This is a genomic window from Ureibacillus acetophenoni (assembly GCF_900220965.1).
GTDB classification, from domain to species: domain Bacteria; phylum Bacillota; class Bacilli; order Bacillales_A; family Planococcaceae; genus Ureibacillus; species Ureibacillus acetophenoni.
In genome coordinates this window covers 1-57,671 of sequence record NZ_OBQC01000008.1, presented here as the reverse complement: position 1 = coordinate 57,671, position 57,671 = coordinate 1, and the positions used below count along the sequence as shown (strand labels likewise).

At 36.3% G+C, this 57,671-nt stretch carries 52 protein-coding genes, 1 pseudogene and 1 riboswitch; of the genes and pseudogenes, 11 read left to right on the top strand and 42 right to left on the bottom strand.

What is annotated here, in order from left to right; genetic code table 11:
• Window positions 1-230 precede the first annotated feature (230 nt).
• From CRO45_RS11620 to CRO45_RS11610, 3 genes and pseudogenes are all read right to left on the bottom strand, one after another.
• A pseudogene (locus CRO45_RS11620) lies at window positions 231-1,013 on the bottom strand (glucose 1-dehydrogenase).
• 205 nt (window positions 1,014-1,218) lie between these two features.
• Window positions 1,219-2,172: a zinc-binding dehydrogenase gene (locus tag CRO45_RS11615; protein WP_097149817.1), complete on the bottom strand. Its 954-nt coding sequence runs from the start codon at window positions 2,170-2,172 to the stop codon at window positions 1,219-1,221.
• Between the two features lie 122 nt (window positions 2,173-2,294).
• Complete coding sequence (locus CRO45_RS11610) at window positions 2,295-3,065, bottom strand: SDR family NAD(P)-dependent oxidoreductase (protein WP_097149816.1); 771 nt, start codon at window positions 3,063-3,065, stop codon at window positions 2,295-2,297.
• A gap of 139 nt (window positions 3,066-3,204) precedes the next feature.
• On the opposite strand from CRO45_RS11610, the gene CRO45_RS11605 reads away from it, so the two are divergent.
• Window positions 3,205-3,801 carry a TetR/AcrR family transcriptional regulator gene (locus CRO45_RS11605; protein ID WP_170949480.1) on the top strand — a complete coding sequence of 199 codons (597 nt, stop codon included), beginning with the start codon at window positions 3,205-3,207 and terminating at the stop codon, window positions 3,799-3,801.
• A 61-nt stretch (window positions 3,802-3,862) separates the two neighbouring features.
• On the opposite strand, the gene CRO45_RS11600 is transcribed toward CRO45_RS11605, so the two are convergent.
• The 5 genes from CRO45_RS11600 to CRO45_RS11580 form a co-directional block, all read right to left on the bottom strand.
• Window positions 3,863-4,564, bottom strand: a complete 702-nt coding sequence (locus CRO45_RS11600; RefSeq protein ID WP_097149814.1) for an FAD-dependent oxidoreductase — start codon at window positions 4,562-4,564, stop codon at window positions 3,863-3,865.
• A 57-nt stretch (window positions 4,565-4,621) separates the two neighbouring features.
• Window positions 4,622-4,993 (bottom strand): iron chaperone, encoded by a 372-nt coding sequence (locus CRO45_RS11595; RefSeq protein WP_097149813.1) that lies wholly within the window; start codon window positions 4,991-4,993, stop codon window positions 4,622-4,624.
• 24 nt (window positions 4,994-5,017) lie between these two features.
• A complete protein-coding gene (locus CRO45_RS11590; protein WP_097149812.1) occupies window positions 5,018-5,410 on the bottom strand; it encodes an SRPBCC family protein in 393 nt (130 codons plus the stop codon).
• Window positions 5,411-5,412: 2 nt separating this feature from the next.
• A complete protein-coding gene (locus CRO45_RS11585; RefSeq protein WP_170949479.1) occupies window positions 5,413-5,733 on the bottom strand; it encodes an ArsR/SmtB family transcription factor in 321 nt (106 codons plus the stop codon).
• Between the two features lie 333 nt (window positions 5,734-6,066).
• Window positions 6,067-6,960, bottom strand: coding sequence for an SDR family oxidoreductase (locus CRO45_RS11580; RefSeq protein ID WP_097149810.1), 894 nt, complete (start codon window positions 6,958-6,960; stop codon window positions 6,067-6,069).
• A gap of 766 nt (window positions 6,961-7,726) precedes the next feature.
• On the opposite strand from CRO45_RS11580, the gene CRO45_RS11575 reads away from it, so the two are divergent.
• Window positions 7,727-8,359, top strand: coding sequence for a GntR family transcriptional regulator (locus CRO45_RS11575; RefSeq protein ID WP_097149809.1), 633 nt, complete (start codon window positions 7,727-7,729; stop codon window positions 8,357-8,359).
• Between the two features lie 25 nt (window positions 8,360-8,384).
• Window positions 8,385-9,434: a 2,3-butanediol dehydrogenase gene (locus CRO45_RS11570; RefSeq protein WP_097149808.1), complete on the top strand. Its 1,050-nt coding sequence runs from the start codon at window positions 8,385-8,387 to the stop codon at window positions 9,432-9,434.
• Window positions 9,435-9,782: 348 nt separating this feature from the next.
• Here the strand turns inward: CRO45_RS11570 and CRO45_RS11565 are convergent, their stop codons facing one another.
• From CRO45_RS11565 to rlmD, 4 genes are all read right to left on the bottom strand, one after another.
• Window positions 9,783-10,889 (bottom strand): flavin monoamine oxidase family protein, encoded by a 1,107-nt coding sequence (locus CRO45_RS11565; RefSeq protein ID WP_097149807.1) that lies wholly within the window; start codon window positions 10,887-10,889, stop codon window positions 9,783-9,785.
• 384 nt (window positions 10,890-11,273) lie between these two features.
• The gene (locus CRO45_RS11560) at window positions 11,274-12,314 is read right to left on the bottom strand and encodes a zinc-dependent alcohol dehydrogenase (RefSeq protein ID WP_097149806.1); all 1,041 of its coding nucleotides are present in this window, start codon (window positions 12,312-12,314) and stop codon (window positions 11,274-11,276) included.
• Window positions 12,315-12,426: 112 nt separating this feature from the next.
• The gene (locus tag CRO45_RS11555) at window positions 12,427-12,870 is read right to left on the bottom strand and encodes a MarR family winged helix-turn-helix transcriptional regulator (protein ID WP_097149805.1); all 444 of its coding nucleotides are present in this window, start codon (window positions 12,868-12,870) and stop codon (window positions 12,427-12,429) included.
• Between the two features lie 192 nt (window positions 12,871-13,062).
• Complete coding sequence (gene rlmD / locus CRO45_RS11550; RefSeq protein ID WP_097149804.1) at window positions 13,063-14,424, bottom strand: 23S rRNA (uracil(1939)-C(5))-methyltransferase RlmD; 1,362 nt, start codon at window positions 14,422-14,424, stop codon at window positions 13,063-13,065.
• Between the two features lie 290 nt (window positions 14,425-14,714).
• On the opposite strand from rlmD, the gene CRO45_RS11545 reads away from it, so the two are divergent.
• Window positions 14,715-15,356 carry a hypothetical protein gene (locus CRO45_RS11545; RefSeq protein ID WP_141400329.1) on the top strand — a complete coding sequence of 214 codons (642 nt, stop codon included), beginning with the start codon at window positions 14,715-14,717 and terminating at the stop codon, window positions 15,354-15,356.
• A gap of 44 nt (window positions 15,357-15,400) precedes the next feature.
• On the opposite strand, the gene CRO45_RS11540 is transcribed toward CRO45_RS11545, so the two are convergent.
• The 16 genes from CRO45_RS11540 to CRO45_RS11470 form a co-directional block, all read right to left on the bottom strand.
• Complete coding sequence (locus tag CRO45_RS11540) at window positions 15,401-16,450, bottom strand: beta-carotene 15,15'-monooxygenase (RefSeq protein ID WP_097149802.1); 1,050 nt, start codon at window positions 16,448-16,450, stop codon at window positions 15,401-15,403.
• A 299-nt stretch (window positions 16,451-16,749) separates the two neighbouring features.
• Window positions 16,750-17,664, bottom strand: a complete 915-nt coding sequence (locus CRO45_RS11535) for a diacylglycerol kinase (protein WP_097149801.1) — start codon at window positions 17,662-17,664, stop codon at window positions 16,750-16,752.
• 59 nt (window positions 17,665-17,723) lie between these two features.
• Window positions 17,724-18,287, bottom strand: coding sequence for a thioredoxin family protein (locus CRO45_RS11530; RefSeq protein ID WP_097149800.1), 564 nt, complete (start codon window positions 18,285-18,287; stop codon window positions 17,724-17,726).
• Window positions 18,288-18,378: 91 nt separating this feature from the next.
• Window positions 18,379-18,489 carry a cytochrome bd oxidase small subunit CydS gene (cydS, locus tag CRO45_RS20450; RefSeq protein WP_408057140.1) on the bottom strand — a complete coding sequence of 37 codons (111 nt, stop codon included), beginning with the start codon at window positions 18,487-18,489 and terminating at the stop codon, window positions 18,379-18,381.
• Window positions 18,490-18,500: 11 nt separating this feature from the next.
• Entirely contained in the window at window positions 18,501-19,526 is a 1,026-nt protein-coding gene (locus tag CRO45_RS11525) for a cytochrome d ubiquinol oxidase subunit II (protein WP_097149799.1), read from the bottom strand.
• The gene (locus CRO45_RS11520) at window positions 19,523-20,872 is read right to left on the bottom strand and encodes a cytochrome ubiquinol oxidase subunit I (RefSeq protein WP_097149798.1); all 1,350 of its coding nucleotides are present in this window, start codon (window positions 20,870-20,872) and stop codon (window positions 19,523-19,525) included. Before CRO45_RS11520 ends, CRO45_RS11525 begins: the two co-directional genes overlap by 4 nt.
• A gap of 238 nt (window positions 20,873-21,110) precedes the next feature.
• The gene (gatB, locus tag CRO45_RS11515) at window positions 21,111-22,556 is read right to left on the bottom strand and encodes an Asp-tRNA(Asn)/Glu-tRNA(Gln) amidotransferase subunit GatB (protein WP_097149797.1); all 1,446 of its coding nucleotides are present in this window, start codon (window positions 22,554-22,556) and stop codon (window positions 21,111-21,113) included.
• A gap of 2 nt (window positions 22,557-22,558) precedes the next feature.
• Window positions 22,559-24,022: an Asp-tRNA(Asn)/Glu-tRNA(Gln) amidotransferase subunit GatA gene (gene gatA / locus CRO45_RS11510; RefSeq protein ID WP_097149796.1), complete on the bottom strand. Its 1,464-nt coding sequence runs from the start codon at window positions 24,020-24,022 to the stop codon at window positions 22,559-22,561.
• 28 nt (window positions 24,023-24,050) lie between these two features.
• On the bottom strand, window positions 24,051-24,344 hold the full coding sequence (gene gatC / locus CRO45_RS11505) for an Asp-tRNA(Asn)/Glu-tRNA(Gln) amidotransferase subunit GatC (RefSeq protein ID WP_097149795.1): 294 nt from the start codon (window positions 24,342-24,344) through the stop codon (window positions 24,051-24,053).
• A gap of 272 nt (window positions 24,345-24,616) precedes the next feature.
• Window positions 24,617-25,780 carry a CamS family sex pheromone protein gene (locus CRO45_RS11500; protein WP_097149794.1) on the bottom strand — a complete coding sequence of 388 codons (1,164 nt, stop codon included), beginning with the start codon at window positions 25,778-25,780 and terminating at the stop codon, window positions 24,617-24,619.
• 14 nt (window positions 25,781-25,794) lie between these two features.
• Window positions 25,795-27,798: an NAD-dependent DNA ligase LigA gene (gene ligA, locus CRO45_RS11495; protein ID WP_097149793.1), complete on the bottom strand. Its 2,004-nt coding sequence runs from the start codon at window positions 27,796-27,798 to the stop codon at window positions 25,795-25,797.
• Window positions 27,799-27,829: 31 nt separating this feature from the next.
• Entirely contained in the window at window positions 27,830-30,085 is a 2,256-nt protein-coding gene (gene pcrA, locus CRO45_RS11490; RefSeq protein WP_097149792.1) for a DNA helicase PcrA, read from the bottom strand.
• A gap of 187 nt (window positions 30,086-30,272) precedes the next feature.
• Entirely contained in the window at window positions 30,273-30,965 is a 693-nt protein-coding gene (gene pcrB / locus CRO45_RS11485) for a heptaprenylglyceryl phosphate synthase (RefSeq protein ID WP_097149791.1), read from the bottom strand.
• 163 nt (window positions 30,966-31,128) lie between these two features.
• A complete protein-coding gene (locus CRO45_RS11480; RefSeq protein WP_097149790.1) occupies window positions 31,129-31,446 on the bottom strand; it encodes a YerC/YecD family TrpR-related protein in 318 nt (105 codons plus the stop codon).
• Between the two features lie 21 nt (window positions 31,447-31,467).
• On the bottom strand, window positions 31,468-32,529 hold the full coding sequence (locus tag CRO45_RS11475; protein ID WP_097149789.1) for a DUF3048 domain-containing protein: 1,062 nt from the start codon (window positions 32,527-32,529) through the stop codon (window positions 31,468-31,470).
• 13 nt (window positions 32,530-32,542) lie between these two features.
• Window positions 32,543-34,273, bottom strand: a complete 1,731-nt coding sequence (locus tag CRO45_RS11470; RefSeq protein WP_097149788.1) for an adenine deaminase C-terminal domain-containing protein — start codon at window positions 34,271-34,273, stop codon at window positions 32,543-32,545.
• A 196-nt stretch (window positions 34,274-34,469) separates the two neighbouring features.
• Between CRO45_RS11470 and CRO45_RS11465 the strand changes: the two genes are divergently transcribed.
• On the top strand, window positions 34,470-34,811 hold the full coding sequence (locus CRO45_RS11465; RefSeq protein WP_097149787.1) for a YgaP family membrane protein: 342 nt from the start codon (window positions 34,470-34,472) through the stop codon (window positions 34,809-34,811).
• Window positions 34,812-34,880: 69 nt separating this feature from the next.
• On the opposite strand, the gene purD is transcribed toward CRO45_RS11465, so the two are convergent.
• Complete coding sequence (gene purD / locus CRO45_RS11460) at window positions 34,881-36,140, bottom strand: phosphoribosylamine--glycine ligase (protein WP_097149786.1); 1,260 nt, start codon at window positions 36,138-36,140, stop codon at window positions 34,881-34,883.
• Window positions 36,141-36,216: 76 nt separating this feature from the next.
• Between purD and CRO45_RS20085 the strand changes: the two genes are divergently transcribed.
• Window positions 36,217-37,470 (top strand): hypothetical protein, encoded by a 1,254-nt coding sequence (locus CRO45_RS20085; RefSeq protein ID WP_097149785.1) that lies wholly within the window; start codon window positions 36,217-36,219, stop codon window positions 37,468-37,470.
• Window positions 37,471-37,548: 78 nt separating this feature from the next.
• Here the strand turns inward: CRO45_RS20085 and purH are convergent, their stop codons facing one another.
• From purH to CRO45_RS11395, 12 genes are all read right to left on the bottom strand, one after another.
• Window positions 37,549-39,075 (bottom strand): bifunctional phosphoribosylaminoimidazolecarboxamide formyltransferase/IMP cyclohydrolase, encoded by a 1,527-nt coding sequence (gene purH / locus CRO45_RS11450; RefSeq protein ID WP_097149784.1) that lies wholly within the window; start codon window positions 39,073-39,075, stop codon window positions 37,549-37,551.
• Window positions 39,076-39,156: 81 nt separating this feature from the next.
• Entirely contained in the window at window positions 39,157-39,723 is a 567-nt protein-coding gene (gene purN / locus CRO45_RS11445; protein ID WP_097149783.1) for a phosphoribosylglycinamide formyltransferase, read from the bottom strand.
• The gene (gene purM / locus CRO45_RS11440) at window positions 39,723-40,778 is read right to left on the bottom strand and encodes a phosphoribosylformylglycinamidine cyclo-ligase (protein WP_097149782.1); all 1,056 of its coding nucleotides are present in this window, start codon (window positions 40,776-40,778) and stop codon (window positions 39,723-39,725) included. Before purM ends, purN begins: the two co-directional genes overlap by 1 nt.
• Before the next feature lie 157 nt (window positions 40,779-40,935).
• Window positions 40,936-42,360 carry an amidophosphoribosyltransferase gene (purF, locus tag CRO45_RS11435; protein ID WP_097149918.1) on the bottom strand — a complete coding sequence of 475 codons (1,425 nt, stop codon included), beginning with the start codon at window positions 42,358-42,360 and terminating at the stop codon, window positions 40,936-40,938.
• Window positions 42,336-44,561, bottom strand: coding sequence for a phosphoribosylformylglycinamidine synthase subunit PurL (gene purL, locus CRO45_RS11430; RefSeq protein WP_097149781.1), 2,226 nt, complete (start codon window positions 44,559-44,561; stop codon window positions 42,336-42,338). Before purL ends, purF begins: the two co-directional genes overlap by 25 nt.
• The gene (gene purQ / locus CRO45_RS11425; RefSeq protein WP_097149780.1) at window positions 44,554-45,231 is read right to left on the bottom strand and encodes a phosphoribosylformylglycinamidine synthase subunit PurQ; all 678 of its coding nucleotides are present in this window, start codon (window positions 45,229-45,231) and stop codon (window positions 44,554-44,556) included. Before purQ ends, purL begins: the two co-directional genes overlap by 8 nt.
• Before the next feature lie 2 nt (window positions 45,232-45,233).
• Window positions 45,234-45,482: a phosphoribosylformylglycinamidine synthase subunit PurS gene (purS, locus tag CRO45_RS11420; protein ID WP_097149779.1), complete on the bottom strand. Its 249-nt coding sequence runs from the start codon at window positions 45,480-45,482 to the stop codon at window positions 45,234-45,236.
• 1 nt (window position 45,483) lies between these two features.
• Complete coding sequence (gene purC, locus CRO45_RS11415) at window positions 45,484-46,194, bottom strand: phosphoribosylaminoimidazolesuccinocarboxamide synthase (protein ID WP_097149778.1); 711 nt, start codon at window positions 46,192-46,194, stop codon at window positions 45,484-45,486.
• A gap of 60 nt (window positions 46,195-46,254) precedes the next feature.
• Window positions 46,255-47,550, bottom strand: coding sequence for an adenylosuccinate lyase (gene purB / locus CRO45_RS11410; protein ID WP_097149777.1), 1,296 nt, complete (start codon window positions 47,548-47,550; stop codon window positions 46,255-46,257).
• Window positions 47,551-47,564: 14 nt separating this feature from the next.
• Window positions 47,565-48,689, bottom strand: coding sequence for a 5-(carboxyamino)imidazole ribonucleotide synthase (purK, locus tag CRO45_RS11405; protein ID WP_097149776.1), 1,125 nt, complete (start codon window positions 48,687-48,689; stop codon window positions 47,565-47,567).
• Window positions 48,686-49,174 (bottom strand): 5-(carboxyamino)imidazole ribonucleotide mutase, encoded by a 489-nt coding sequence (gene purE, locus CRO45_RS11400; RefSeq protein ID WP_097149775.1) that lies wholly within the window; start codon window positions 49,172-49,174, stop codon window positions 48,686-48,688. Before purE ends, purK begins: the two co-directional genes overlap by 4 nt.
• A gap of 155 nt (window positions 49,175-49,329) precedes the next feature.
• Window positions 49,330-49,429: riboswitch (purine riboswitch) on the bottom strand.
• A 128-nt stretch (window positions 49,430-49,557) separates the two neighbouring features.
• A complete protein-coding gene (locus CRO45_RS11395) occupies window positions 49,558-49,746 on the bottom strand; it encodes an NETI motif-containing protein (protein WP_097149774.1) in 189 nt (62 codons plus the stop codon).
• A 200-nt stretch (window positions 49,747-49,946) separates the two neighbouring features.
• On the opposite strand from CRO45_RS11395, the gene CRO45_RS11390 reads away from it, so the two are divergent.
• The 5 genes from CRO45_RS11390 (at window position 49,947) to CRO45_RS11365 (ending at window position 55,150) form a co-directional block, all read left to right on the top strand.
• On the top strand, window positions 49,947-50,663 hold the full coding sequence (locus CRO45_RS11390) for a response regulator transcription factor (protein ID WP_097149773.1): 717 nt from the start codon (window positions 49,947-49,949) through the stop codon (window positions 50,661-50,663).
• Window positions 50,653-52,023, top strand: coding sequence for a sensor histidine kinase (locus CRO45_RS11385; RefSeq protein ID WP_097149772.1), 1,371 nt, complete (start codon window positions 50,653-50,655; stop codon window positions 52,021-52,023). Before CRO45_RS11390 ends, CRO45_RS11385 begins: the two co-directional genes overlap by 11 nt.
• Window positions 52,020-52,802 carry a PepSY domain-containing protein gene (locus CRO45_RS11380; RefSeq protein ID WP_097149771.1) on the top strand — a complete coding sequence of 261 codons (783 nt, stop codon included), beginning with the start codon at window positions 52,020-52,022 and terminating at the stop codon, window positions 52,800-52,802. The genes CRO45_RS11385 and CRO45_RS11380 overlap by 4 nt, the downstream gene beginning before the upstream one ends.
• A gap of 119 nt (window positions 52,803-52,921) precedes the next feature.
• Window positions 52,922-53,593: a PepSY domain-containing protein gene (locus tag CRO45_RS20080; RefSeq protein ID WP_097149770.1), complete on the top strand. Its 672-nt coding sequence runs from the start codon at window positions 52,922-52,924 to the stop codon at window positions 53,591-53,593.
• A 612-nt stretch (window positions 53,594-54,205) separates the two neighbouring features.
• Window positions 54,206-55,150 carry an aminoglycoside phosphotransferase/kinase family protein gene (locus CRO45_RS11365; protein ID WP_097149769.1) on the top strand — a complete coding sequence of 315 codons (945 nt, stop codon included), beginning with the start codon at window positions 54,206-54,208 and terminating at the stop codon, window positions 55,148-55,150.
• Window positions 55,151-55,782: 632 nt separating this feature from the next.
• Here the strand turns inward: CRO45_RS11365 and CRO45_RS11360 are convergent.
• Window positions 55,783-56,946, bottom strand: coding sequence for an IS256 family transposase (locus CRO45_RS11360; RefSeq protein ID WP_097149768.1), 1,164 nt, complete (start codon window positions 56,944-56,946; stop codon window positions 55,783-55,785).
• Between the last annotated feature and the right edge of the window lie 725 nt (window positions 56,947-57,671).

The window sequence follows — 57,671 nt, the reverse complement described above, 5'->3', positions numbered from 1 at the left end:
GGGAGTTATTAGAAAAATTTAGATACTTATTAGAATCTGGTCTTAAATTAGCTTACAGTGTAGGAATAACTCCATTTTTTTGGGAATTAACTCCTTTCTTTACTCTTTAGATATAAATAGAGAAAGGTGAAATTTGAGAACACTCAAATTCACCTTTCTCACTATTCGAGGCTAGGTATGCCTCAGATTCTTTTCTTTAAACTAATTAAGTATTAATTGCTACTCTTAAATTAATATTTATAAGATTGTCCACCGTCGATTGGTACAACAACACCATTAATGAAGTCTGCTTGGTTTGATAGTAAGAAGGCTACTAAGTAACCAACCTCTTCTGGCTTACCGAAACGGCGCATAGGATTTGGTTTTACGAATTCTTTTCCTACTTCTTCCCAATTTTCGCCACCAATTTGACGTAATGAACCCTCTACCATAGGAGTCATTATGGCACCTGGTGCAATTGCTTTAATGGAAACGCCATATTGTCCGTATTCAATTGCAGAGTTACGTGTTAATCCAACAACACCATGTTTCGATGCTGCGTAACCTGATTGATTTCCAACACCGCGAATACCACCAACAGAGGCAGTGTTTACAATTGAACCAGAGCCTTGTTCTTTCATTACTTTTAAAACGTATTTCATACCGTAGAAGACACCATTTAAGTTAATTGAAACAACCTTTTGGAATTCTTCAATACCGAAGTCTTCTGTTAAGTTTTGTTTTCCTTCGATCCCTGCATTATTAAAGAAGCCATCGATTTTGCCGAACTTTTCAACCGTTGCATCAACAAAACCTTTTACAGCATTTTCATCCGCAACGTTTGCTGATATTAATAACACTTCAGCTTGTGGCGCAATAGATCAAACTTTTTCCTCTGTTTCTTTTAGGCCCGCTTCATTTAAATCCACTAATACTAATTTAGCACCTTCTTCTGCTAATTGAAGAGTTGCTGCTTGTCCAAGACCTGAGCCTGCACCTGTTACGATTACTACTTTTTCTTCAAAACGTTTCATAGTATATTCCCTCCGTTATTAAACATTAAATAGTGCACCATCAACTGTGTATGATGAAGAGTTACGTAAGAAGATTCATCTGATAATAAAAATGCATTAACATTTGCTACTTCATGTGCTTCATCAAAAAGCTATAAATGTATATTTTCATTGGCTTTTTCATTTAAGAAGAGGTTTGTCCCAGCCTCAACTTTATATCTTATATTTATTCAAAAACGGCTACTAAGCGGCCTTTTACTTCATGATTTTTTAGTTTTTCTAGGCCTTTATCGATTTCTTCAAATGGAATTGTAACAAGAGTTGGATTCATTTTCCCAGTAGCGAAGCAATCATATACACCTTGTAAGTCTTCTACAGACCCACCATTACTTCCTAATAGTTTAATCTCTTTTGTAATCATTAGGTACGTATTGATATTCGATTCTAATTTACCCATACCAACAATTACAACTGTTCCTTGTGGTCTAACGGCTTCTAGTGCATCAGAAGTTGTTTGTCCGAAACCAGCAAAGTCAACAATGACGTCACATTCGGCTTCTTTCATATCTACAATCGTGTCGTAAACTTTTTTAGCTCCTAGTTCCTCAGCAAGTTTACGAGCTTCTGGAGAAACATCTGTCGCGTACACTTCGCATCCTTTAATTAGCGCCATTTGCAAAGCAAATTGACCAAGTCCACCGATTCCGATGATTCCTACTTTTGAACCTTCTTTTGCTTGACCAATACTGAAAAGAGCACGATACGCTGTAATTCCAGCATCTGTTGAAGCTGCACCTTCTTCAAATGACACGCCATCAGGAATGATTACACATTGATCCGCAGGAACACGCACTTTTTCTGCATATCCGCCGTCATAAGTGTACCCCGCAGTTACTTTCGTTTCTCGATTCATTGGGTTAGCCCCAACACGGTCGCCTACTTTAAAACCTTCTACACCTTCACCAACTTCAATAACTACCCCTGCGAACTCATGTCCCATAATCACTGGACCATTTGGGAAAAGTGGCATCCAACCTGGATCTTGTAATGCTGCAACGTCCGAGTGACATAGACCAGCTGCTTTCACTTCAATAACGATATGACCTGGAATCGCTTTTGGATCTTCTTTCTCAATCAATTCTAGTGGTTTATTTGTACCTGAAAATAGCCAACCTCTCATTCTATTCGCCTCCAAATTGTTTTACTATTTTAAATAATTATGTTTATTATCAACAGTTAAACTATTACTATATTAAGTGATCTTTATTCCGCGCTAGCTTCACGTATTTATTATCTTGGAACTTACACGTTATATAATGCACCATCAACTGTGTAAGATGATGAGCTTACATAAGAAGCTTCATCTGATAGTAAAAATGCAATAACATTTGCTACTTCATGTGCTTCACCATAACGCTTCATTGGCACCGCATCATTATAAGCTGCTTGTGCTGCTTCTGCTGCACCTGGTGCAACTTTTGATTCAATATTACGCATCATTTGTGTATTAATAACACCAGGATTTACTGTATTTACACGTACGTTATATGGAGCTGCTTCTAACGCAGCTACTTTATTCATACCCATTAAGGCATGTTTCGACGAATTATATAGCATCATGTTTGGAGAACCAATTAACCCTGCAACTGAAGCGGTGTTTACAATTGACCCTGATTTTTGTTCTTTCATAATTGGCAGTACATATTTCAAACCATAGAAAGCACCTTTTACGTTAATGTTGTATACGAAATCGAAATCTTGTTCTGTAATTTCTTCAATAGTTTTAGCTGGACCTTCAACGCCCGCATTATTTGCAAAGCCATCAATGTGACCGAACTTTGCCACTGTTTGCTCAACATAATTTTTTACTTCTGCTTCTTTAGAAACATCTGCCTTTAATGTTAATACGCGATCTTCACCTAAGTTAAGTTCTTCTGCAACCGCTTTCACAGCATCGCCATTTAAATCAACTAAAGTTAATTTCGCACCCTCACCTGCAAGTTTACGAGCGATTTCTTTACCAATACCACCTGCAGCACCTGTAATAATTACAACTTTGTTCTCAAATCTCATTTTTAGTACCTCCCCTAAAGTTTTTGGTTACATTTAAATTGTAATCGCTTTCACGTTTTGTACACAATCCTTAATATTTGCTATAATGTCGAAGAAACCAACACTTTCAATCATTCTGTTGAATAATAGGGGGGATATAATGAAACCCAATTCCAACCAAGCGATACGGACAAAGAATTTCTTAAAGAAGGCATTTATTGAAATGGTACATAAGAAGGGATTTAGCTCTGTTACTGTAAAGGATATTGTTGATTTTGCTCAATATAATCGAACAACCTTTTATGTGTATTATGAAAACATATGCGATCTTGTCGAAGAGTTAATGGATGAGATGTTTGAATCAATCCAGCATTACAGCATGTCTAAGTATAAGAGTGAAAGTCGGGTAGAAGTAAAAGAGTTGACGACAAACTCCTTCGATTTGTTATATTACATATACGATAACCGTGATTACTTCACATTACTGCTTTTAGAGGATACATTACCACACATACACCAGCAATTGCCTGAAGCGATTTTTAAATTACTGAAATCTAACTTTGATATTCAATATGGAGTGACTTTTGTTGACGATGATACCCAAAAGCGATATATGGCTTATGGTACTGCGGGCTTAATTACGGACTGGATTGCAAATAATTTTGATGTGACACCTAGTGAAATGACAGAACGTCTCATCCGTATTTTAAACACCTTTGCAAAAGGATTTGTCATAAAAGAAATCGAAAATCATTAATACTTTAATAAACAATAAAGAACGAGTTTCATTTAAATCGGAACTCGTTCTTTTAATTCCCCTAATAGCCATCAAAAGCATCTTTTTTAATATTCTTTTTGGAAATACTTTTATTTTGTAAGTAATCAGAGATTGAAGCTACCATTGACTTCGGCCCTGCAATCATATATTGACCATTGTTCTGATAAAGATTAGACAACTTATCTATCTCTCTATGTAACTCATCTCTAGAGTCTAGATACGTGGTACTTAATGAGGCATTGTTTACGTCTAGTTCGTCTTTAAATAGATAAGATTTTTCACTATCCATATAGAGTAGGTGTATTGGCTTCTTATTACTATTTCCTTCTGCCTCAATTTGTTTAACTATGGAGCGAAACGGTGTGATTCCGATTCCTCCAGCTATAAAGATTGTAGGACGTTCATCATTTACATTCAATGACCCTAAAGGTCCAGACATACCAATTGTCATTCCCTTTTTTAGTTCTAACATTGCCTTCTTAAACTCACTTGGATTTTCAGTTATTTTCATTGTTAACCTGACAACATTTTCACTTGGCGCAGAGGCTATTGTAAATGGTTTAGTAGGGTATTTAATTTTTTTATGAGTAATACTAAACAAACCATGCTGCCCTGCTTTCCAGCTTAAATCTTTCTCTTTTTCAAATACAAAAGTATATACATCTACTGCTTCTTTGTAACTTTCTATAAATACTAATTCTCTCTTTTTAAATACTGCAATCATATCTTGGAAAAATCCCATTTAACCATCTCCTATAAGCTTCTTGAAGCCTGCACACTTTCTCAATCCCTAATATTTTTATTTCCTCCAAAGAGTTGTACAGTTTGCCTTGTCCTTAATATTAAAATCAATCATTTTCTCAAGTAGTGTGTAATCCACCGGACTTTTCCAAGGGATACGTATGATCTCTTTTGTGTACTCATAACCAGCCTTCACAATATCATCTTCTACATGAGTAATCGTTACACTTTCAGGAGCGACAGCTAAATGTTTTTTAGATACACTAAAACCAATAATATATGTGCCATGATCAGTAAACATTGGTTGATTCCATTTAATTTCTTTCTTTAGATTTGGATATTTCTCCGTTATCCAAACTAATATCTTTTCCGTTCTTTCTCGGTGGAAAGGGTCATCAATCCTGGCTAAAAATTCAGCAAAAACGTCCAATATATTCCCTCCTAAGTTTTTCGTTTATATTTCCTCTAACACTTTTTTAAGCTCTTCAATCTTATATGCCCAACCATACTTCGCACCGTTGAACGCTTGTACATTTTCATTTTCAAATCCAGTTTGCTCAAGGTGTAAATAGGTTGTTCCATTCTCTTCTTTTAATGTCCATGTGACGATAGTGTTTACCGGTCCACCTACCCATGTGTAAGATAGTTTATTAGGCTTGTCTACTACCAATACTTCACTATCCACGATTAAATCTATTTCCTTATTTTGAAACTGACATTTATAACCTACGATTGGTTTAAAATTATTTTCCATTACCCATTTTCCAAGAGTCTCTGAGTTTGTTAGGGCTTCCCATACCTTATTGATCGGACTTTTAAATTCAAAATCTAAAGATAAATCTGCCATTGCTATTCCTCCAATATATTCTTAAGTAATATCGCTCTTTCATTCCAAAACTGTTCATAAAATGCTAACCAATCTTTCACTTCCTGTAATGGAGCTGGATTTAGCCGATACTTTGTTTCTCTACCTATTTTACGGTTAGTCACTAAATCTGCTTCTTTTAGGATTGCCAAATGTTTAGATACAGCCGTCCGACCCATTTGAAAATGAGGAGTTAGTTCGTGAAGAGGTAATTCTTCCGCACCTGCCAATAAACGTATTAATTTACGCCTTGTTGGATCTGCAATAGCTACAAAAACATCATGCTTTTGTGAAGTCGTGTTCAAGATCCTACCCCCTTGCATAAATTAGACACCATTTAGTGTCGTAATTATATGACACCAAATAGTGTCCAGTCAATAATTAATATTAAAAACATGTCTTCCAGGAATCCTTCTAATTATTCTTTCTCATTTTCTATCGAAAATCACGCAGCCTTACCTATCAAAAATCATTCTAATGAACAAGAAAATTTATAATTTCTTTATTATTAATAAAAAAGAACGAATTCCAACATATAGAATCCGTTCTCCATCCATTAAACTAGCTTTAATTACGAAATCGCTTCACAGTGTGTAGTGACAACACATATGTCTGGTGGGGTTAACTCACACTTAAGATTACAAATCGATTGGCTCGCCACCTGTCACCCCATAAATTTGACCTGTAATATAACTTCCTTCATCGGAGGCTAGAAGTACATACACTGGCGCAAGCTCTACCGGCTGTCCCGCACGGCCAAGAGGAGTGTTTTGGCCAAACATAGGAAGTTGTCCTGGTAATTGTCCTTTATCCAACTGTAATGGTGTCCAAATTGGACCTGGTGCAACCCCATTGACACGCACCCCCTTAGAAGCAAAGTAGGAGGAAAGATTTATTGTAAAGTTACTTATTGCACTTTTTGTAGCTGCATAATCCATTAAAGATGCGGACGGATTGGTAGCTTGAACAGATGTGGTAGTAATAATCGCACTTCCAGATTCCAGATGTTCTTCTGCAGCTTTTACGGTCTCAAACATACTTATGATGTTTACTTTGAATGTTTCCTGCACTTGTTTGATTGATAATTCACTTAGGGTAGACTGTGCAATTTGTTGGGCAGCGTTTAATACTAACGTGTCCAATCCACCAAACGCTTCCACAGTTTTCATAACAATCTCTGTAGCTGTGCCATCTTTTCGAAAGTCATACGGTAGAAGTAATGCTTTTCTACCTGCTTTTTCAATTAGTTCTTTGACTTCATTGGCATCATCATCTTCTCCCGGTAAATATTGAATAGCCACATTTGCACCTTCACGCGCATACGCAATAGCGACAGCACGTCCAATTCCGGAATCCCCACCAGTAATCAAAGCATTACGACCTTCCAGGCGTTTGTATCCTTTATACGATTCTTCTCCGCAGTCAGGTTTAGGGATCATTTTACTCTGTAGCGCTGGAGTATTCTGTTTCTGATCAGGGAATTTTTCAGAATAATATTTCTTACGTGGATCAGTTAGATGTGAGTTTCTCATCAAAATCATCTCCAATCTATTTAATAGTTACTACGCAAAAATCTCTTGTACATTTTTTGCCCTATGATCATTACTTTAAACAGCTTTCCATCTTTTATCCTTTATCAATCCTAATAATTAATAAGAGCTACTAGCCCGCACAAAACTATCCAAGTATCTCTATAAAGGACTTTTTCGATATCTGGTCGGAGTCAGAAAGTAAAAATACAATAATTGAAGTAAGTTGCGCGTTAGTTTTATAACTTCATCTTAAGGTTCAAAAAAAGAACGAATTTCACATCGGAAATTCGTTCTTTTTTCATTATACTAACTCCAACCACGCGACCGCTTCTCACTGCGTAGAGTGTAGGTGGCAACACATGGGTGTTGGTGGGTTTAATTCATTAGGCTCGATTTCTATTCAATGGAATCGAGTCTTATTCTTATTTATCTTAAACTGTAACTTCTTCAACTAACACCATCTTCATTTTAAATTAACATCCCCCAATTAGTAGCGAGAATCTATAAACCAGTCTAATTAACTTATTTAGTTGCTTCCATCCTAGTAGACATTAATCCAAGGAGAAAAATAATAAAACTAATTCTAAAACTTAATAATTGAAAGTAATGAATTTTTATATTAAAATGATTATTATAGATTATCGATAATATATAATATATAACACATTTACTATTGATAATCTGTAATATATAACACCTTTAGCTAGCCACCCTATACACTGAAATATGTTAAAATATACGATAATAAGTTTATTGGAGTGGTTTGATGGGGTTTGGTGATAATTCAATTTCGAAAAAAACAATTTCGGAACAAATAGCTGAACAATTATTATTTCGTATATTTTCTGGTCATTATAAACAAGGCCAGCGTTTGATAGAAGCAGAAATCGCTAAAGAGTTACAAGTAAGCCATGCACCTGTCCGTGAGGCTCTTTATCTATTACAAAAAGATGGTGTTGTTGAAAAAGTACAACATAAAGGTGTAAGAGTTAAGACTATTTCGGATCAGGAATTGAAGGATTATTTGGAAGCGCTTTATTCTCAATTGGATTTTGCACTTACAAGGTGTGAACCAAAATGGACTACCGATTTGCAAAACGAACTATTATTCCGTTTTGAAGCTATGAAACAAAGAAAGTCTACTGAAAATATATATGAATATGTTGTTTCGTTTGCCCACTTGTTAGAATTGTTTATTGAGGTTACAGGAAATATTGCGATGCTACGGTTCTTTAAAGAAACCATCTTTGTTACAAATGTAGCTGCACAAACAAAATGGAAAATGAATAAAGTCGAATCCTATCATAAGTCCATTCATACTTTTATTAAATGTATAGAAGTGTCGGATTTTGAAAATGCTCGATTGGCTATTAAAGATGTTATTTTATGGCACCATTAATTAAATTTTTATGGGGGTAAAATACATGAAAGCAGCAGTTTGGCACGGTGTAAAAGATATTAGAGTCGAAGAGGTTGAATTACGAGCTTTAAGAGAAGATGAAGTGAAAGTAAAAGTAGCATGGGCCGGTATTTGTGGAAGTGATTTACATGAGTATCAAGAAGGGCCAGTATTCGTACCAGTTGATGCTAAAGCTGAATTAACAGGTGAAGTTGCCCCACTTACAATGGGTCATGAATTTGCTGGTGTCATCGAAGAAGTTGGCTCTAAGGTTACTGACTTTAAAGCAGGAGACCGTGTTGTAATTAATCCTACATTAACATATAGAAACAAACATGAAGATGTCGATCGTTATGATGGATTCAACTTCATCGGATTACATGGAAACGGTGGATTTGCAGAATATGCAAACGTCCCTGTAACAAATGTTCATCGTTTAGCAGATAACTTAACATTACAAGACGGTGCATTAGTAGAACCAATGGCTGTTGCTGTACAAGCTGTTAAAGATGCCGGAGTTACACTAGGAGATTCTGTTGCAGTATTTGGTGCTGGACCAATTGGATTATTAACAGTGATCGCTGCAAAAGCATCTGGTGCAAGCAAAGTTATCGTATTAGATTTATCTGACAATCGATTAGAAAAAGCAAAAGAATTAGGTGCAACACATGTAATTAACTCTGGTAAAGAAGATCCTGTACAAGCTGTTCGAGCGATTGTAGCGGATGGCGTTGATGTATCCTTTGAAGTTGCGGGAGTTGCTCCTACATACAAACAAGCAATTGATGTAACAAAACCACGTGGTAACATGATGATTGTGTCAATCTTCGCAAGACCAATTGAATGGAATCCAATTCAGCTTACAAACACTGGAGTTAATATTATGTCTTCCATTGTTTATACACCAACAATTTTCCAAAGAACAATTGATGCAATGAGCTCTGGTCAACTAAATCCACAAGGGATCATCACAAGTCAAATTGAACTTGATGAAATCGTTGATAAAGGATTCGAAACGTTAACAAACGACAAAACTCAATCTAAGATTTTAGTCGCGATGAGTGGAGAAAAATAATACAATTGATAGATTAATATAGATCTATTCTTTATATAAAGGAGCATGGCTAATTGTAGCCACGCTCCTTTTCGTTTTTAATTATTGATTATATTAACTCCAGCAACACGACCGCTTCACAATGTGCAGAGTGTATGTGGCAACACATGGGTGCTGGTGGGTTTAATTATTTGGCTCGGTTCCTATTGAAGTGGAAACGAGCCTTTTTCTTACTATTCTTCAACAATTGCTTATTAAACTACAAAAGCTGATAAAATGGAACTTAGAATAAAAGGGAATTCAAACAGACCTTAATAAAACCAAATGAGAGAAAATTAATTGCTACAAAAGTAGTAAATCCTCATTCATCTAAGTGCTTGACTTTAAATTAATGATTTTAGAAACTGCTTGTTCGGCTGATCGAAGCGCTCCTTCAAGATGACCACTATATTGTGAATTAGTCTCTGTCCCAGCAAAAATAACTTTGTTTTTCCATTTACCTTCTACCTGTGGCTGACCATAACTCTGGTAATTTCTAATTGGACTATAATCTTTTTCAACAGCCGTTTTTGAATCACTGGACCAATCTTTATAAAAAATAGCCTTTGGATTTTTAGCTTCACTCCCAAAGAGCTTAACTAGCTGGTCATTAACCATTTTAATAATTTTCTCTTCGCCCATTTCTTTACGTACTTCTGCCGGCATTCCGAAGAACCCAAATAATGCACCAGAGCCATTATCTGGAGAAGCATCATATATTTCTTGTAAAGGACCAACAGAACTCAACACAAATCCAGAAAGGCCCATTTCCCTCCAGAAGGGACGATTATAAACGGCAACTGCCTTGGCTTGATCCGCCATCCAAGTTGGTTTATTTTCAATGTCAGTTATCAGATTTGGAGGAAGGGCAGGTGAAAATTCAATGTGACGCGCTACAAGTCGAGGAGGCAATGCTGATATAACAGCACTTGCAGGAAATTCTTTTGTATTTCCATCAGCAAGTTCTGCTTCTACCGTGATTTCCCCAGCCTCGTTTTGCCGAATTTTCTTAACACGCGTTTCTAGCTGGACGATTTCTAATGGAATAGTCTTTGCTATAGCATCAATTAGTGACTCCACACCACCAGTCAAGCGAACCCACTTTTCAGAAGAATTATCTTTCAATTCACAACGTTCTGGTGGCTTGATTTGGAATCGTTCTATCAATATTTCACCTGCGTTATATTGTTCAAAAGTTTCTAAATCTAGTTCTTTAACAAGATTAGCAATATAGCTTTCATCCTGTGGCCAAAACCACGTCGGGCCAAGGTCAAATTTACCTAGATCAGGTCTATTGGGAACAGAGGTACTCAAAGCCCTACCACCAATTCTATCTCTAGCCTCAAGGACCTTACATTTAATGCCTTGTTCAGTAAGTAGTGATGCAGCACGTAGGCCACTTAAACCTGCACCAACAATAATTACAGGATTGTTCATATTTTTTCCTCCTAATAACTGCGTCTACTAGTATGAAAATATATAAAACACAGAATTCTTCATTATTCAATTGTATCATCAGTAGGAACTCTTATATTTACTTTTTAACATAATTATCTAACTTTGTAGAGATGAATGATCCACTAAATGGCCGGATGGGTTGCTACAGACCGCACCACAATTTGCAGATTGTATGTGACAACAAAAGATGTTGGTGGGTATATTAAAAAGGCTTGGTACCTATGTCAGAGCAATCTAGCCTATTTAACTTTTTAACTAAGGCCTAGCTATTTAAAATCGATCATTATAAACCCCAACTTCAATTAAACTTATAGAGGAGTTGGGATTATTTCATCTATATAGGATGTTATTCAATATTATTTCTTAAGGAGTTACTGCAATTTTAATAACTGGTTCTTTTCGGTTTTCGAAGATTTCGTAACCTTTTTCAATATCGTTTAGGCTCATACGATGTGTTATTAGTGGTGTTAAGTCTAATTGACCCGTTTCAACCATACGGATAAGGCGTTTCATATTTTTAAGATCACCTAATCCGAAACGAATTGTTAAGTTTTTAAAGAATATTTCTGGGAATGGTACTGCTATGTCCTTACTAGGTATTCCAACGAGTGATACTCTTCCACCTACACCTAAGCATCGAACTGCTTGCAGGAATGTCGGTTCAACGCCTGCAGCTTCAAGTGCTGCATCCGCACCTTTGCCATTTGTTAATTGTTGGATTACTTCTAAAACATTCTCTTCGCCTGCAGTTATAACATGAGTTGCGCCAATTTTACGGCCCATTTCTAAACGAGACTTATCCATATCAACTAAGATAATTTGTCCAGGACTAAATAATTTTGCTGAAGCTACAGCACATAATCCTACTGGTCCAGCACCAAATACAACAACTGAATCTCCAGTTTTAATCTCTGCATCCACTGCAGCCGAATAACCAGTTGATAAAATATCTCCGACAAATAAGACTTGCTCATCTGTTAAATTCTCAGGAATATGAACTAAATTGAGATCTGCGAATGGAATACGAACATACTCACTTTGCGTTCCCGACAAATCACCCATTTCTGGTCCACTTCCAAGAATTCCTCCACGTGTACAATGTGATGTATAACCTGCTTGGCAATTATCACATTGCCCACAATGTAGTGCTGGTGGACCAGTTACGCGATCACCTGGCTTAAAGTCTACTACATCACTACCAACTTCTTCAACAACACCTACAAATTCATGACCTACTACATAGCCAGGTGTAGAATGCATATGCCCATGGATTAAGTGTATATCACTACCACAAATTGTTGTTAATGTGACACGAATGATTGCATCACCTGGGTTGATGATTTGTGGTTTTTCCACTTCTTGTAATGAAATTTTGTTTATTTCATTTAATACTAATGCTTTCATTTTGGTCTCCCCCAATAGTTTTAAGAATTTCAAAGTGAACTTAGAAAGAACTTTTCCTCAACCAGCACACCAATTTATATAGTTAACTATATATTATCCAAAAAAGAAGCGCCTATAAAAGCTTCGCAGCATTTATAGCGATCTTTTTTAAAGAGTCTGAAAGCGCTTTAATTTCTTGCTTTGAAAGCCCGCTAAAAAGTAATTGTTCTGTATGACTAAGATGTTCATAAATCCCTTCTAATATTGGATCCACTTTATCTGTCAGTTCAATAATACGTGAACGATTATCTACCGGGTCTGTTACACGTTTAATAAAATTCTTTTCTTCTAATCGCGATAATAATACACTTACAGTCGGATTAGTTAAATTTAATGCTTTTTCAATATCTCTTTGTTGGATTTTACGATGGTTTTCCTGATGCAAAAAAATGATGATATTCGTTTGACTATGAGTCAAATCAATTTCCTTTAAATGACTATCACCATATTTTTTCACCAAGTTATCAATCGTTTTGATCGATGGAACAATGTACGGTTTTTTATAATGTTCTAGCAAGTTATTTTGTCTCCTTCATTAATGAAGTTAACTTAATTATATAGTTAACTATATATATTTTCAACATTTTAGATTGCTTACATAGTCTACTAGCTACTATTTCAGTTATAGCATATAGCCATGTTATCCCCATAAATGTTCGATATAAAATAAACATTTATGGGGGTAATTTAATTTACATTAAAGTATTTTCTATTTTTGTTCCAACCACGCTACCGCTTCACAATGCGTCGTCTGAGGGAACATATCCACTGGCTGGATTTCTACCGTTTTGTATCCACCGTCTTCAAGAATTCTTAAATCCCTCGCTAACGTTGCAGGGTTACATGATACATATACCACTCTTTTCGGCTTGTGCTCAATAATCGTTTTCAACAATGCCTCGTCACAGCCTTTACGAGGTGGGTCCACCACTAAGACATCTGCTTCTTTACCATCAGCATACCAGCGTGGGATTACTTCTTCTGCTGGGCCCGCTTCGAAATACGTATTCGTAAAACCATTCAGTTCAGCATTGCGTTTTGCATCTTCAATTGCTTGCTCTACAATCTCAACACCCATTACTTGCTTTGCTTTCTCCGCTAAAAACAACGAAATTGTCCCAATACCACAATATGCATCAATGACTGTCTCATCGCCTTTTAACTGAGCATAATCTAATGCTTGCTTGTACAACACTTCTGTTTGAACTGGGTTTACTTGATAGAATGACCGCGCAGAGATTTCAAAACGTACTCCACCAATTGTATCTTCAATCGTATCTTTTCCCCAGAGTGTATAAGTTTCATTGCCCAAAATAACGTTCGTTTTTTCAATGTTAATATTTTGAACAATCGATGTCACATTTGGTACAAGCTTACGTACCACTTCAATAGCTGCATCTTTTTGAGGGAATTTATGTTTATTCGTTACTAAAACAACCATTACCTCACCAGTTGCGCGCCCTTTACGTACAACCACATGACGTAGCATACCTGTATGTGAGGCTTCATTGTATGGTTGTAAGCCTATTTCTTCTAGTTCTTTTTTGAGGTTTGCCATGATGGCATCCGCCTCACCTACTTGGATTAAGCAGCGCTCCATATCAACAATTTCATGGGATTTCGATTTATAAAATCCTGCAATCGGTCCTGTTTCAGTCGTACTGAAAGGAATTTGTGATTTATTCCGGTAGTTCCAAGGATCTTGCATTCCCTTAACTGGAAGTACAGGTGCGTCAATCTTCCCAATACGTTTCATGACGTTCTTCACCATGTTTTCTTTCCACTTTAACTGGCCTTCATAAGAAAGGTGTTGGAGCTGACATCCTCCGCACTTTCCAAAATAAATACAAGGTGCTTTCACTCGATCAGGTGATGGTTCTTTAATTTCTACAATTTTTGCAAACCCATAATTTTTAAGGGTCTTTAACACATGAATTTCAGCTGTTTCTTGAGGAAGCGCTCCTTGTATGAATAATGGATACCCATCAATCTTTGCAACGCCATTTCCATCATGAGTTAAGTCTTCTATATAAACTGTTCTTCGGTCATTTTTCTTTACTGGTAATGCCATGTTCCGTCCTCCATTTCAGTGTTTCTATTGTAGCAAAATTACATCATTGAGGGTAGCATAGCGATGGTGAATCCATTTAATTAGTGATGGAACTTTCTTAAGACCTAAAGAGAATCATCTCTCATTTAAAGTACTTAAATAAAATACTATTTCACAAGTGTTTTGGAATAAAAACATTACATTACTAGGTAAAAGTTCGTATCTAAAGTGTGACTTTTAGCATATTATCTATAATATAACAATGCTAAAACCTTGAGATAATTATAAAAATACTAAATTGGAGTGTATATGTGTTGAGAAAAAGCCCATCGTTTTACTCCTTTTCTTTCATATTTTTGATTTTCTCCATCGTTTTAATCGTAGGTTGTGGTGATCAATCGCTTCCCCTTAATCCTTCTAAAATTACAAACTTAAATGAGGAATCTTCAGATGAATCTATGGAAAAACCTAGTGAGCAGTCTCCAGTGAATGATGTGAAACAGTCATCAAACAGGAAGCAAGAAACTCAGCAACTTGATAATAAGAAAGTAGAAGAGAAATCCGAAAACAACGGAATCTTTGGAACATGGTATATTTGGATTCCTGGATCTGCAACAAATTATTATGATAAAGATACGAACGAATATGCAACACATGAATTTACCCCAGGTGCAGATGCAGGACAAATCATTCTCAACGAAAACGGAACTTATCAAATGTCATATCGTCTTTGGGAAGATCGAACTGTTCGTGGAAAATGGTATCTTTCAAATTCGGGAGAAATTAATGGCGAACAAGGTGAAGCTATCATATTATCAAATGGCTCTGGGGGCACAGATTGGGCGATTGCCCCCTCACAAGATGGCAACTCACTTCGCTTGCTCCAGGATTCAGGGACAGTTTGGAATGATGGGTCTTCTTTGTGGTTATTTGATTCGGAGTTATATAGATAATGAAAAAACCTTCCTATCACATTTAAATAGGAAGGTTTCATAATTTAATTATATTGATTAATTTCTATGCCACTTTGAAGTTTTTCTAAAAACTCATTTGGGGAATCAGTACGTACTGCAACTTGTGTACATTCTTTTTGTAATCCCATAATGAATGTTCCTTTTACAGGATTTTTAAGTTTAATAATGACATCAGGGTATACTGTTTCAAAGTCTCTAGCTATAAAAGATAAAGTACCTTTTGGCAATTTCCTTTGTAAAACTTCTTTATCGGTAATTAATTCATCAATATTATCGAACTGAATTTCTACTCGTTGCATTAGCCCTTGGGAAAGGAACACTGATTCCCGGTTGAAATAGATCGGGTTGAAACGCAATGCCTGAATATCTGCTAGTATGAAGAACACCGTATAAACATTTAGTACTAACATAATTATAGAAACAACTGGGTTAATCCCTATATAATGCAACATCCAGTGAACACCAATAGTTTCAAGTATGACCGCATGAATTAACATAATCTGAAAAGCAATTAAACTGGAATTTTTATAAACTGTTATACCTTCTCGTGGTTTCTTTTTCCAACTTAATAATGAATAATAGAATACTAATACTTCAGAACAAAGCACATAAACAATAGGATTTTTCGTTACATATTGATCTACAGCTTGTGGGAATGAAAAAACTCTAGGTAAGTCACTATTTCGTACTGCAGCTTTAATTTTTGGTATATAGCGTACAAATGTAATAATTAATGAAAGTTCAAATAGTACTATAGCAGCTTCTAAAGCGATTCCAGTCCAAGTAATTGCATCATATGGTTGAAGATAACTTGCTGGAATAATTATTTTCGCAGCTATACAACCTATAGCGATTAGACCAACTGCCATTTTCCATGAAAATTTCTTTTTGTACAACATAAACAAAATTGGAGCAATTACGATGAAGTCCAGTAATGAACCGATCACAACTGGATTTGTTTCTTCTGTCAGAATCATTGCACCAAATTCAGTTTTGTACAGTGTCCAATTACTCACCAATACTAAAAGCAGTAAAACTAGCCAGAGATTTATCCTCGTCTTACCTAACGTCATGTGTACCAACCCTTCCTAGTTAAAAATAAAACCTTCCATCTATAAAATATTTGGTTAACACCTTTATCTGACTAACGCTAGAATTTTACTCTTTTACACATAATTCTTACCCTCATTATGGCAAAAATCATTCAATTTCTCTATAACTTCTTACGACATTTAAGGAATTTTATTCCATTCCTGAATTTTTTGTGACTATCTGTTTTTTTTGCCCATTTTCCCTTTTCATCGTTAAAAATTGAAAATAAAAAAACCTATATGACTTAATGCAAAAAGCATGTCATACAGGTTTATATGTTCTATATTCGGTCCAATTCTCTTATATCCTCAACTGGAACGAATACTTCAATATGTTGTTTTAAATTCACTAATGAAGCAGGTACATCTCCACCGAATTCACCATCTAAGTTTAGATGAACTGTTTCTTCAGATGTTACATTTACTTTATTCGCTTTTTTATAGATTACATTCGGATCATTTAAATGCTCCCCGCGAAGTGCTAAAGAAGCTAAACGGATAAAATCACCTATATTGCACTTTTTCAAGATCATCATCGTAAAGTATCCATCATTGATACTTGCATCAGGTGCAATTTTTTCAAAACCACCTACAGAATTTGTTAAGGCACAGAAGAATAACATAGCATCTCCTTCGAAAACTTCGTCATCATACTCAATACGCATGTGTGTCGCTTTAATCGAAGGTAGCATTTCAATTCCCTTAATGTAATAAGCCAACTGACCTAACATTGTTTTCATCTTACTTGGTACTTCATATGTTAACTCTGTAATGCGCCCACCAGCCGCAATGTTGATAAAATAGCGATCATCATTTAATAATCCTACGTCTACTGGAATAGTATCTCCTTTGACAATAATATCAACGGCTTCTTCTATTTTTCTAGGGATGTGTACTGCACGAGCAAAGTCATTTGTAGTACCCATTGGTATAACCCCAAGCTTCGGTCGCTTTTCGTAAGGGCTAATCCCAGCAACTACTTCATTTAACGTACCATCGCCTCCAACTGCGACAATAATATCAAAGCCTCTTTCTACAGCATTCGCAGCAGCAAGCCTTGCATCATCCTCCCCTGTTGTTGCATGACAAGAAGTTTCATACCCTGCAATTTCCAGCTTCTCTAATACATCAGGTAAATGTTTTTTAAACGATTCTCTACCTGAAGTTGGATTATAAATGATTCTTGCTCTTTTCATTTTGTTTTCATCCTTTAACATAGTCAAAGTATTACCAAGCCCATTTCTTTATAATATGATTATGATAATACTTTCGTTATAACAGATTTCATGTCTTCATATACCCATTTTGCACATTGCGGATCATCCACAAATCTCTTCTGGATAAAAGTATACATTTCTTTTTGTTTTTCATCAAATTGCGGGTCCTCTTTGTCTGGCAATTGCGCTCTCATATCTGTAACCATTTGCTGCAATTCTGGAGCACGAGGACCCCATTTACCAATGACTTCACCTTCCTGGCTTAAGAATAGGTAAATAGGAATTGCACGACCTCCATTTGTTAAATAACGGTCAATTAAATCCGTATCCGCATCGCGAAGTGCACAACGAATGTCTAAGTTTGCTTCTTCCGCAATTTTACGAATAACCGCGTTATTTAACATAGCATCCCCACACCAATCTTCTGTAATCGCTAAGATATGTGGCTTTTTCTCTTTTAATAGTTGAAATACTTCATCCTCAGGATTTACGTTAAAGTTTTTGTATACTTCAAAACCTGGCTCTTTTAAATTCGTCGTCATTTTTTCCATATACTCTTGCATTGAAATTGACTCTTCAAAATATTGTTGTTCTGTTTTCATATTAATTCCTCCCTTTCCTATAATTCTATTTTGCATTGCCTTTTTAAGAAAAACAATTTATATGATTCAGCTATCAATGATTTCAGAATATTTAATGTTTATCCTCTCTTATTGCCTTATCCATCGGTGCCAATATAAATGCAATGATAATAGACATAATAACCGTTAAAAACGGTGCTACAAAAATCATAAAATCGTTCAAACATATCTCTCCTATGCATGATCTTTTCGTTCTCCTGTGACATATTCTTTGTTGAATAAAAACAGACGGAACAGTAGATATAATGATGGAATTAATAAACACAGACCTAGTATAAAAACAATGACTAAAGCAATCGCCATTTCTTGATTTGTAAAACCTTCATGAATGGTTAAGTGTGGATATAACAAGTATGGGTAGTGTGAAAAACCATACGCAAAAAAGGCAAAAGCAAATTGTAAAATTAGTAGAACAACCGACATTCCATAACTTTGTTTTTTCCAAATGAAATATAGGGTGATTAAAAATAATATCGCTGATAAGGTAAAAACTGGCCATAATTTCACTATATTTTCATAGTGAATTTTGTTATGAGCTCGTAACTCTACAATAATACCAGCAGCTGTAATGATTAAGGGTATGGACCATATTAGTGCGTATTTTCGCATTAAATTAGTTGCTTCCAGATCCTTTGCCTTCCATGCATACCAAGTTAAAAATACAGCCGAAATATAAAGTACAGCTGCTACACTTAACAGTACAATACTCCAGGATAAGGGGCTCGTGTACAACTTCCAATAATCTAATTCCGGATGTCCGTTAACTACATCGACAAAACCACCTTCAGATATTGTAAGAACTACTGATAGGGATGCCGGAATCAATAATCCGGATAGTCCATATGCAAAAGCGTATCCTTTATGACCGCTTGAACCATAAGATTCAAAAGCATAATAAGATCCACGTACTGCAAGTAAGATAATTGAAATACTTACTGGAACGAGTAAAAGGGTTCCATAATAATAAGCAGTTTGTGGGAAAAAACCAACGATTCCAACAAAGAAAAATACAAGAAAAACATTCGTCACTTCCCAAACTGGTGATAAATAGCGTTGAATAATATTTGTTAAAATGTGTGATCGATTCGTCAACAAGCTGTACGCATTAAAAAAACCTGCCCCAAAATCAATGGAAGCGACAATGATATAGCCGAATAGAAATGTCCACAACACCGTAATTCCTAATATTTCTAAACTCATTGTCCTTCACCAGCCTTTAGAGATTTTCGGTCAGCTATTTCTTGTTCAATTGAATTTGAACGGAACATTCTTCGTAATACAACAACACTGCCGATTCCTAGCACTAAATATAATAAACAGAACAACATAAACATTAAATCTACTTGACCACTCGTTGTTGCCCCTTCCTCCGTTCGCATAATTCCTCGGAGAATCCATGGTTGCCTTCCGACTTCAGCTAGCCACCAACCAGCTTCAATGGCAATGATAGATAGCGGTCCTCCAGTAACAATGCCCCATCTAAACCATTTTGCTTTTATAAAAGACCATCCTCGCCATATTCCTGCCAAGTAAATAATCGACACAAGTATCATAAACATTCCTATAAACACCATTATGTTAAACAAATAGTGAATATAGAGTGGGGGAATTTCATCCTCTGGAAATTCTTCTAATCCAACTACTTCCGCCATCGGGTTGCCGTGTGCCAAAATACTTAATGCATAAGGAATACGAATGGAGTATGTGATTTCTTCTTCATCATTTAAAAACCCTAAGAGGACAAGTGGTGCACCCTCTTCTGTTTCAAAATGCCATTCAGCAGCTGCTAACTTCTCAGGTTGATATTCAGCTAAATATTTTCCTGAGAAATCTCCGATTATTGCTGTTGCAATTGAGAAAATAAGCCCCAGTTTCATTAACAGGAAAAGCGCCTTTTTATGATAAATATGATTAGACCCTTTTAATAATCGGAAAGCCGCAATAGAGGCAAGTACAAACGCTGACGTCATATAAGCTGATACAAGTACATGGGCAACCTTTGTTGGCATGGCCGGATTAAACATTGCAACTAAAGGTTGTATGTTAACTAGCTCTCCATTTAACATTTCAAAACCTTGTGGGGCATTCATAAATGCATTAACAATTGTAATGAATACTGCAGACATGGATGCACCGATTGCAACTGGTATGAGTAGTAACATATGTTTCCTCTGGCTATCAAAGCGATCCCAAGTATATAAATAGATCCCTAAAAAGATGGCTTCAAAAAAGAACGCAAAAGTTTCCATGAATAACGGTAATGCAATCACTTGACCTGCAAGTTGCATAAAATTCGGCCATAGTAATGAAAGCTGCAACCCTATCGCCGTTCCTGTTACTACTCCTACAGCAACTGTTATTACAAATCCTCTTGCCCAACGTCTAGCAAGTAAAATGTAATGTTCATCTTTGTTCTTATATCCAACCCACTGAGCAATCATTATCATCAAAGGGATTCCGACACCTATTGTTGCATAGATGATGTGAAAAGATAGTGTAAGTTCTGTTAAAACTCTACTCCAAAATACTGCTGATTCATTAATCAAAGTAAATCCTCCTAGCTGAATAGTCTACCAATGATGGATAAAAGCATAATGAATGCAACAACAAAGCTTAAGTAAATTAGCCATTTTTCATGTTTCTTATACAATTTGAAACCGCTCCTTTTATGGTCTAAAACTCTTTAACTTCTCAATGAAAGATTGTAACAATTGCTCCAAATAAACAAAAAAACTCATTTAACTGGTAGGTTTCCCTAACAGTTAAATGAGCATGCATTAAATATTATCGTTTATTAATCTCTTCAAGCAAGATTTTGTTTACCATTGGTGGGTTTGCTTGTCCCTTTGTTTCTTTCATAATTTGACCGACTAAGAAGCCAATTGCACGGTCTTTTCCGTTTTTAAAGTCTTCAATAGATTGTGGGTTATTATCTAAAATTTTCGTAATAATTGGAACTAATACAGATGGATCAGAAATTTGTACTAATCCTTTTGCTTTCACGATTTCTTTTGCGTCTCCACCGTTTTTAACAAGCTCTGTAAATACTTTCTTCGCAATCTTAGATGAGATAGTTCCATCAGAAATTAGTTTCACCATTCCAGCAAGGTTTTCTGGAGTAAGTTTTGTTTGGCTAATTTCAATTTGTTCAGCGTTCAAGTAAGCTGAAACGTCGCCCATTAACCAGTTCGCAGATAATTTTGAATCCGCACCAGCTGCAACCATTTCATCGAAGAAATCAGAAATAGGTTTGTTAACTACTAATACGCTTGCATCGTATTCTGTTAAACCAAGCTCATCAACATAGCGTTTTTTACGAGCATCTGGCAGTTCAGGAATTGATTGGCGTACGCGTTCTAACCATGCATCGTCAATAACAAGATCAACTAAATCTGGTTCTGGGAAGTAACGATAATCGTCTGTTCCCTCTTTCACACGCATTAGAATTGTTTTTCCTGTTTTCTCATCAAAGCGGCGAGTTTCTTGCTCAATTACGCCACCTGACATTAACACTTCTGCTTGGCGTATTTCTTCGTGTTCAAGACCTTTACGAACAAAGTTAAATGAGTTTAAGTTCTTTAACTCTGTTTTTGTACCGAATTCTTCTTGACCATAAGGACGGATTGAAATGTTCGCATCACAACGAAGTGAACCTTCTTCCATCTTTACGTCAGAAACTCCTGTATATTGAATAATTGATTTTAACTTTTCAAGGTAAGCATACGCTTCAGCAGGTGTGCGAATATCTGGTTCAGATACGATTTCTACTAAAGGTGTTCCTTGACGGTTAAAGTCTACTAACGAATAACCATCACCGTGTGTTAATTTACCCGCATCCTCTTCCATATGAAGGCGAGTAATTCCAATTTTCTTCGTGTAACCTGGTTGTCCATCTGTTCCAGGTACTTCGATTTCGATCCAACCATCATAACCAATCGGTTTATCAAATTGAGAGATTTGATACGCTTTTGGATTGTCAGGATAGAAGTAGTTTTTACGATCGAATTTAGTATGTTGATTAATTTTCATGTTTAGCGCTAATGAAGCTCTAATTGCATAATCAACAACGTTTTTATTTAATACTGGTAATACCCCAGGATATCCTAAGTCAATAACCGTTGTATTTGTATTTGGTTCCGCTCCAAAGTGGTTTGGTGCTGGAGAGAAAATTTTAGATTCAGTTTTTAGTTCAACGTGAACTTCTAAACCAATGACTGTTTCAAAATTCATAGTTATTTAACCTCCCAAGTACTCGGAGTTTGCTTGTGGAAGTCAGTCGCTTGCTCATAAGCATAAGCTGCGCGATAGATCGTTTCCTCATCAAAGTGTTTTCCGATAATTTGTAAACCTAGTGGTAAACCTTCGTGGAAACCACAAGGAATTGAGATCGCTGGAACGCCTGCTAAGTTAATCGGAATCGTTAAAATATCGTTTGCATACATTGTCATTGGATCATCAATGTTATCTCCAATTTTAAATGCTGCTGTTGGTGCAGTAGGTCCAACAATCACATCATAGTTTTCAAAAACTTTGTCATAGTCTTCTTTAATTAACGTACGAACTTGTTGTGCTTTTTTGTAGTAAGCATCGTAAGTACCCGCAGATAATGAGTAAGTACCAAGCATAATACGAAGTTTTACTTCTTCGCCAAAACCTTGTGCACGTGTTTCTTTATAAAGTTCCATTAAGTTTTTAACGCCTTCTGCACGGAAACCATAACGAATACCGTCAAAACGTGAAAGGTTTGATGATGCCTCTGAAGATGCAAGGATATAATATGCTGCTAATGCATATTTTGAATGTGGTAGAGATACCTCTTCTACTGTAGCTCCTAAACCTTTTAAAACTTCTAGAGCACTATATATAGATTGGCGTACTTCTTCACTAACACCTTCACCTAAAAACTCTTTCGGTACTGCAACACGTAATCCTTTAATATCCCCGTTTAAGCTAGATGCATAATTCGGAACCGGTACGTCTGCTGAAGTTGAATCGTTCGGGTCAACTCCTGCGATTGCCTCAAGAAGAAGTGCGTTATCATACACATTTCGAGTAATTGGTCCAATTTGGTCTAATGATGATGCATAAGCAACTAAACCATAACGAGAAACGCGTCCGTAAGTTGGTTTCATTCCTACAACACCACAGTAAGCTGCTGGTTGACGGATTGAACCACCAGTATCAGAACCTAGTGAGAATGGAACTTCACCTGCAGCAACAGAAGCCGCAGAAGCTCCTGAAGAACCTCCAGGTACATGATTTAAATTCCAAGGGTTTTTAGTTGTTTTAAATGCTGAGTTTTCGTTAGATGAACCCATTGCAAATTCATCCATGTTTAATTTCCCAACAGTAATCATACCAGCATCGCGTAATTTTTTTACGACAGTTGCATCATAAATTGGTATAAATCCTTTTAAAATTTTTGAAGCGCAAGTTGTTTCAATGCCCTCAGTCACAATATTATCTTTTACCCCAATAGGTAAACCGAATAATGGTCCACGTTCCTCTGCAGGAATAGTTTCTAATTCTTCGGCACGTTTTAGAGCATTGTCTTTGTCTAAAGCTAAAAACGCTTGTACGTCCCCGTCTAGTTTTTCAATGCGTGAAAACGCCTCGTTCGTTAAGTCAGCGATTGTAATTTCGCCATTATGTAAACCTTCTTGTAATTCTCTCGCTGAACGTTCAAATAACGTCATAGTAGGGGGTCCCTCCTTCACGGTTATATTAGTCTTCTAAGATTGGCGGCACTTTCACTTGGCCATCTTCTTGTTCTTTTACATTTAACATCATAACATCACGATCTAAACCTTTAACTGCAACATCCTCGCGCATTACATTCACGATAGATAACACATGTGAAGTCGGTTCAACGTTCGTAGTGTCTAATTCGTTTAGTTGTTCTGCAAAGACTGTAATCTTACCAAGCTGATCAGCAAATTTTTCTGCTTCTTCATCTGTGATTGCAAGTCTTGCTAAGTGAGCAACGTGCTTTACTTCTTCTTTTGACAGTTTTGCCATTTCTACACCTCCGAATTTAATACATGGCAATAATCAATAATAATACCATTATTCCCTAGAAAAATCTCAATTTAGAACAAAAACACGAAAGTTCGCAACTATTTGGTTCATATTTTATTAACATTTTCAATTAAGATTTACCTTCTAAATTATCGCCATATATAGTAGGTTTTCAAACCTAACTAATCGCTTTTAGCCTAATTATTCATGGACAAAGGAAAACAGTGTAGCCTTGAAGCTGACTACACTGTTTCAATTATTGAATTTTATCCTTAATAAATATGAACAAATGGTTCATCATCATTAGGTTCTTTTAAGATTAGTGCTTCTGCCCCGTTAATTGAATTAATATTTACCTCAATACTTACATCATTTGGCAATTGACTGAGAATAACACCAGATAAGTACTGGGTAAATCCGATAATTTCCGTTTTCCCATAAAATTGGATAGGTATTTCAATTTCAATTTTTTGCAGCTCATTATTGCGGTAATAACCAGAGCCAATGACGCTCGTATAATTTGAAAAATATTTATCGATATCTTGTTTAAAGTTTTGGAAAGCAGTATTCATCTCTCGGTAATAGTCACCTTCCAAAGATGTTGGAAAAGTTACATAAACTTCGTTGATTGGTTTCCATTCGCCAAGTCCATTTGTACCAGCTTCTGACGTACTATATGCAAAATAGGTACCTGGTACAATTGAATTTCTCTTTTCTTGTTTGAAAAGACCGATTACAATTGGAACTTCACTAAGTTCTGGACGAGCACGTAATCTTGTAATTACTTCTTCAGCAATTTCCTTCCCTTTTTGTTCCATTACTTCTTGAGGAATCGTCTCTTGGTAGTACTCACCATATTGCTCTTTTTGGTAATAGTAAATTGAGTTTAAAGCTAAACCAATGGAGACACCACCAAGTCCAACCTTATTATCATCCGTTTTCTTTAAGTAGTTTTGTTCCACTATATGTGCTAAGTATATTGGCGCTTCTTTTGCACGTGTTTCAGGATCCATTTCTACACCTGATGCATCTTCGTTTGAAGGATTTAGTCCCCGAAGCGAAGGATCCAATTTCTCATTTTGATTTTCACGATAAAGCCAATTGCTTACAGTATATGAATCTAAATATTGTCCTTCTTGGAAATAATAATCATCAGTACTAAAGACATTTTGAGAAAGGCGCATTAACCCCTCTTCAACTTCTTTAATATCGTATTTTGTGTATAAATTAGAGACCACTAATCCACGGCTTGCACTCTCTTTATAAGGTATTAATGTTTTATAATAATTTTCATCTAACTGCATGCTTGGAATAATTGTTGTTTCAACTTCTTCGGTTTTATCTGTTAGAAATTCTGTGTCTTCTTCAGGAGAGGGTACACAGGCTGCTAACAATGCTAATACTACTAATGACGGAAGCCAGCGAAATCGGTTCATAGTGTGAAACTCCTTTACTTATCTTCTAAATGCTCGATCAGGCGGTTTTCGTCCCAAATTTCAATACCTAACTCAGTCGCTTTCGTTAACTTTGAGCCTGCATCAGTACCTGCAATCACAAGATCGGTTTTCTTACTTACACTACCTGATACTGTGCCACCTAATTCTTCTATTTTCGCCTTTGCTTCATTTCGTGTCAATTGCTCTAATTTCCCCGTTAAAACGATCGTTTTTCCAGCGAATGGATTCGAACCAACTTCAATCTGAATTTTTTTCCCTTTATAAGCCGTGTTGACGCCAACTTCTTTTAAGCGAGAGATTAACTCTTTCACTTCATTCTTTTCAAAGTAAGCAACAATAGAGAGAGCCATTTTTTCTCCAATTTCATGAATCGATTGGATGTCATCTGCGCTTGCTTCCATTAAAGCATCTATCGTCTCATATTGTTCAGAAAGAATTTTTGCAGCTTTTTCACCAACATGACGAATTCCTAAACCAAAGAGTAGTCTTTCTAAAGAGTTTTCTTTGGAACGTTCAATTGCGTTTACTAGGTTAGTTGCCGATTTTTCTCCCATTCTTTCCAAAGTAACTAATTGTGGTACCTCTAGATGATATAAATCAGCAACATCTCGAATAAAGTTTTCCCTTAAAAGTTGTTCAACCACTTTTTCTCCCAAACCATCGATGTTCATAGCATTTCTAGATACGAAATGTTTAATGCCTTCTGCGATTTGCGCTGGGCAAGTAGGATTTACACAACGGAGTGCAACTTCTCCTTCAAAACGGACTAATTCACTTCCACAAGCGATACACTCCTTAGGCATTTCGAACGGCACTGCTTCTTCCGGCCTTTGATCATAAATAACACCTACAACTTCTGGAATGATATCTCCCGCTTTATGGACGATGACTGTATCACCGATGCGAATGTCTTTTTCACGAATTAAATCTTCATTATGAAGAGATGCTCGTCCAACAGTTGAACCAGCAACTAATACAGGTTCAAGAATAGCAGTTGGCGTAATAACTCCTGTACGTCCTACTGTTAGTTCTATGTCTAATACTTTCGTTGTCACTTCTTCAGCTGGAAATTTGTATGCAATGGCCCAACGTGGACTTTTTGCAGTAAAGCCAAGTTCATCTTGATGGGCGTAACGGTTAACTTTTACGACAATACCATCGATTTCATATGGTAAATTTGGGCGTTCCTCTGTCCATTTATTTATAAACGCTAATACATCATCAATTGTTGCGCATAGCTGTCTTTCTTTGTTAGATGGGAACCCTATTGTTTGTAAATAATCTAGCATTTCTGCATGTGAATCGATTCCGTAACTTTCTCCATCTCCACCAATCGCATAAATAAAAGTAGATAGGTTTCGACTTGCAGCTACTTTAGGATCTAGTTGTCTTAAAGAGCCAGCTGCAGCATTACGAGGGTTTGCAAATGGTTCTTCTCCATTTTCCTCACGTACTATATTTAAATTTTCAAAGGACTTTTTTGGCATATATGCTTCGCCGCGCACTTCAATGGTAACGGGTTCTTTTAAGCGGAGCGGTATAGAACGAATCGTTTTCAAGTTCATCGTAATATCTTCTCCAACAGTTCCATCACCACGAGTTGCTCCTTGAACAAATACACCGTTTTCATATTTTAAAGAAATTGCTAACCCATCAATTTTCAATTCGCAAACATAAGAATAATCAGAACCAATTGCCTGACGAATTTTGCGATCAAAATCCCTTAATTCCTCCTCGTTAAAAGCATTTGAAAGACTTAACATCGAGTAGGTATGCGTTACTTTTTGGAACCCTTCTAATGGTTTACCACCCACTCGTTGTGTTGGAGAATCAGGATAAATGAATTCTGGGTTTTCCTTTTCTAATGCAATGAGTTCTTGTAAAAGCCGATCGTACTCAGCATCCGTAACGATAGGCTTGTCCAATACATAGTAAGCATGACCATACTCATGAAGTAGCTTATTCAGTTCTGCAACTCGTTTTTCTTTATCGTTCATCGTATTTCCTCCACCATTTACTTGGCTACTACTATCCTTTTGTAATTGGAGCAAATTTAGCTAATAATCGTTTTACCCCTAAATCTGGAAAGGCAATATCTAATTCTAAATCATCATTGTTCCCTCTAACACTTACAACAGTTCCTGTCCCCCACTTTTTATGGACCGCTTTGTCACCAAGTTTCCACTCCATTTGATCTCCACCTGTGGATTGGAGACTAGAGACTTGTGATTTTGGCTGAACATTTCCAATCGTTCTTCGGTGACTATACTCTTTATTTGAACGACCTGCTCCAAATGGAAGTCTGTCAGTTTCAGGACGAGCATTCGCTATAGAGATTTGTTCAATTATTTCATCTGAGATTTCATGTAAAAATCGAGAAGGCATGTTAAAGCTTGAGCGTCCATATAAAGTTCGAGATTGAGCGCACGTTAGATAGAGTCTCTCTTCCGCACGTGTTATTCCAACGTAAGCTAATCTTCTTTCTTCTTCCATTTCAGCTGCATCATCAAGGGATCGTGAATGAGGGAATATATTTTCTTCCATTCCGATAATAAATACAACTGGAAACTCTAGACCTTTAGCAGAGTGCATCGTCATTAGAATAATGCTACCTTTTGACGTATCTTCCTTATCTAGTGAATCGATATCAGCAACCAATGCTAAATCCGTTAAAAATGCAATTAACGATTTGTCATCACTACGTTCTTCAAAGGCTTTTGTTACGGATAAAAACTCTTCAATGTTCTCTAATCGGCTTTCTGCTTCGATCGTTTTTTCATTTTGAAGCATTTCGCGGTAACCTGTCTTATCAATAACTTGCTCTACTAGTTCTGTAACCGAAAGATATTCTTGCATTTGAGTAAATCCTGCAATTAAATCACGGAATTTCTCTACAGAATTCATCGCTCTTGCAGTGAGCCCCATAAACACTACTTCATTCATGGCATCAAAAATAGAGCGATCTTGTTCAATCGCATAAGTAGCCATTTTTTCAAAAGAAGTTGCGCCAATATTACGTTTTGGTTCATTAATAATTCGCGCAAGGGACAAGTCGTCATCATTATTAGCAATCAATCGTAAATAAGCTAATAAATCTTTAATTTCCTTACGATCGTAGAATTTCGTTCCGCCTACGATTTGGTAAGTAATATTAGATTTCACAAGTACTTCCTCCATCACACGTGACTGGGCATTCGTACGATAAAGGATTGCAAAATCATCTAAAGAACGGTTTTCCTTCTCCATTAAATCTTTAATAGTTTTCACAACAAATTGTGCTTCTTGTTGTTCATTTGAAGCTTTGAAAAGCTTTATTTTATCGCCATCAACATTATCTGTGCGTAGTTTTTTAGGGTACCTACTCTCGTTGTTTTGGATTACATCGTTTGCAGCTTGTAATATACGTTTTGTTGAGCGATAGTTTTGTTCTAGTAAAATGACCTTTGCATTTGGATAGTCTTTTTCAAAGGATAAAATATTTCCTATATCTGCTCCGCGCCAACGATAGATAGATTGGTCTGAGTCACCTACAACACAAATATTTTTAAACTTCTTTGCTAGCATTTGAACTAGTTTGTATTGTGAATGGTTCGTATCTTGATACTCGTCTACGTGGATGTACTGGAATTTATTTTGGTAGAATTCTAATACATCTGGCACTCGTTCAAATAAACGAATCGTAGTCATGATTAAATCATCAAAGTCGAGGGATTGGTTTTTGAGAAGTCGTTTTTCATAACCTTCATACACCTGTGCAATTACCTTTTCATATGGATTATTCGGATTGCTATTTGCTTTATATTGATCTGCCGTAATACATTCATTTTTCGCAGAGCTAATAGCATTTAAGATTGCACGGGGCTCGAATCGTTTTGAATCGATATTAAGTTGCTTTGATACATTCATTACCACCGATAGTTGATCCGCAGAGTCTAGAATAGAGAAGTTTTTAGATATCCCAATACGATCAATATTTCTACGTAATATCCTTACGCACATAGAGTGGAATGTCGAAACCCACATACTTTCGGAAATCCCAGCACCTAGTAATCGATCTATACGTTCTCTCATTTCTCTGGCAGCCTTATTTGTAAATGTAATTGCTAAAATTTTTGAAGGGTATACTTCTTTTTCAACGACTAAATATGCAATCCGGTGAGTTAATACTCTAGTTTTCCCAGAACCAGCTCCTGCCATTATTAACAGCGGACCTTCAGTGGTTTTTACAGCTTCTGCTTGCTGTGGATTCATACCGTTTAGTAAGTTTTTTGTTATTTGTTCCATGATGCACCACCTTTATAAATTACGGTTTGGCATATTTTATTACTGATTTCAGACGATGATTTAAACAATCATCTCTGTATGAAATCTTTATTATTTGCCGGAGTATCTATTCGATTCAATATAACGAATCAATAAACACAAACATTTGTTCTATAATTATACTATAAAGTATAGTAATAATCAGTATTTAAATTGAAATACTTTTCACTGCCTCTACAGTTTTTAATGCTTGATTTAAATTATCATAAATAATGTTTCCTACGATAATTGTATCTGCGATTTTTGCCATTTCCGTAGCTTGTTCAGGCGAAGTTATTCCACCACCATAAAATAACTTCGCCTCATTTAGAACATCTTTTACTGCAGCTACAATTGTCGGGTCTCCGTAAGTCCCACTATATTCAAGGTAAAAAATAGGTAATTTAAAGTAACTCTCCGCTAAACGTGCATAAGCAATAACATCATCTTCTGTTAAATCAGTTTTTGCTTTTGTTTCGTTTGCAACTTTGCAATCTGGGTTTAATACGCAATACCCTTCAGCAATCAGTTCGTCCCAAACAAGTACATCACCATATTCTTTAATTGCTTCATGGTGTAAATCTTTTACCCATGTTGTTTCAGTACTGTTTAAAACAGAAGGGATTAAATAATAATCAAATCCAGGAGTTACCGATTCGATGTTCGAGATTTCTAATGCAACTGGAACCGTAAAACGTCTGATTCTAACTAGCTTATCAATAACATTATCAATCGTTACACCATCTGTTCCACCAACTAATATGACATCTGTTCCAGATTCACAAATTTTCTCTAAATCTTCATCTGATATTTCTTTTGCTGGATCTATTTTGAACACATGTCTCCAAGCTTTATAATCCATTTCTTTCCCACCTAACTCATTCGTTCAAACAATCTTTTTCTCGATTACAAGTATATCTTAAACTAACTAAAAGCGAAAAGAATCGAATATGTAAATGTACATCACCTTTAGAAAAAAAGAAGACCATCTAACAAGTTTGTACCTTTGTTAGATGGCCAAATAATTATTTTGAAGCTTGGAAAGGCTTTTCATCGGGGTACAAACGACCGAGCATTCTGTCGTATGTGTCATTCCCGTAATCAAAACAACGTCTTACACGTGAAATGGTAGCAGTTGATGCACCAGTTTCTTTTTTAATAGTTTCGTACGTCTTTTTTAAACGAAGAAGATGTGCCACTTCGAATCGTTGTGCTAGTGATTGAATTTCACTTATAGTACATAGATCATCAAAAAATTCATAACATTCTTCAAGGTTCTTTAATTCAAGAACAGCTTTGAATAATTGGTCTGTTTGATGTCCACGAATCTTTTCAATTTGCATTAAATATCCATCCTTTCATTACTATTCCATATAGGTAACAAAAGACTCAATTCCAGGATAAGATGGAACAAAATGAACCCACGTTTGACCAGGAACCAATTTCACTTCACTACCGTTTTCTTCTATTGCTTTTAACACACCTTCTCGATTTTCCCATTGTACCTCTCTCATCATACCCTGTTGGAATACATAAGCACGTCCACCATTAGTTAAATTGAGCTCTCTTCGACCTTCATTATCGATAATCTTATGGTCCATTTCAAAAACTAAAATATTGGATACGTTAATAGGTTCGTTGGTTAAATAATCGATTGTTACGGTATTTCCAGATTGGCGTGAATAAGTTTTATCTACCGAGTTATAAGAATACAGACTATTAAATTGACTGTTTTTACTATAATTTACTGAAAAGTCGTTAACTTGTAGCCCTATAGTAACATTTTCTTCGTCATCATAATAATTATACGATACTTTTTTCTGATAGAGAAGTGAAGCACCTACTTTTTCGGCCCCTAATTTTACATTCTCACCTGAAATATAGGAGTTATGTGGTGCTTTACGCTCACTTGAACGTTTAAATAGAATTCCATCATATTGCATTCCGTTAATATTATCAACAACACCACTAAATAACATTGTATGCGCTTCTGGGCTATAACCATGTGCAATATAAAAAGCATCTAGTCCAGTTGCAACGTCGATAAAGTAGTCGCGAGCACTACGAACAGGCCCAATATTGTCTGGAATTTCTGATTGATAAAGAGCTAGAAGTCTCGTAACATCACCTTCAGCTAGCATTTCATATACAACATCAGCTGAAGCTAACCCTGATTGCGGCCTAGCTTGCGGATGATTATTAATCGTTACTAATATTGGTCGTGTTGTAATTTCATTTGCAACACGTTCACCAGTAAAGGGTGTAACATAAGGTAATTGTACTTCTTCAACTACTTCAATTATTTCTTCTTGCTCTTCTGTTTCTGGCTCGGAGATTTCACTTTCTTCCACAGGTTCCTGTTCATCTCCACATGCAGCAAGTATTACTGATGATGCTAGTACACAGCTTAGTAATTTTTTTCTCATTTCTTTTTCCCCTTTAACGCATAACAGCTGGTAACATTACTTTCTTTTTCATAACATCGAATATGCCTCTAGGAGTTATGCGTATATACGGTAAATGAGTTGATTGTAAAAATAATAACGTATATATCGCGTCTGTATGATGATAGCCTCGATCTTTTAATGCTGATATTAGCGCAGATTCTTTTTCGATTAATTCTTCTACTGGTCCATCATATAAAGTTCCACCAATAGTGAGTGGGATTGATGCAATTACTTCATTATCTTCTACTAAAACAATTCCACCGTTTAATTTTTTCATTTCTTTATAGGCTTTTTTCATATCTTCAATATTTTTGCCTATTAAAATGATATGTCCAGTATTAGAATAAGAAGTTGCGAACCCTTTCACATGAGTAGCAAATCCTTTTATCATTGTATTTACACGCCATTTCCCATTACGGTCAATCAATAATAATAAAGATTCATCATGCTCTGTTGAAAGCTCTTTTTGATTTAATTTTACAGTAATACGATAAGGTTTTGTAATTACATCATTCACCATTTCAATACCAATTGGCATTGAAAATTGAAAATCACTATCTGTTAAATCAAATGATAGATTTAGATTATCAAACTTTCTCCAGTCAATAGGTGCTAGCGCATTTACCTTTTCACAATCACGTTTTAACCAAACTCCTTTTGATAAAACTGATTCTGGCGTTGGATTATATTCATCTTTTAATATATTAAGTGTTGCATAGCGACCAGTAGCAATTATTCCATGTAAATGCTCCATATCGTAATAACGCGCCACATTATAAGATGCCATATTATATGCATCTACCGGATTAACACCAGATTCTATAGCAATTCTAATACATAAATCCATTACCCCGTCTTTATGGAAACTTGGGGTTGAACCGTCAGTCGTCATCATTAAGTGATCAAAAATAGGTAAATCTTTTTCTATGATCCCTTTTAGTATATCTGGTAAATCCGGTCTAATGGAAGAATATCTTAACGTAACAGCATATCCTTGTAAAATTCTTTTTTCTACATCTTCAACTGTCATGGACTCATGATCGCCTGTCGCACCAAAAAGTCTCATCTTAGTGAGCGTTCGCTCGGATGCTCCAGGGAAATGTCCTTCAATTTTTTTACCTTTATTTTTTGCGGATTGGATCCAGTAAAGCATTTGATCGTCACCATTCAATAAGCGTGGCCAACCTGTTAATTCGCCACCAACAATCGTATCTTTACGGTCTAACCATTCAAAAATAGATTTATTTGTAAAAAGATCATCTTCATTTTCCAATTCTGTTTGCGAGTCAAATCTAACCCACCAATAAAACGAGAACGGTAATTTTTTTAACTGTTCAATAATTGAAAACGCTTTCTTATTTGGCAGTGATAACATAAAAGTCATATTGTCTGCAATGAATGTCGTTGTACCAGTTTGTGCTGCAAAGTCTGCAAATGAATGCGGATTATAAAGTTGGAATGGGTGAACATGTGGTTCAATATATCCTGGAACAACCGTTTTACCGTTTAATTCAATTATTTCAGTATTTGTTAAATTTTGAGGCATTTTATTTCCAACATAAACAATACGGTCTTTTTTTATCCAAATGTTTCCTACTAACCATTTTTTAAACATGCTATGTAGAAATCTTGCATCCTTTAAAACTATGGTCGGTGCTTCTTGGCCATCAATTACCGCGATTTGTTTACGGATTTCTTCAATTTTCCACGTAGATTCCATCATTAATTACACTCCCTTCCAATTTTTCAAAAATTTAAACTAATTAATAACATTATATACGCACATACTAACTTTGCAAAAAAATGCGTTAAATTATTTTACGCAAACGTTGTTGATTTTATCGTATCACAGCAAAATTTTAAAATTGAAGTATTTCTATAGGTTTATTTATGTTACTTCATGAAAGGAGATGTTTCAAATGGAAGAAAATATTTCAGAACGCAATGGGTTTACCCGTTTAATGTGTGGAGTTGCATTAACAGCAATGGGAACAGCACACTTATCTCGTGATAGTAAAGGGTTAGGATTTGCTTTAGTAGCTGCTGGAGCAATGAAAGTCGCAGAGGGTATCTTCCTATATTGTCCTCTTACGGCTCTGATTAATTCCAATGTGAAAGATGCAGTTACTTCATCATTTGACGAATTTATGGATGGTGAAAGCATAATGAAAGCTTTTAATGAAAATTACCAAAATCAAGGTGGTCAATCTAGTACATCAGGTTCTTCAAATAGTGGCCAAACCGCAACAAATCCAAGTTAATCAAGAAAAAGATGGTGCCTGGTACTCGAACAATTCTGAATCGTTTGAGTCCCAGGCACCTTTATCGTTTTATTTAAAAGTGCGCCAACCAATATCATTACGATAGAAAAATTTATTCCATTCGTTTTCATTTAATCCTTTATAAACTTTCTCTTGTGCTTCTTTTAATGTCGCAGCTTTTGAAGCAACTAAAAGAACACGTCCACCATTACCTACAAATTGACTGTCGTCTACTAATTTTGTACCTGCATGGTAAACATCGTAATTTTCACTAAGGTTATTTAAGTTTGGTAATGGATTACCCTTTTCTACATCACCTGGGTAACCTTCCGCAGCGATTACAACACCAAGCATAACTTCATCTGTCCATTGAAGGTCAAAGTGAGTTTCCTCCATTAATGCTTTCATGAATAATCCAAAATCTGATGTCATTCGTGGAAGAACTACTTGAGTTTCTGGATCACCAAAACGAGCGTTGAATTCAATTACTTTCGGACCTTCTTTTGTAAGAATTAATCCAGCATACAAGATTCCCGTAAATGAAACGTCTTCTTCTTCCATTGCTTTAACAGTTGGTTCAACAATTTCATTGTATGCTTTTGAAACGATATCTTGAGAAATTTGTGGGACTGGTGAATAAGCGCCCATTCCACCTGTATTTGGCCCCTTGTCTCCGTCATATGCACGTTTATGGTCTTGTGCAATAACCATCGGATAGATTTGTCCCTTATGTACAAATGACATGAAAGAGAATTCTTCCCCGTCTAGAAATTCCTCAATTACTACACGTGAAGACGATTCACCAAAACGTTGATTTCCAATCATATCATCGATTGCATCAATTGCTTCTTGTTCTGTCATTGCAACAATAACACCTTTACCTGCCGCAAGTCCGTCAGCTTTGACAACGATCGGAGCCCCTTGTTCTTTCACATATTCGATTGCTTTTTGTGCATCCGTAAATGTTTCATAGGCAGCAGTTGGGATATTGTATTTTTTCATAATTTGTTTCGCGTAGGATTTTGAACCTTCTAATTGAGCTGCTGCTTTCGTAGGACCAAAAATAGTTAAGTTTTCATTTTGGAAGTAATCTACAATCCCTTCAGCTAATGGTTGTTCAGGACCTACAAATGTAAGATCGATTTTATTTTGTTTAGCGAAGTTTGCAAGTTCCTCAAAATTAAGCGCATCAATTGAAACGATTTCTGCACATTCACGCATACCATCATTACCTGGTGCTACATAAACATTTTTCACAGATGGAGAAATACTAAATTGTTTTGCTATTGCATGTTCACGGCCACCACTACCGATTACGAGGATGTTCATTGGTTTTGCCTCCTTAATAATAGTTGTCTATTTGCTTAAGAAATTGCTTTTGATTTCTAATCTACTGGGGTTCTTCTTGTTACGGGCGATTTTTCACGAAATACGAGCGAGTCCGCATAGTTTACGTGCGAATTCAACGGGTTTATTTGCGAATTCTGGGTGTTTACTTGCGAGTTCGGTTTTATTTGCGATTTTTGCTACTTTATTTGCGATTTGCCGGAGTTTATTTGCGAATTCAAGATGTCTATTTGCGAATCCGGATACTCTATTTGCGATTTCGGTTTTACTTGCGATTTTCGCTTCTTTATTTGCGATTTGCCGGAGTTTATTTGCGAATTCAAGATGTCTATTTGCGAATCCGGATACTCTATTTGCGATTTCGGTTTTACTTGCGATTTTTGCTACTTTATTTGCGATTTGCCGGAGTTTATTTGCGAATTCAAGATGTCTATTTGCGAATCCGGATACTCTATTTGCGATTTCGGTTTTACTTGCGATTTTCGCTTCTTTATTTGCGATTTGCCGGAGTTTATTTGCGAATTCAAGATGTCTATTTGCGAATCCGGATACTCTATTTGCGATTTCGGTTTTACTTGCGATTTTTGCTACTTTATTTGCGATTTACCGGAGTTTACTTGCGAAAACAAGATGTCTATTTGCGAATCCGGATACTTTATTTGCGATTTCGGTTTTACTTGCGATTTTTGCTACTTTATTTGCGATTTGCCGGAGTTTACTTGCGAATTCAAGATGTCTATTTGCGAATCCGGATACTCTATTTGCGATTTCGATTTTATTTGCGATTTTTGCTACTTTATTTGCGATTTGCCGGAGTTTATTTGCGAATTCAAGATGTCTATTTGCGAATCCGGATACTCTATTTGCGATTTCGGTTTTACTTGCGATTTTTGCTACTTTATTTGCGATTTGCCGGAGTTTATTTGCGAATTCTAGGTGTTTACTTGCGAATCCGGATACTTTATTTGCAATTTCGGTTTTATTTGCGAATTTCACTACTTTACTTGCGATTTGCCGGAGATTACTTGCGAGTTCTGGATGTTTACTTGCGAATCCGGATACTCTATTTGCGATTTCGGTTTTACTTGCGATTTTCGCTACTTTACTTGCGATTTGCCGGAGATTACTTGCGAGTTCTGGATGTTTACTTGCGAGTCCGGCTACTCTATTTGCGATTTCGGTTTTACTTGCGATTTTCGCTTCTTTACTTGCGATTTGCCGGAGTTTATTTGCGAATCGCGCTAGTTTATTTGCGAATTCCAGTACTTTACTTGCGAACCCCGCTACTTTATTTGCGAAACCCGACCGCTAGCTCACCAACCTGCGATGCCTACAACACAAACCTAAACGAAACGCCCGCCTACCCAAAGACGAGCGTTCATGTAAATCATTAATGTTTGAAATGTCTTACCCCTGTGAATACCATTGCAATACCGTATTCATTTGCTTTATCAATTGAATCTTGGTCCTTGATTGATCCACCGGGTTGAATAATCGCTTTAATACCAGCAGCTGCTGCTGTCTCAACAGTATCACTCATTGGGAAGAATGCGTCAGAAGCTAATACAGCACCTTTTGCTTTTTCGCCAGCTTGCTCTAGAGCGATTTTTGCTGCACCGACGCGGTTCATTTGTCCAGCACCTACACCTAAAGTCATTTGAGAATCGTTCACTACGATGGCATTAGATTTTACATGTTTCACTACTGCCCAACCAAGTTTTAACGCTTCCCACTCTTCTTCAGTTGGTTCACGGTCAGTTACAACTTTAATGTCTGCATCTTTGAATCCGAATGTATCATCTTCTTGAACAAGTAATCCACCTTCAACAGATACAACTTTAAACTGGTCTTGTTTTTCTTGAGCGAAGTTAATTGTCATTAAACGAATGTTTTTCTTCTTCGTTAAAATTTCTAAAGCTTCTTCTGTAAATGAAGGTGCAATAATAATTTCTAAGAAGATTCCGCTTAACTTCTCAGCTGTCGCTACATCTACTTCACGGTTTAACGCAATAATACCACCGAAGATTGAAGTTGGATCTGCTTCGTATGCTTTATCAAATGCTTCTTCAATGCTCGCACCAGTTCCCACACCACATGGATTCATATGTTTTACTGCAACTGCAGCAGGAACGTCGAATTCTTTAACGATTTGAAGGGCTGCATTTCCGTCTTGAATGTTGTTATATGATAATTCTTTACCGTGCAATTGTGTTGCATAAGCTAAAGAGAAGTCTGAACTTAAACGTTTTTGATAGAAAGCTGCTTTTTGATGAGGATTTTCCCCGTAACGTAACGTTTGTTTTAACTCATAAGTCATTGTTAAACTCTCTGGGAAATCTTCTTCTGTTAAATAGTTAGAAATATAAGAATCGTAAGCAGCTGTATGACGGAATACTTTTGCTGCTAACTTACGGCGAGTTTCAATTGTTGTTGCACCAGTTGCTTTTAACTCTTCTAGTACTTTTGCATAATCATTTGAATCGACAATAACCGTCACATATTGATGGTTTTTTGCAGCAGAACGCAACATTGTTGGGCCACCAATATCAATGTTCTCAATTGCATCGTCCCATGTTACATCAGGCTTTGAAATTGTTTCAACAAAAGGATATAAGTTTACACAGACAATTTCGATTGGCTCAATTCCGTGTTCTTCCATTTGTGCTTTATGAGAAGCGTCGTCAAATTTCCCTAATAATCCACCGTGAATTAATGGGTTTAATGTTTTCACACGACCATCTAAAATTTCTGGAAACTTTGTTACTTCATCAACAGCTGTTACAGGAACTTGATTGTCTTGTAACATTTTTTTCGTACCACCAGTTGATAAAATTTCATAACCTAATGCTACTAATTCTTTTGCAAAATCTAAAATACCATCTTTATTCGAAACACTAATAAGTGCACGTTTAGTCATGTGATGTCCTCCATTATCAATTAAAATTAACTCCAAAAGCGAGTAGTACGCTTGAAATTAGCGTACTTCCTTCGCCACCAATCATTTTTCAAATAACTGTTTTAGTGTTTTTGTATAAAGTACATGTTCCATTGCATGAATGCGATTTTCTGTTTCTTCACGATTGCCATCAACAACTTCAATTGCGGCTTGTGACAAAATTGGACCTGTATCCATTCCTTCATCGACTAAATGGACTGTTACACCTGTTACTTTCACTCCGTGATCCATTGCCTGGCCAATTGCGTCTTTACCTGGAAATGAAGGCAATAATGACGGATGAATGTTAACAATACGATTCGAAAATGCCGATAAAAGTGTTTTCCCTACTAATCTCATATAACCTGCTAAAACAATCCACTCTACTTGTTTGTCCCGTAACAACGAAACAATCTCTGCTTCGTAGGCTTCTTTAGATTCATATGATTTAGCAGTGAAAGCATGTACGGGAATTCCAAAGTTGTCAGCACGCGTCACGACATATGAACTTGGCTTATCTGTTACAACAAGTTCAACCTTTGCATCAAGCTCACCACGTTCAATCGCTTCTTGAATGGCTTGAAAATTACTTCCCCTACCAGAAGCAAATACTGCAATTTTTGTCGCCATTAGATTAAACTCCCATCATGATTACCGTTAAAGATGACACTTTCACCTTTTACAACTCGGCCAATTGTATAAGCCTTTTCACCATGTTTTTCAGCAATTTCGATTACTTTTCCTGCTGCTTCTGCTGGAACAGATAGGACATAACCAATTCCCATGTTAAAGACATTGTATAAATCCTTATCAGCTAAACCGCCTTTTTCTTTTAAAAACTCGAAGACGCGAAGAACTGGCCAAGAACCTACCTCAACTTCTGTTGCAAGTCCCTCAGGCATCATACGTGGTAAGTTTTCATAGAAACCGCCACCTGTCACGTGAGCCATACCGTGAACTTCTACTTCATTTAATATTTCAAGAACAGGTTTTGCATAGATTTTTGTCGGAGTAAGAAGCGCTTCACCAATTGGTCCTAAATCTTCATAACCTTCCACAACTTGATCTACTGAATAACCGTTATCTGCAAACACGATTTTACGAACTAGGGAATAACCATTTGAGTGGACCCCACTAGAAGCAAGCCCAACTAAAACGTCACCCTCTACGATATTTTCACCAGTTACTATTTTTGACTTCTCAGTTGCACCAACTGCAAAGCCTGCTAAATCGTATTCATCTTCCTCGTAAAGACCAGGCATTTCGGCAGTTTCGCCACCTACTAATGCAGCACCTGATTGAACACAACCATCTGCAACACCTTTTACGATTTGTTCAATTTTTGCTGGATCTGCTTTACCAACTGCTACATAGTCTAAGAAATACAATGGTTCCGCGCCTTGAGCTACAATATCATTTACACACATTGCAACACAGTCAACGCCAATTGTATCGTGTTTATCAACCATAAAAGCAAGTTTCAATTTTGTCCCTACACCATCTGTCCCTGAAATAAGAACAGGTTCTTTTAAGTTAAGGGAAGACAAGTCGAACATGCCGCCAAAGCCTCCAAAAGTACCCATCACACCTAAGCGATTCGTACGTTCAACGTGGGATTTCATACGTTTTACAGCTTCATAACCAGCCTCTATATTAACTCCTGCTTGTTCATATGCTTTTGACATGCACTTTCTCTCCTATATTATCAATTTCACCTTGGCTTACATAATCCAGATTAAAGGTAAGTTCTGCGTTATTATACGGAGCACCGCTTTTACGTCCTTAGGTCTTACAGAATCTGTTTATATGCCGTAAGTTTGTTATTTGAATTGCCAAATTCTATTAACGAATTAGTTCTTTTTCATGCGGTAAGACTGTGTCAGGGAATATTTCAGTCGGATAATTTCCAGTAAAGCATGCTAAACATAAACCTCTAGTTTCATCATCAAATGGACGTCCTACTGCTTCAACTAATCCATTTGGAGATAAAAATGTTAATGTGTCAGCACCGATTTCTTCGCAAATTTGATCTATTGTTCTACCAGTAGCAATTAATTCCTCGTCTGAAGAAATATCTATTCCGTAGAAACATGGATTTGATAATGGCGGCGAAGATATCACAACATGTACTTCTTCTGCTCCTGCTTCTCTTAACATTTTTACAATTCGACGTGAAGTAGTACCTCGTACAATTGAATCATCAACCATTACTACACGTTTTCCCTTTACGACTTGCACTACTGGAGACAGCTTCATTTTCACACCACGTTCACGTAACTCCTGAGTTGGTTGTATGAAAGTTCGACCTGTGTAACGGTTTTTAATTAACCCTAATTCGTAAGGTATTCCACTTTCTTCTGCAAAACCAATTGCCGCAGAAATAGACGAATCTGGAACCCCTGTAACTACATCCGCTTCAATATGTCCAATTTCTTTTGCTAATTGTTTTCCCATACGTTTACGTGCCATATGGATATTAATTTGGTCAATATTTGAATCAGGACGTGCGAAATAAATATATTCCATTGCACACATTGAACGTTTTTCCATTTCAGCAAAACGATCTTCTACAATTCCTTCATCTGAAATCACCAATAATTCACCTGGTTCAACATCACGAACATATTCAGCTCCGATTAAATCAAAGGCGTTAGTTTCTGAGGCTACTACCCATGAATCACCTAGTTTTCCGATTGAAAGTGGTCGTAATCCATTACGATCACGAGCAACAAGCATTTTATCTTTTGAAAGGATTAATATAGAAAATGCACCTTTCAGTAAAGATAAAGCCTCTTTTACTTGTTCAAGGAAACGTGGCTTTTTACTTTTCTTAATTAAATGAACGACAACTTCAGTATCTGAAGTTGAGTGGAAGATACTTCCCGAACGTTCTAAATGCCCTTTTAGGTGATTTGCGTTCACTAGATTACCATTATGAGCAATAGCTAATGTGCCCGTTGATGAGCGGAACAATAACGGTTGTACGTTATCGATTCCGCCACCACCTGCTGTTGTATAACGAACATGGGCGATCGCTGCAGTTCCTTTTGCACTTTTAAGCTTCTCTTCATTAAACACTTCGTTAACGAGCCCTTCACCTTTAACCGCTTTTAGGAACTCTCCATCAGTTGCTACAATACCAGCACCTTCTTGGCCACGATGTTGTAGTGCATGTAATCCGTAATAACTTAAATGGGCTGCAGCATCATGTCCCCATATGCCAAACACTCCACATTCTTCGTTTAAGCCTCTGATTTCACCAAGCATGGAATTGCTCCTTTCCAAGCAGAACGGAATTCCTCCACTGTTCCCTCAACAAGAACACCAGCGTCACCGTTGATTGTAATTTTTGCATCATCTGTTACGACACCGATTCTCTTAGCATCTGGAATAATATCTTCAAATTCACCAGCGTTTTCTTCTTTTACTGTTACGATAAAACGTGATTGAGATTCACTGAAAAGAGCAGTAATAGCTGAGCCTTCAAGTGTTGCATAAATACCTAAATCATTTGCAGAAAATGTTGATTCTACTAATGCAACAGCTACTCCACCTTCAGAAACGTCATGTGCAGATTGTACTAACCCTGAACGAATTGCTGATAGAATTGCCTTTTGACGTTTTGCTTCAACTTCTAAGTCAATGCTAGGTGCTTTACCAAAGATTTTTCCGTGAACTAATTTTTGTAACTCAGATCCACCAAATTCTGTTTTAGTTTCACCGATTAAAAATACTACATCACCAGCTTGTTTCACTTCTTGCGTTGTAACATGTGATAAGTCTTTCACTAAACCAACCATACCGATTGTTGGAGTAGGGTAAACCGCTTCACCTGAACGTTCGTTATAAAGTGATACGTTACCACCGATAACTGGTGCATTTAATGCCGTACAAGCAGCTGAAATACCATCAGCACTTTTTTCAAGTTGCCAGAAGATTTCTGGTTTTTCAGGGTTACCAAAGTTTAAGCAGTCTGTAATTGCAAGTGGTTCAGCACCAGATGCAACGATATTACGAGCTGCTTCAGCTACTGCAATTTTTCCGCCTGTTTCAGGATCTAAATAGATATAGCGAGAGTTACAGTCAGTTGTCATAGCTAGACCTTTATTTGTACCGCGCACACGAAGTACCGCTGCATCTGAACCAGGTGAAACAACTGTGTTAGTACGCACTTGATAATCATATTGATCGTATACCCATTCTTTTGAAGCAACAGTTGGTGCTTTTAATAATGCAGTTAATGTTTCTTTATAATCTGTAACTTCTGGCTCTGCATTTTCAATTGCTTGGAATTCTGCGAAATATGCAGGCTCTTTTGACGGCTTATGATATACAGGTGCATCTTCAGCCAGTGCATCAGCTGGTACTTCTGCAACAACTTCACCATTATGAAGTAAACGAAGCATCTTATCGTCTGTTACACGACCAATTGCTACAGCGTCTAATCCGTATTTATCAAAGATTGCTTTAATTTCATCCTCGCGACCAGTCTTAACAACAATTAGCATACGTTCCTGTGATTCAGAAAGCATCATTTCATAAGCTGTCATTCCTGTTTCACGTTGTGGTACTAAGTCTAAGTTCATTTCTACACCAGTACCTGCTTTTGAAGCCATTTCAGCTGAAGATGATGTAAGACCTGCTGCACCCATATCTTGAATACCAACAAGCGCATCCGATTTTACAACTTCTAAACATGCTTCAAGAAGAAGTTTTTCCATAAACGGATCTCCAACTTGTACAGCTGCACGTTTTTCTTCAGATTCTTCACTCAATTCTTCAGATGAGAATGTTGCTCCGTGAATACCATCACGACCAGTTTTTGCACCAACGTACATAACTGTGTTACCAACACCTGCTGCAACCCCACGTTGAATATCTTTATGATCAATTAAACCTACACACATAGCGTTAACTAGTGGGTTTCCTTCATAACAAGGGTCAAATTGAATTTCCCCACCTACTGTTGGAATACCGATACAGTTACCGTATCCAGCAATTCCAGCTACAACTTCTTCGAATAAATACTTGTTACGTTCAGATTCTAGTTCACCGAAACGTAAAGAGTTTAACATTGCGATTGGACGAGCGCCCATTGAGAACACGTCACGGATAATACCACCTACACCTGTAGCTGCACCTTGGTAAGGTTCAATTGCTGAAGGGTGGTTATGAGATTCCATTTTAAATACAACCGCTTGCTCGTCTCCAATATCAACAATCCCAGCACCTTCACCAGGACCTTGTAGTACTTGAGGACCCTTCGTAGGGAATTTGCGTAATACAGGTTTTGAGTTTTTATAAGAACAGTGTTCAGACCACATTACAGAGAATAGTCCTGTTTCTGTCCAGTTCGGCGTACGACCTAGGATACTCTCAGCTAATGCAAACTCTTCATCTGACATCCCCATATCAGCATATAGCTTTTGTTCTTTAATTTGCTCTGCTGTTGGTTCTAGTTTAGACATGTTGTTCCCTCCACTGTTTTACAATTGATTTAAATAAAGCTAATCCGTCTGCGCTACCAAGCAATTCGTGAGCTGCACGTTCAGGGTGTGGCATCATTCCAAGAACATTACCGCGTTCATTAATAATTCCTGCAATGTCTTCTAAACTTCCATTTGGATTTTCACCTGAATATGTAAATACGATTTGATTGTTAGCTTTTAAGTTTGCTAGAGTTTCTTCGTCACAGTAGTAGTTTCCTTCACCATGAGCGATTGGAATATTAATGATTTGCCCTTGTTCATATTGATTTGTGAACAATGTGTCATTGTTTTCTACTTTTAATTGTACTGTTCGACACATAAACTTAAGGTTCTTGTTGCGTAATAACGCTCCTGGAAGTAATCCAGCCTCCGTAAGAATTTGGAATCCGTTACAAACACCTAGGACTGGTTTTCCTTCTGCAGCTGCTTTTTTCACTTCTGCCATAACATTTGATTGGTTAGCCATAGCACCACAACGTAAGTAATCACCGTAAGAAAATCCACCAGGAACTAATATTCCATCAAATTCACTTAAATCCGTTGCATCATGCCATACATATTCTACTTCTTCACCTAGTTCATCTTTAATCGCATGGTACATGTCGATATCACAGTTTGACCCAGGGAATACGAGTACTGCGAATTTCATGATTAGTTTTCCTCCTCGACTTCGTAGCGGTAGTCTTCAATTACTGTGTTAGCAAGAAGTTTCTCACACATCTCTTTTACTAAACTATCTAAATCGCGAGTAGTTTCGCCAATTGTTACTTCAAGATATTTACCGATACGTACGTCCGATACTTCGTTATAACCCATTTTTGCTAAAGACCCTTGAACTGCAAATCCTTGTGGATCAAGAACACTCTCACGTAATGTTACATAAATTTTTACTTTAGTCATTTTAATTTCCTCCAAGTCTAGCTAGTATAATTTCATAGCTTTGTGTTAAACTTCCTAAATCGCGACGGAACACGTCTTTATCTAACTTTTGATTTGTTACTGCATCCCAAAGGCGGCATGTATCAGGTGAGATTTCATCTGCTAACAATACTTCACCTTTAGTATCTCGGCCAAATTCTAATTTGAAATCTACTAATAGAACACCAATCTCACTAAAAATCGCTTTTAACACATTATTAACTTGTAACCCAAGTTCATAGATTTTCTCTACTTCTTCTTTAGTTGCGATACCCAGTATGTCGATATGATCATTATTTATGAGAGGATCTCCTAGTGCATCGTCTTTATAGTAAAACTCAACAATCGTGCGTTTTAATGGCGTTCCTTCATCCACACCAAGACGTTTTGCAAGACTACCTGCCGCAATGTTACGAGTTACGACTTCAATCGGTATAATGTCGACTTTTCGAACTAATTGCTCATGCTCGGAAATACGTTTAACAAAGTGTGAGTCAATTCCGTTTTCTTTTAATCTTTCGAAAATTATTGTCGAAATTCGATTGTTTAATATACCCTTACCTGCAATTTCAGCCTTCTTTTCGCCATTAAAGGCAGTTGCACTATTCTTGTATTCTACAAACAAAACATCTTCTTGTTCAGTTTGATAGAGTCTTTTTGCTTTTCCTTCATATAAAAGTTGACCTTTATCCATGGTTGTTCCCCCAATTTGATGCGAGAGGCGCTAAGCCTCCCGCTTTAGCATTCATTCAAATTAATTAATTCCAAGACGTTCAAAGATAAGATCCACATTTTTAATGTGGTAGTTGTAATCGAAGCAGTCGCCAATTTCTTCTTTTGTTAATAAAGAAGTGATTTTTTCGTTTTCTTCAACTAACGAACGGAATTGAATTTGTTCATCCCAAGCACGAGCTGTTAATGGTTGAACTGTATCGTATGCTTCTTCTCGAACTAAACCTTTATCGATTAAAGCTAGTAGAATGCGTTGAGAATAAATTAAACCAAATGTACGATCCATATTACGTTTCATATTCTCAGGGAAAACCGTTAAGTTTTTCACGATATTGCCGAAACGGTTTAACATGTAGTTCAATGCAATCGTTGCATCAGGTAAAATCACTCGTTCTGCAGAAGAATGTGAGATATCACGTTCATGCCATAATGACACATTTTCATATGCTGTCATCATATAGCCTCGAATTAAGCGAGCCATACCAGTCATATTTTCAGAACCAATAGGATTTCGCTTATGAGGCATAGCAGAAGAACCTTTTTGCCCTTTTGCAAAAGCTTCTTCTACTTCACGAGTTTCTGATTTTTGTAAACCGCGAATTTCTGTTGCAAATTTTTCAATGGATGATGCAATTAAAGCTAACGTAGACATGTACTGTGCATGACGGTCACGTTGTAATGTTTGTGTTGAAATTGGCGCTGGTGTTAAACCTAATTTTTCACAAACATATTGTTCAACGAAGGGATCGATGTTTGCATACGTTCCAACAGCCCCTGAAATTTTACCAGCTTCAATAACTTGAGCAGCTTGGTCAAAACGTATTAAGTTACGTTTCATTTCTTCACGCCATAATGCAAGTTTTAAGCCGAAAGTTGTCGGTTCTGCATGAACCCCGTGAGTGCGTCCCATCATGACAGTGTATTTATGTTCTTTTGCTTTTTCTGTTAGGATGTCGATAAAGTTTACAATGTCTTTACGAATAATTGCGTTAGCTTGTTTGATTAAATAAGAAAGAGCTGTATCTACAACATCTGTAGAAGTTAAACCGTAATGAACCCATTTGCGTTCCTCACCTAATGTCTCTGACACTGCACGAGTGAATGCAACAACATCATGACGAGTTTCTTGTTCAATTTCATAAATACGGTTTATATCAAAAGAAGCGTTTTTACGTAGTAACGCAACATCTTCTTTTGGAATAGCCCCAAGTTCAGACCATGCCTCGCAAGCTAAAATTTCTACTTCTAACCAAGCTTTAAATTTATTTTCTTCTGTCCAGATTGCTCCCATTTCAGGGCGGGTATATCGTTCGATCATATTTTGTCTCCCTTTTATTCCGACCAAATGCCAGATTTTTCGATAGTGTCTAATGTTTCTTCGACATTTTCCGTCAATATTGTAACATGACCCATCTTTCGATTGACCTTCGCTTCTGCTTTTCCATAAAGATGTACTGACCAATTAGGATATTTTGAAATTGTATTCGTTAATGGTACGACATGTTGACCTAACACATTTACCATAATTGAAGGTTGCATCATTTTCGGCTTTCTAAGTGGCCAACCACAAACTGCTCGAATATGTTGACCGAATTGTGAAACGTTGCAAGCTTCTATCGAGTAATGACCAGAATTATGTGGTCTTGGAGCCAGTTCGTTAATAATAATATCGCCATTTTCAAGGACAAACATTTCAACAGCAAGAGTACCAATTAATTGTAAATGGTCTGCAATTTTTCCAGCCGCTTCTTCCGCTGCTTTCAAAGTATCCATTGAAATACGAGCAGGAACAATGGTTTCATGTAGAATATGATTAACATGAATGTTTTCACCTACTGGTAAACAGTAAGTTTCACCATGTCCATTTCGTTGTACGATTACTGAAATTTCCATTTTAAATGGAACGAAACTTTCAACAACACATTGTGAATGTTCAAGTAAACCTTTTGCTGACGGTAAGTCTTCTTTTGAATTAAGTCTTAACTGACCTTTACCATCATATCCACCACGGGCTGTTTTCAAAATACTTGGATAGCCGATTTTGTCGATTTGATCTACAAGTTCATCGAATGTATTTACGACAATGTACGGCGCAACTGGACAACCAGATTTTACAATTGCATCTTTTTCGCTAACACGATTTTGTGTAATTCGAACAAGTTCTGCACCTTGAGGAACATATGCAATTTCTGATAATCTTTTTAATCCTTCATAATCTATATTTTCAAATTCGTAAGTAATAACATCGCTAACTTCTGCTAACTCTTCTAATGCTGCTTCATCATCATATGGAGCGACAATACGAATATCTGCTACTTGCCCACATGGTGAATCAATGGATGGTTCTAATACTGCAATTTTGAATCCTGCTTCTTTTGCTGAAAGAGCCATCATCCGACCCAACTGGCCACCGCCAATAATACCAATCGTTTGACCAGGGTAAATCATCTTCGTCACAGTAACTCACCTGTACTTTCTAACACTTTTTGTTTTAAAGACTCGCGGCGTTCTTCCAGCTTTTGAGCTAATTCATCATCCGTTGTAGATAATATTTGAGCTGCAAGTAGTCCAGCATTTGTTGCACCAGCTTTTCCAATGGCAACTGTTGCAACTGGTACACCACCAGGCATTTGAACAATGGATAATAATGAATCTAATCCATTTAATGCTTTCGATTGTACGGGAACACCAATAACAGGTAATGTCGTTTTCGCTGCAACCATACCAGGTAGATGAGCAGCCCCTCCTGCACCTGCAATAATAATTTGAATTCCTCTTGATCTTGCAGTTTCCGCATATTCAAACATTAAATCTGGAGTTCTATGAGCTGATACAACTTTCTTTTCATATGGAACTTGTAATTCATCTAAAATATCACATGCATGTTTCATAGTATCCCAATCACTTGAACTACCCATGATTACACCAATTTTTGGATTCATAATATCTCTCCTTGCAAAATGAGGTAAAAAGAAAATGCCCCCAAATAATCTACTATTTCTACGCGTAGAAAGCAGATTACTTGAGGACATTTATGAATCCATGGAAAATGAGTTCGCCCTATTACATGCAAAAGACATTTCCCATCATTTTTGTCTTTAAGTTCGCTTTCCCGCATAGTCCGGTATTTACGGTACCGGGTAGAGACACTAGAGCCTTATTCTCTAGCATATATGTGGGAATTTATTTAATTAGTTAAAATAACTTTTATATCTTTCGTAGTTTGCTCATTCATTTTAACAAGGTATGAACAGAAAATCAATGAAAAAATGCGAACATTAAATTTTCAGACAATAGGAATGTTCGTGTTTTACCAAAACAATACTCATTCTTCTATTAGTACGCCTTTAAATTTAATTTTTTGACGTAAGTATGTCGGTTCACCATTAACTATGTGAAATACCGGCTCTTCTTTACGCCCCATTGGCATGTAACCTTCCTTACGCATTCGATCGATACATTGTTCAATTGTTTCATTTTCTTCTACTTCGAACCATACTTGCTTTTTCGACATTTCGCCTATTCCTTTCGACCTTTTTTGATACTATAACATGAACGTGTAATACTTTTTATGATTTATTCACAACTTTTCTTATGTACGTTAAATTGTAAAAATATTTGTCACTTTTAAAGGATGGATTCTCATCGAATTTTAATTTATATCATGTATTATTTTAATTACATATATAAACTTGAATAGTGAGTTGATTGTTAATGGAACAAAAAATATTAATTATTGAAGATGAAGAAAATATTGCTCGTGTATTACAGTTAGAGCTTGAGTTTGAAGGATATATAACTGATGTTGCCCACACTGGTACAGAAGGGTTAATCAAGTACCGAGAAGGGAATTTCGATTTAATCCTTCTAGATTTAATGTTGCCCGAAATGAATGGCCTTGATGTGTTAAAACGAATTCGTTCTACAGAACAAACGACGCCAGTCATATTACTTACTGCTAAAAGTGATGTGGAGGATAAAGTAAAAGGTCTTGACCTTGGAGCAAATGACTATGTTACTAAGCCATTCGAATTTGAGGAATTAATAGCAAGAATTCGAGCAAATTTAAGATTTGCCCAAATGAGAAAAGGAGTAACTGAAGACAAACAAAGTGACGAACATCTTATTGCTTACAATCATTTGTCTATCCACGAACAAACTCGTGAGGTTCAATATCATGGCATATCAATTGACCTGACACCAAGAGAGTATGATTTATTACTTCATTTATTGAAGCATCCAAAACAAGTATTATCACGGGATCAGATTCTAGAAGCTGTTTGGGGTTATGATTATTACGGAGATACAAATGTAGTCGATGTTTATATTCGATACATTCGTCAAAAGTTAGATGCTGCTAACCCATCACCAATTATTCATACAGTTCGTGGTGTCGGCTATGTCTTAAAGGAGTCGAATCATGAAACTTAGGACCAAAATTCATGTCTTCACCACATTACTAATGCTTGTATTGATTGTACTAGTTAATTTCGGTGTTTATAAACTGTATGAACAATTATCTATCAATACTGAATACAAACAATTAGTATTACGTGGTGAAGAATTAGTGACTACTTTTAACCAATTCCAAGAAGTCTCTGATCCAAATATGGTTTTACGGTCATATATCCCATCTAATGGCGCAATTAACGTGATTAATGACAGGGGTAAGGAAATGACATCCGTTCAATCACCTTTGTATGATCCAGTTCAAATGCAAATTGGAAAGAATGAACAATATGCGTTAACAGAAGTAAAAGGCATACCAACTATTATGATTGAGATACCCGCTATATGGACCAACGGAAATGTAGTTAAATTTCAATTAATTCAACAGTTAAATGACGTCGCTTTTAATAGAGATCTATTAAAATTAATCCTTACTGCTGTGACAATTTTAGTCGCGATACCAATCATACTGTCGAATATGGTTTTGGGCAGCATTATTTTAAAACCGTTAGAAAAACTGAATCGGGTTATGAGTAAAAGTACCACGTCTGGAACCTACGAAAAAATTGATGAATCGATCGCCGGAAAAGATGAACTTGCTGAAATCGGTCGAACTTTCAATCACATGATGGAAGCTCTAGAAACGAACTATCGGAAGCAACAGCAATTTGTGTCGAATGCATCCCATGAACTTAAAACACCATTGACTGTAATTGACAGCTATGCAAAATTGTTGCTTCGACGTGGATTTACAAACGAAAAAATTGCGAAAGAAGCGCTAGATGCCATTGTGAGTGAATCTAACCGAATGAAGGATTTAATCGCTCAAATGCTTGAACTAGCAAAAAATAAAGAATACGTTTCCATTTCAATAGGAAAAGTAAACCTTAGTCAATTACTTAAAGATGTAACTTTACAACTAAAGCAAGCATACAATCGGGAATTCCAACTACAAATCGAACCATCACTATTTGTAAATACAGATGAACAGCGATTAAAACAATTGCTCTATATTTTATTAGATAATGCTAGAAAATATAGTGATGACAAAATTGTTCTTAAGGCCGGTGTAGAAAATAACAATATATCTATAGCGATTCAAGATTTTGGTGTAGGTATTCCTGAAGAACAATTACCTCACTTGTTTGACCGTTTTTATCGAGTAAAAGAAGATCGAAATCGTAAAACTGGTGGTACCGGATTAGGGTTAGCCATTGCAAAAGAATTATCAGATTTACTTCAAATTGAAATTATAGTAGAGAGCGAAATCAATGTAGGTACGACTTTTAGATTAATGATTCCTTTAAATTATAATGAGAGAAACGAGGTGGATAGCCAATGACAAATTATACAAAATGGATGCTAGGGTTTGTTACTTTATTGCTAGTAGTATCATTCGTTGTAATTTGGAATATCCAAGAACGTTTCTCTGAAACTAAGGAATTTTCAATTCAAGAAATTGCTGATAGAGTCGAAGCGCTATACAGTGGAAAAGTTGAATCATTTGAACAAAAAGATGAAGTATTTCATTTTACACTTGAGCGTAACAATAGCTTTTATAATGTCGTTGTCGACGCGAGTACAGGGAATTTTATAGATTTTGTTAAAGTAAATAGTTCAGATTCTACAAACATTATGTCAGATGCGGAGATCCGAACGTTATTAAATACGAAAATTAAAGGATCAATTGATACGATTGCATTGCAAATGAACGCTCCAACTCCGCAGTATGTAGTGGAAGTTACTGAAAATGAGGTTTTAAAGACAATCGTAGTGAATGCAGAAACTGGTGAGATTGTCTCTGAAAAGATTAAAGAACAAACTCCTACTACGCCTACTGTTACAGCAATCTCTAGCGATAAAGCAAAACAAATTGCATTATCCCAGTTAAATGGCACAGTTCAATATATTGTGTTTGAACCGTCTAGTGATGGTGGTTATTACTTAGTCGAAGTAGCTACTTCTCAACAAAAAGCAGTGTTCGAAATACACGCCATTTCAGGAAAGGTATTATCTGTAACTCGAGTTCAGAATTCTGATGATGATGACGATGACGACGACGATGATGATGACGACGATGTCGATGATGACGATGACGATGACGATGACGATAATGAGTAACCTGAACAAACGATGAGAAAGAATTAATAGTTTTCTCATCGTTTTCTAATCTTTCTCTCCGATTTTTTTCATTTTCTATTTGTATAGTTAAAGTATCAAAGACATGAGGAGAGGATTACATGAAAAAAGTTATTTTAGTACCAGCACTTTTAGGTGTTATGGGTATCGGAGGGATTATTGCAGTAGCTGGCGAAAGTTTAGTTGGATCTGCAAGTGAACTATCAGCAGAACAAATAAAAGAAAAAGCATTAACTGAGGTTAACGGAAAAATTCGTGAATTTGAAGTTGAAAAAGAAGGAAATAAAAAGTATTACGAAATTGAGATTGTAACAGAAGATGCTGAATACGAATTAAAATACGATGCAAGCACTGGTGATTTAGTTAGAAAACATAAAGACGATTTAGATGATAAGAAACAAGTAACAACTAACACTAATAACATTCAATATAATGTTTCTGATGATGATCGCTTTGACGACGACTATGATGATCGTTATGAAGATGATAACAATAAGAATGTTAAAGTTAATGTGGAACTTGTAGAACCAAATACAAACACAACGAAAGTTCAGTCTGAAAAAGTTCAACAACAACAACAACAACCAACTGCAACACCTGCACCAAAACCAGTAACAAGAGATGATGATGACGATGACTATGATGATCGTTATGATGACGACCGTTATGATGATGATCGCTATGATGATGACGACGATGATGACGATGACGACGACGATGGTAATGATGATGATGACGATGACGATGATGACGATGATGATAACGATGACTAATATTTAACTTATAAAGTTGACTCTATTAATATAGGGTCGACTTTTTTGTATATTAAATAGTCCGTTGGAATATATTTTAACTAGGATTGAGTCACTTAAAGGAGTTGAGAAACATTCATAAATTCGGAAAATTATTAGGGATTTTCTCAGGAATAATCAGTCTTGGATTATGGTTTATTTTTGTCTTTTTTAATCCTTACGCAGCGCCAGCAAATACTCCAACTTTGATAACATTTGTAATGCTATTTCTACCAGCCTGTTTAGCAATCTATGCATCTGCAAGGGTTAAACTTTCCCTATTATTAGCAGCCTTTGTATGGTCTCTACCTATAAGTTTATATGTATACTTTACACCTGGAATATTTTCTTGGTTTGGAATTACAAGCCTAGCATATTTGTTTAGCTTTATCTTAATCTTTGTTTCTCATAAAATAAGTGAAATGAAAAAAATACGTCAGGATCACTTATCCAACACCGGCTAATTTGAAGTCGGTGTTTTTAGTGAATTTCTAAGGTAATTTAAATTTTAAAAAGGTATTTTATGATGTTTATATAATATCTATAAATATATGAAGAAGCTTAATTGAAAAACTAATGTGAGGAATGACAAATATGGATAATCAAAAAATTATTGATATATGTAATAACTATTACATTAACCCAAAAGAAGTTAAGATTCTTCGAAATAATGAACGAGTTTTAGCTAAAATTGAAACTGCTCATACATATTATTTAAAAGGTGAACTAGCAGATAAAACTCATTGGGAAGCAAGCTGCACATTTGCGAATCTATTAAATGATCAAGGATTTAGAGTGGCTAGATATATCCAGTCAATCTATGGCACTTATGGTATCCAGTACGAAGATAAGATGTTCTCATTGGAACAAGGGTTACCAGGTAAACCAATTGAAGTTATTACAGATAAAGAAATTATCGAAATCGGTAAACTGTTAGGTATTCAACATCGTTTATCTATGAAAATGCCAAACTTATTTACAAATACAACATCTTGGAGCATGTTCGGAGGAAATCAAACAGAAGCTCTCGGGGATTATGATGAAAATGAATTAAGTTTCTTAGAATTTAAAAAACATTTTAACAGCCATCCCCTTTTCAATAAAATCGAATCACTATATAACGAGTATCGGTTTAATTTAGAACAAGTATGGATGCGACTACCCCAGGGTGCGGTTCAAGGTGATTTTTGTTATTACAATATGGCACGACTACCAGATGAATCATTAGCGATTTATGATTTTAATATCGCCGGAAATGAAGTTTATTTAAATGAATGTATTGCTGTTGCAGTTTACCATTCTTGGCATGCGCCTTATACTGGCAAACTAAATGAACAGGAACGCTTCCAATTATTTTTAGACTCTTATATTAATAAACGTCCACTAAATTCTTTAGAACTGATTTATGTACCACAATTGAAGGCAATAATCCGAGCATTCCGCCACGATCGTGTTGATCTTGGAATCGCCTTAAATAATGATTTAATGCAAGATTTATTTGTTAAAGAAACGCTAAAGATTTTAGAAGAAGCTGAATGAATAAATGATCTGCGTATTATTATGCTTTATATATTTCTAGACGGGATTTGCCGATTCTTCGTGGAAGTGTCTCGTTCAAGTGGTCTACGAGACACTATTTGATGGAATTTAATAAAAATGTCCCGTTGATGCGTTTTACGAGACACTATTAGGAAAAACTTCATAGAAGTGTCTCGTTCAGGCGTTTTACGGGACACTATTTGTTAAAACTTCATAAAAGTGTCTCGTTGACGCGTTTTTCGAGACACTTTTTGTTGAAGTTTCATAAAAGTGTCCCGTTGATGCGTTTTACGGGACACTATTTGAAGAATCTTCATAAATTTGTCCCGTTGATGCGTTTTTCGAGACACTATTTGAAGAATCTTCATAAATTTGTCCCGTTGATGCGTTTTTCGAGACACTATTTAGTCAAGTCCTTATTATTGTGTAAATTGCTTCTACGAATGTTTTCAACCATATTTTTATAATTATATTGGGGGCAAAAAATATCCCCCCTAACATTTTTTTGGCCTTAACTTCCGTGGGTTTAAAATTCCATACACAGTAAAGGCTGTCAAAGGCTCTTTCCACTTTGATAGCCTTTACTGTGTATGGAATACTCCCAGGAATGGAAGTTAAGTTGAAAAACACTTTTACTTATTTAGGGATTTTTTTTTGTCATAGTTTTTTTGATAATCCATTAGTACTGCACCTACTAATCTAAAAGCTGATTGTGTATTAGGGAATATACGTAATACCGTCTCTCGTCTTCGAACTTCTTGGTTCAAGCGTTCAAGGGAGTTAGTGCTTCGAATATTTCTACGAATCTTTTCGGGAAAGTTCATGTATTGAATGGTATCTTCGAAACCTTCATCTAAGGTCATAACTGCTTTTTCGAATTTTAAGTTATTACTAAATTGCTCTATTAATTCATTTTTGAATCTACGAGCATCTTCGATTGTAACCGCATCAAAAACCCGCTTAATCATCGAACGTATTTCTGTTGTATCCTTTTTAGGAAGCTTTTCCATGATATTACGCTTAAAGTGCACATTGCATCTTTGCCAAGCTGTACCAATAAATTCGCGTTGTATCGCCTTCTGTAATCCCTGATGTGCATCGGAAATGATAAGTTTTGGGGATTGTAGCCCACGAGATTTTAAATGTTGAATAAAGCGACTCCAACTTTCAAAACTTTCAACGTGATCAACACTTAAACCTAGAATTTCTCTTTTATTTCCTTCAGTAATTGCGGTTGCAATATAAACAGCTTTAGAAACAACACTATGATGCTCACGAACTTTAATATACATCGCATCTACAAATACAAAAGGATAATACGTTGTGTTTAAAGGCCTATTGGCCCATTCATTTACAACTGGATCAAGCTTTTGAGTGAGTGATGAAACAAATGATTTAGAAACACTTTCCCCACAAAGCTTTTCAACAACATTTGTAACTTTTCTTGTGGAAACCCCACTAACAACCATCTCCAACATTGATAGAACGAATGCCTGATCACAACGAGCATATTTTTCAAAGACAGAAGGAGAGAATTCACCATTTCGTGTTCTTGGAACTTTAAGTGTAATCTTTCCTATACTGATAGTAAAATCACGCTCATAGTAACCATTACGATAATCACGGCGTTCGGCAGAACGTTCATATGAAGCTGCTTGTAAATACTCATCACGTTCTTTTTCCATGAATTCATTTAATACCAAAACTATAGCTGATTTTATAACAGTATCAATATTTGAGTTAATAATAGAGTCTTTTAAAACATCAATATCTAGGTTAAACTGTAACTGAGTCATTTTTACATCCTCTTTCTATGTTTATCGTGGTTGAAAACATTGTACCAAAGAGAATGAAAAATGACTCTTTTTCTTTTTACACAATTATATGGACTTAATCCACTATTTGCTGAAACTTTATAAAAATGTCCCGTTGATGCGTTTTACGGGACACATTAGATAGAAAATACAATGGAAACGTTCCGTTGGAGATCCCCTATAAGACATTTCAAGGTTGTTTTACTGTTGAATTGTCCAATAGAAGCTCTCTATAAGACATTTCAAGGTTGTTTTGCTGCTGAATTGTCCAATAGAAGCTCTCTATAAGACATTTCAGGATTGTTTTGCTGCTGAATTGTCCAATAGAAGCTCTCTATAAGACATTTCAGGATTGTTTTGCTGCTGAATTGTCCAATAGAAACTCTCTATAAGACATTTCAGGATTGTTTTGCTGCTGAATTGTCCAATAGAAGCTCTCTATAAGACATTTCAGGATTGTTTTGCTGCTGAATTGTCCAATAGAAGCTCTCTATAAGACATTTCAGGATTGTTTTGCTGCTGAATTGTCCAATAGAAGCTCTCTATAAGACATTTCAGGATTGTTTTGCTGCTGAATTGTCCAATAGAAACTCTCTATAAGACATTTCAGGATTGTTTTGCTGCTGAATTGTCCAATAGAAGCTCTCTATAAGACATTTCAGGATTGTTTTGCTGCTGAATTGTCCAATAGAAGCTCTCTATAAGAC

Excerpts from the sequence above, each read along its gene's own strand:
- CRO45_RS11615 (WP_097149817.1), bottom strand. The coding sequence starts at position 2,172 with ATGAGAGGTTGGCTATTTTCAGGTACAAATAAACCACTAGAATTGATT.
- CRO45_RS11610 (WP_097149816.1), bottom strand. The coding sequence starts at position 3,065 with ATGAGATTTGAGAACAAAGTTGTAATTATTACAGGTGCTGCAGGTGGT.
- CRO45_RS11605 (WP_170949480.1), top strand. The coding sequence starts at position 3,205 with ATGAAACCCAATTCCAACCAAGCGATACGGACAAAGAATTTCTTAAAG.
- CRO45_RS11600 (WP_097149814.1), bottom strand. The coding sequence starts at position 4,564 with ATGGGATTTTTCCAAGATATGATTGCAGTATTTAAAAAGAGAGAATTA.
- CRO45_RS11590 (WP_097149812.1), bottom strand. The coding sequence starts at position 5,410 with ATGGCAGATTTATCTTTAGATTTTGAATTTAAAAGTCCGATCAATAAG.
- CRO45_RS11580 (WP_097149810.1), bottom strand. The coding sequence starts at position 6,960 with ATGAGAAACTCACATCTAACTGATCCACGTAAGAAATATTATTCTGAA.
- CRO45_RS11575 (WP_097149809.1), top strand. The coding sequence starts at position 7,727 with ATGGGGTTTGGTGATAATTCAATTTCGAAAAAAACAATTTCGGAACAA.
- CRO45_RS11570 (WP_097149808.1), top strand. The coding sequence starts at position 8,385 with ATGAAAGCAGCAGTTTGGCACGGTGTAAAAGATATTAGAGTCGAAGAG.
- CRO45_RS11565 (WP_097149807.1), bottom strand. The coding sequence starts at position 10,889 with ATGAACAATCCTGTAATTATTGTTGGTGCAGGTTTAAGTGGCCTACGT.
- CRO45_RS11560 (WP_097149806.1), bottom strand. The coding sequence starts at position 12,314 with ATGAAAGCATTAGTATTAAATGAAATAAACAAAATTTCATTACAAGAA.
- rlmD (WP_097149804.1), bottom strand. The coding sequence starts at position 14,424 with ATGGCATTACCAGTAAAGAAAAATGACCGAAGAACAGTTTATATAGAA.
- CRO45_RS11540 (WP_097149802.1), bottom strand. The coding sequence starts at position 16,450 with ATGACGTTAGGTAAGACGAGGATAAATCTCTGGCTAGTTTTACTGCTT.
- CRO45_RS11535 (WP_097149801.1), bottom strand. The coding sequence starts at position 17,664 with ATGAAAAGAGCAAGAATCATTTATAATCCAACTTCAGGTAGAGAATCG.
- CRO45_RS11530 (WP_097149800.1), bottom strand. The coding sequence starts at position 18,287 with ATGAAAACAGAACAACAATATTTTGAAGAGTCAATTTCAATGCAAGAG.
- CRO45_RS11525 (WP_097149799.1), bottom strand. The coding sequence starts at position 19,526 with ATGAGTTTAGAAATATTAGGAATTACGGTGTTGTGGACATTTCTATTC.
- gatB (WP_097149797.1), bottom strand. The coding sequence starts at position 22,556 with ATGAATTTTGAAACAGTCATTGGTTTAGAAGTTCACGTTGAACTAAAA.
- gatA (WP_097149796.1), bottom strand. The coding sequence starts at position 24,022 with ATGACGTTATTTGAACGTTCAGCGAGAGAATTACAAGAAGGTTTACAT.
- gatC (WP_097149795.1), bottom strand. The coding sequence starts at position 24,344 with ATGGCAAAACTGTCAAAAGAAGAAGTAAAGCACGTTGCTCACTTAGCA.
- CRO45_RS11500 (WP_097149794.1), bottom strand. The coding sequence starts at position 25,780 with ATGAACCGATTTCGCTGGCTTCCGTCATTAGTAGTATTAGCATTGTTA.
- ligA (WP_097149793.1), bottom strand. The coding sequence starts at position 27,798 with ATGAACGATAAAGAAAAACGAGTTGCAGAACTGAATAAGCTACTTCAT.
- pcrA (WP_097149792.1), bottom strand. The coding sequence starts at position 30,085 with ATGGAACAAATAACAAAAAACTTACTAAACGGTATGAATCCACAGCAA.
- pcrB (WP_097149791.1), bottom strand. The coding sequence starts at position 30,965 with ATGGATTATAAAGCTTGGAGACATGTGTTCAAAATAGATCCAGCAAAA.
- CRO45_RS11480 (WP_097149790.1), bottom strand. The coding sequence starts at position 31,446 with ATGCAAATTGAAAAGATTCGTGGACATCAAACAGACCAATTATTCAAA.
- CRO45_RS11475 (WP_097149789.1), bottom strand. The coding sequence starts at position 32,529 with ATGAGAAAAAAATTACTAAGCTGTGTACTAGCATCATCAGTAATACTT.
- CRO45_RS11470 (WP_097149788.1), bottom strand. The coding sequence starts at position 34,273 with ATGATGGAATCTACGTGGAAAATTGAAGAAATCCGTAAACAAATCGCG.
- CRO45_RS11465 (WP_097149787.1), top strand. The coding sequence starts at position 34,470 with ATGGAAGAAAATATTTCAGAACGCAATGGGTTTACCCGTTTAATGTGT.
- purD (WP_097149786.1), bottom strand. The coding sequence starts at position 36,140 with ATGAACATCCTCGTAATCGGTAGTGGTGGCCGTGAACATGCAATAGCA.
- purH (WP_097149784.1), bottom strand. The coding sequence starts at position 39,075 with ATGACTAAACGTGCACTTATTAGTGTTTCGAATAAAGATGGTATTTTA.
- purN (WP_097149783.1), bottom strand. The coding sequence starts at position 39,723 with ATGGCGACAAAAATTGCAGTATTTGCTTCTGGTAGGGGAAGTAATTTT.
- purM (WP_097149782.1), bottom strand. The coding sequence starts at position 40,778 with ATGTCAAAAGCATATGAACAAGCAGGAGTTAATATAGAGGCTGGTTAT.
- purF (WP_097149918.1), bottom strand. The coding sequence starts at position 42,360 with ATGCTTGGTGAAATCAGAGGCTTAAACGAAGAATGTGGAGTGTTTGGC.
- purL (WP_097149781.1), bottom strand. The coding sequence starts at position 44,561 with ATGTCTAAACTAGAACCAACAGCAGAGCAAATTAAAGAACAAAAGCTA.
- purQ (WP_097149780.1), bottom strand. The coding sequence starts at position 45,231 with ATGAAATTCGCAGTACTCGTATTCCCTGGGTCAAACTGTGATATCGAC.
- purS (WP_097149779.1), bottom strand. The coding sequence starts at position 45,482 with ATGACTAAAGTAAAAATTTATGTAACATTACGTGAGAGTGTTCTTGAT.
- purC (WP_097149778.1), bottom strand. The coding sequence starts at position 46,194 with ATGGATAAAGGTCAACTTTTATATGAAGGAAAAGCAAAAAGACTCTAT.
- purB (WP_097149777.1), bottom strand. The coding sequence starts at position 47,550 with ATGATCGAACGATATACCCGCCCTGAAATGGGAGCAATCTGGACAGAA.
- purE (WP_097149775.1), bottom strand. The coding sequence starts at position 49,174 with ATGAATCCAAAAATTGGTGTAATCATGGGTAGTTCAAGTGATTGGGAT.
- CRO45_RS11395 (WP_097149774.1), bottom strand. The coding sequence starts at position 49,746 with ATGTCGAAAAAGCAAGTATGGTTCGAAGTAGAAGAAAATGAAACAATT.
- CRO45_RS11390 (WP_097149773.1), top strand. The coding sequence starts at position 49,947 with ATGGAACAAAAAATATTAATTATTGAAGATGAAGAAAATATTGCTCGT.
- CRO45_RS11385 (WP_097149772.1), top strand. The coding sequence starts at position 50,653 with ATGAAACTTAGGACCAAAATTCATGTCTTCACCACATTACTAATGCTT.
- CRO45_RS11380 (WP_097149771.1), top strand. The coding sequence starts at position 52,020 with ATGACAAATTATACAAAATGGATGCTAGGGTTTGTTACTTTATTGCTA.
- CRO45_RS20080 (WP_097149770.1), top strand. The coding sequence starts at position 52,922 with ATGAAAAAAGTTATTTTAGTACCAGCACTTTTAGGTGTTATGGGTATC.
- CRO45_RS11365 (WP_097149769.1), top strand. The coding sequence starts at position 54,206 with ATGGATAATCAAAAAATTATTGATATATGTAATAACTATTACATTAAC.
- CRO45_RS11360 (WP_097149768.1), bottom strand. The coding sequence starts at position 56,946 with ATGACTCAGTTACAGTTTAACCTAGATATTGATGTTTTAAAAGACTCT.